Here is a 56,639-nt window from a genome sequence, read left to right on the forward strand (position 1 = left end):
TTGCCGGGCACGACGGCGGCACGGCGGGTGGTCAGCTGCAGCCAGACCATGAGAGCGACGGTGGCGATCAGCACGAGGGCCATCGGGCGGGTGAAGAAGTACTCGGTGCCCGGGATGGCGAACATCGGCTGCCAGAAGTCGCCCGGCGTGGGCGGGAAGTGACTCTCGCCCTCCTCGGCCATCGGCAGGACGAGGCCTACGGCCGCCATGGTCGCACTCACGCGTTCTCCTCCACAGGGTTGTCTACGGGCGTCGGGGCGTGCTCGGCACAGGCCTGGACCGGGCGGGGTCCGGCGGGGACACCGACGTCATGACCTACCGTACCTGAGCCAGATGGAGTACATCGACAGGCCCATGCCTGCCAGCACGCCCACGGGGAGCAGGAAACGGGTGTCCAGCCACCAGTCCAGGAGCAGCCCGATCAGCCCGAAGGTGAGCGGGCCGGCCAGGAGGTAGCCGATCACGGCGTAGCCCACGTCGGTCTGCCGGGCCATGCCCTCGACCTCGGGCTCGGGGTAGCTCATCGGGGGTCCCCCGGCAGGTCGACGTCCAGCTCGGCGCGGGCCCGCAGGAAGCCGACCACGAGCCCCGCCTGGAAGACGAGCCCGACGATGACGAACGCGACGGCGAGCGGCACGACCTCGAGCCAGGTGGTCTGGGCCAGCGACCAGATGACCGCCGCGAGCACGACCATCTGCAGCACGAAGACGCCGAACGCCCCGGCCATGGTGCTCGCGGTGGGTCCCGCCAGCACGCCGCGGATGCCGACCACGCCGAGGACGAAGACGACGATCGAGATGACCGCCCCCAGCAGGGCGGACACGGCCGCCCACTCCCCCGCGGCGGCCCAGGTGAGCAGCGGGACGACCACGACCAGGGGGAGCGTCGGGACCAGCCCGCCGACGAGCATCGAGCGCAGCGGCGTTCGCGCGGGGCGCGGCGGTGCGGCTGCGGTCATGCGGTGGCTCCCGGTGGCTGGCGGCGTCGAGGTCTTGTGAAAGTTATCACAAGCACCTCCCCGACTCACAGCCGCGAGTCCTGCGACGGGGCGGATGCATCCACCGGGAAGCAGGACTCGGCCCCTGTGAGAAGAGGGGAGGGGGAGGCTCAGACGCCCGCCGCCACGCGCCCGCTCCTGGGCCGGGTGAGCAGGGTCGCCAGCGCCAGCGTCGCGACGATGCCCAGCGCCGACGCCCACGGCGGGAGGTAGGCGAACGAGACGGTGCCGGCCGCGATGAGCAGCGACCACAGGTAGAGCAGGATGACGGCCCGGCGGTGGCTGTGCCCGATGTCGAGCATCCGGTGGTGCAGGTGCCCCCGGTCCGGCTTCCACGGCAGCTGGCCGGCCCGGGTGCGCCGCAGCACGGCGAGCACGATGTCGAGGAAGGGCAGCGCCAGGATGGCGACCGGGATGGCCAGGGGCAGGAAGATGGCGGTTGCCGCCGAGGCGCTCGCCAGCGAGGAGCTGGGGTCGACCGACCCGGTCATGGAGATGGTCGCCGCCGCGAGGAGCAGGCCGAGCAGGAGCGCCCCGGCGTCGCCCATGAAGAGCCGGGCGGGGTGGAAGTTGTGCGGCAGGAAGCCCAGGCAGACCCCCATGAGGGCGGCGCTGATGAACGTCGCCATCGAGAAGACGTTGGGCGGGTCGAAGTTCTGGCTGACCAGGTAGCACCAGCCGAAGAAGGCGGTCGAGGCGATGAGCACCACCCCCGCCGCCAGCCCGTCGAGCCCGTCGATGAAGTTCACCGCGTTGGTCGAGACGACGACGACGAGGATGGTCAGGGTGACCATCACCGGCTCCGGCAGGTAGGTGACGCCCCCGATCGGCAGCGAGAGCAACCGGACCCCGAAGAACGCCATCACCCCGCCGGCGATCACCTGACCGGCCATCTTGGTCATCCAGTCGAGCTCGCGGACGTCGTCGACCGCGCCGAGCAGGGTGATGATCACCGCCCCCAGCAGGACGCCATAGAGCTGGGGCGAGGACGCGAAGAGCTGGCCGTGGTAGGGCAGCTCCCGACCCAGCACCACCGCCGCGGCGAAGCCCGCCAGCATCGCGACTCCGCCCAGCCGCGGGATCGGCACCGTGTGCACGTCGCGGTCGCGCACCGCGGTGATCGCGCCGACCCGCAGCGCGAGGAGACGCACCAGCGGTGTGGCCAGGTAGGTCACGACCGCCGCCGTGAGCAGCACCATGAGGAACTCGCGCATGTGGTCTCACCCGGCCCTGGGCATACCCGGGTGTCGTCCGGTGCCCGGGTCTGAGCCTGTCGGGCTCAGCGCGCCGGGGGCTCGGGGTAGGCGGGGAAGCGCGCCATCAGCTCGCCGACCTCGGCACGCACCTCGCGGGACACCGCGTGCTCCGGGTCGGTGTCACCCTCGGTGACGGCCCGGGCGATCAGCTTGGCGACGGTCCGCATCTCCTCGGTGCCCATGCCCTGGGTGGTCAGGGAGGGGCTGCCGACGCGGATGCCGGAGGCCACGTTGGGCTTCTCCGGGTCGAACGGGATGGCGTTCTTGTTGAGCACGATGCCGGCCGCGTCGCAGCGGCCCTCCGCGTCGACACCGGTGACCCCGACGCCGCGGAGGTCGTGCAGCGAGAGGTGGGTGTCGGTGCCACCCGTGATCGGGCGGATGCCGTGCTCGCCCAGGGTCTCGGCGAGCACCCGGGCGTTGTCGATGACCTGCTGCGCGTAGGTCTGGTACTCCGGTGTCGAGCACTCCAGGAAGTTGACGGCCTTGCCGGCCACGCCGTGCATCAGCGGCCCGCCCTGCATCATCGGGAAGACGGCGCGGTCGATCTTCTTCGCGTGCTCCTCCTTGCAGACGATCGCGCCGCCGCGGGGGCCGCGCAGCACCTTGTGGGTGGTGAAGGAGACGACGTCCGCGTGCGGAACCGGGCTGGGGATCGCCTTGCCGGCGACCAGGCCGATGAAGTGCGCGGCGTCGACCCAGAAGATCGCTCCGACCTCGTCGGCGATCGCGCGGAAGCGCTCGAAGTCGATGAGCCGGGGGATGGCCGAGCCGCCCGCGAGGATGATCTTCGGCCGGTGCTCCTTGGCGAGGCGCTCGACCTGGTCGTAGTCGATGTCCTCGGTGTCCTCGGCGACGCCGTAGTGCACCGCGTCGAACCACTTCCCCGAGAAGCTGACCTTGAAGCCGTGCGTGAGGTGGCCGCCGTGGTCGAGCGACATCGCCAGCACCGTGTCACCGGGCTTGGCGAAGGCGCCGTAGACCGCGATGTTGGCGCTCGCCCCGGAGTGCGGCTGGACGTTGGCGTGGTCGGCGCCGAACAACGCCTTGGCCCGCTCGACGGCCAGGTCCTCCACCTTGTCGACCTCGGCGCACCCGCCGTAGTAGCGGGCGTGGGCGTAACCCTCGGCGTACTTGTTCGACAGCGTCGAGCCGAGGGCGGCCAGAACGGCCGGGCTGGTCTGGTTCTCGCTGGCGATGAGCTGCAGGCCGCTGCGCTGGCGGTCGAGCTCGGAGACGAGGAGGCCGGCGATCTCGGGGTCCTGGTCCAGCAGCGCGCCGAAGTCGGGGCCGTAGTAGGTGTCGGGCGTCACAGCGGTCATGCGCCCCACTGTAGGGGGTCCGGTCGTCGCCGAGACGTCAGGGCGCGAGGGTGCGCACGGCGCTCGCGGGCACCGGCACGCCGCTGGGCAGGATCCCGCCGACGAGGCGGGCGTGCGTCTCCGCGGGCGGCGGTTCGTCGGCCGTCGCCTCCTGCGACTCCGCCCGCACGTCCTGCTGCGCGTCCGCCCTGGAGTCCCCCTGCGGCTCGAGCCGCACGTCCTCCTGCGCGTCCGCGCCGCCGTCCTCCTGCGGCTCCGCGCCGCCGTCCTCCTGCGGCTCCCCCTCCGGGGCCACCGGCGGCGCGTCGTGCAGGACGGTCGTGCCGAGGACGCCCCGGATCTCCTCGGGCGACAGCGCCCCGACGCGCAGGAGCACGGGCTCCTCCCCCGTGCAGTCCACGATCGTCGAGGGCAGCCCCCCGGTGCGGGGACCGTCGTCGAGATAGACGGCGACCGCCCCGCCGAGCTGGTCCATGGCCTCCTGCCCCGTCGTGGCGGCCGGCTGCCCGGTGAGGTTGGCGCTGGTGACCGCCATCGGGCCCACCTCGGTGAGCAGGGTGAGGGCGACGTCGTCGTCGGGCATCCGCAGCGCGACCGTGCCGTTCGTCTCCCCCAGGTCCCACCGCAGCGACGGCTGCGCGCGCAGCACCACGGTGAGCGGACCCGGCCAGAACTGCCGCATGAGGATCTTGGCGTACATCGGCACGTCGATCGCCAGCCCGTCGACGGTGCGGGGGCTGGGCACGAGCACCGGCGGCGGCATCTCCCGACCCCGGTGCTTGGCCGCCAGCACCATCGCCACAGCCACCACGTCGAAGGCGTCCGCGCCCACGCCGTACACGGTGTCCGTCGGCAGCACGACGACCTTGCCGGCGCCGACCGCCTCCGCCGCGCGGGTCATGGCGTCGCCACGACGTGCGGGGTCGGTGCAGTCGAGCAGGCGGTCCTGCAGCGGCGAGCCGGCCATGGGTCCTCCGGTCGGGTCCTGACGGTGCGGTGGCTGACGGTCTGCGGCCCCGGCGCTGCCGCCGGACCGGCGTGGACCAGTGTCGCACCTGCACCCCTCCGACACGTCGTCGCTGTCGGTTGCCGCAGGTCATCTAGAGTTGCGTTCCGCCGACCGCTCCTCAAGAGTGGTGCGGTAAGCCGATGGCGCACCCCGCGCCGTCGACGACACAAGGGAGAGTGACGTCATGCGTGGAAGTGGACTGATCTGGACGATCGTGGGCGTGCTGCTCATCATTGCCCTGCTGATCTACATCCTCTGATCGCCCCGCTCCGAGCGACGGCCCTCCTCCCTCCGGGGACGGGGGCCGTCGTGACTCCCGGGCAGGACGTCAGGGGCGGCCGGCCCGGACCGCCCTCGTCACCCGGGGCAGCCCCGCCAGGTCCCGGTGGTCCTCGACGCTCGCCCAGTCCCCTGTCGCCATGAGCGTGGCCGGCAGGGTCCGGCCCTGCACGTCGGCGTGCTCCATCAGCAGGACGCCGCCGGTCCGCAGCAGGTCCGCCGCCCGGGCCGCCACCTCGCGAGGGATGTCCAGCCCGTCCTCGCCGCCGCCGTAGAGCGCCAGCTCCGGGTCGTGCTCGCGCACCTCGACGTCGACGGGCACCGCACCGGGGGGGATGTAGGGGGGGTTGCTCGTCACCACGTGCACCTCCCCCGCCCAGTCACCGAACGACTCCTGCGCCGGTCCCAGCCGCAGGTCGACGCCGAGCCCGGTGGAGCGGACGTTCGCGGCGGCATACCGGTGCGCCTCCACCGAGAGCTCGACGGCCCCGACCCGGCTGTCGGGGCGGCGCGAGGCGAGCGCGAGGGCGACCGCGCCCGAGCCGGTGCACAGGTCGACGACCGTCGGCCGCTCGATCCCCTCGAGCGCGGAGAGCGCCAGCTCGACCATCACCTCGGTCTCGGGCCGGGGCACGAAGACCCCCGGTCCGACGGAGAGGTCGAGCCCGGCGAAGTGCGCCGTGCCGGTGAGGTGCTGCAGCGGAACCCGCGCGGCGCGGCGCGCCACCAGCCCCTGGTATGCCGTCGCCGTGGCCCCGTGCTCCCCGTCCGGCAGCGGCTCCCCGAGGAGCCGGGCGCGCCGCAGGTCCGCGAGGTCGCGCCGCAGCACGTGGGCGAGCAGCAGCTCGGCGTCGACCGCCGGGCTGGGCACCCCCGCCGCGGCGAGCCGGGCGGCTGCGGCCCGGAGCAGACGGTCGAGCGTCACGGGCGTCCAGCCCGGGGCCGACGGTGCCGGCCGGGCCCCGTCCGGTCCTCGCCGTGGTGGATCGGTGTCGTGGGAGCGACACCGGTCCACCACGGTCCCGCCGGGCGGGTGAGGTCCGGCACGCGCCCCCTCATCCCTGGACCGCGCCGAGACGCGCGGCCTCGTCGGCCTCGACCGCGGACTGCACGACCGGGTCGAGGTCGCCGTCGAGGACGTGGTCCAGGTTGTAGGCCTTGAAGCCCGTGCGGTGGTCGGCGATGCGGTTCTCGGGGAAGTTGTAGGTCCGGATGCGCTCGCTGCGGTCGACGGTGCGGACCTGGCTGCGGCGCTGCTCGCTCGCGGCGGCCTCGGCCTCCTCGACGGCGATCTGGTGCAGCCGGGCGCGCAGGACGCGCAGCGCCGACTCCTTGTTCTGCAGCTGGGACTTCTCGTTCTGGCAGGAGACGACCAGCCCGGTCGGCAGGTGGGTGATCCGCACCGCCGAGTCGGTGGTGTTGACCGACTGCCCGCCCGGTCCTGAGGAGCGGAAGACGTCGATCTTCAGGTCGTTGGGGTCGACCGCGACCTCGGTGGGGTCGTCGATGTCGGGCATGACGAGCACGCCCGCCGCCGAGGTGTGGATGCGCCCCTGGCTCTCCGTCACCGGCACGCGCTGCACGCGGTGCACGCCGCCCTCGTACTTCAGCCGCGCCCACGGGGCCTCACCCGCACCGGGCGTGCCGGTCGCCGCGATGGCCACCCGGGCGTCCTTGTAACCCCCGAGGTCGGAGACCGTCGCGTCCAGCAGCTGCGTGCGCCACCCCCGCCGCTCGGCGTAGCGCAGGTACATGCGCATGAGGTCCCCGGCGAAGAGCGCCGACTCCTCGCCACCCTCCCCCGCCTTGACCTCGAGGATGACGTCGCGGTCGTCGTCGGGGTCGCGGGGCACGAGCTGGCGGCGCAGCACCTCGGCGGCGTCCTCCGCCACCCGCTGCAGCCCGGGCACCTCCTCGGCGAGGCCGGGGTCGTCGGCGCCCAGCTCCCGGGCGGTCGCCAGGTCGTCGGCGGCCCGCTCCCAGGCGCGGTAGGCCGCCACCGTGGGGGCGAGCGCGGCATACCTCTTGTTCAGCCGGCGGAGCGCGGTCGGGTCAGCGTGAACGGCGGGGTCGGCCAGCGCCGCCTCGATGTCGGCGTGCTCGGCGACCAGCGGGAGGGCCGACGCGAACGGGGAGGCGGACACGGCATACCTCCTGTGGTGCGGGCAGTGCGGGCGGTGCGGACGCCGGTCGCGACGGGGCCGGGAACGGCGAACGCCGACCCCGCGAGCAGTCGCGGGGCCGGCGTCGGAGGAGCTAGTTGCCGGCCTTCTTGCCGTAACGCTCCTGGAAGCGGGCGACGCGGCCACCGGTGTCGAGGATCTTCTGCTTGCCGGTGTAGAACGGGTGGCAGCTGGAGCAGACGTCGGCGCTGATCTTGCCGGAGGTCGCGGTGCTGCGGGTGGTGAACGACGCGCCGCAGGTGCAGGTGACCTGGGTCTCGACGTAGGCCGGGTGGATGTCCTTCTTCATGATTCTCCTTGGGTGGGATCTCCCCCGGGTCGGCAGCGCCTCGCGCGCGCCGTGAACCGGTGGGCCAGCGGTCCATTGTGCCACCCCGGCGGGTCCTGACGGAAATCCCGCCGGGGGGCACTTCGGTATGACGTTCCTCGGGTCAGTCCTCGTCGTCGAGCTTGATGGAGCTCGTCTGCTGGACCTGCGTGAGGAACTCGTAGTTGTGCTTGGTCTTGCGCAGCCGGTCCAGGAGCAGCTCGACGGCGGCCTGCTGGTCGAGGGCGGAGAGCACCCGACGCAGCTTCCACATCACCTTGAGCTCCTCGGAGCCCATGAGGATCTCCTCGCGCCGGGTGCCGGAGGAGTTGACGTCGACGGCCGGGAAGATGCGGCGGTTGGCCAGCCCACGGTCGAGCTTGAGCTCCATGTTGCCGGTGCCCTTGAACTCCTCGAAGATCACCTCGTCCATCTTCGAGCCGGTCTCCACGAGCGCGGTGGCCAGGATGGTGAGCGAGCCACCGTGCTCGATGTTGCGGGCGGCGCCGAAGAACCGCTTGGGCGGGTAGAGCGCGGCGGAGTCGACACCACCGGAGAGGATCCGGCCCGAGGCGGGCGCGGCCAGGTTGTAGGCGCGGCCCAGCCGGGTGATGGAGTCGAGCAGCACGACCACGTCACCGCCGAGCTCGACCAGTCGCTTGGCCCGCTCGATCGCCAGCTCCGCGACCGTGGTGTGGTCCTCGGCCGGACGGTCGAAGGTCGAGGAGATGACCTCGCCCTTGACCGCGCGCTCCATGTCCGTGACCTCCTCCGGACGCTCGTCCACGAGGACGACCATGAGGTGGCACTCGGGGTTGTTCGTCACGATCGCGTTGGCCAGCGCCTGCAGGATCAGCGTCTTGCCGGCCTTGGCCGGGGCGACGAGCAGGCCACGCTGGCCCTTGCCGATCGGCGCGACGAGGTCGATGACCCGGGTGGTGAGGTTCTTCTGGTCGGTCTCCAGGCGGAGCCGCTCCTGGGGGTAGAGCGGGGTCAGCTTGGAGAAGTCCGGGCGCTTGCGAGCCTCGTCCGGCGAGCGGCCGTTGACCGAGTCGAGCCGCACCAGGGCGCTGAACTTGCCCTTGTCGCGCCGGTTGCCGGTCGAGGAGACGGTGTGCTGGTTGTCCTCCCCGTCCTTGGGCGCCTTGATGGCGCCCTGGACGGCGTCGCCCTTGCGCAGGCCGAACTTCTTGACGATGCCGATCGGCACGTAGATGTCGGTCGGCCCCGGCAGGTAGCCCGTGGTGCGGATGAAGGCGTAGGAGTCGAGCAGGTCGAGCACACCGCCGACGGGGACGAGCACGTCCTCCTCGGAGTAGGACTCCTCCTGCGGGGCAGCCTGATCGGGCGCGCCACCCATGGGGGTGCTGCGGCCACGCTTGCGATCGCGACCGCGCTGACGGCTCCGTCGGCGGCGACGGCCGCCCTCGCTGTCGTCGTCGTCCTGGTAGCCCTGGCGGTCGTTCTGCTGACCCTGGGTGTTCTGGCGGTCGTCCTGACGGCGCTCGCCCTGCTGACGGTCGCCCTGCTGACGGTCGCCCTGACCGCGCTCGCCCTGCTGACGGTCGTCCTGACGGCCCTGGCGGTCGTTCTGCTGACGGTCGCCCTGCTGGCGGTCGTCCTGACGGCGCTCGCCCTGCTGCCGGTCGTCCTGACGGCCCTGGCGGTCGTTCTGCTGGCGGTCGTTCTGCTGGCGGTCGTCCTGACGGCGCTCGCCCTGCTGCCGGTTGTCAGCCGTGTCGGTGGTGCCGTCCTGGTCCTGCGTACGGTCCGACCGCTCCTGACGGGCGCGGGGCGCCCCGGCGTCGGAGCCTGCGCGCCGGCTGCGCCGGCCGCCCTCGCGCTGCGCCTGGGCACGGTCGAGCGCCGCCTCGAGCTGGGCGGCCCCGCCCTCCGACGAGGTCGCCGGGATGCCGTCGTCCGAGCCTCTGGGCGTCTGGTGTGCAGGGTGACGGCCGTCGGTGTCCGCCGGAGCGCCGACGCTCGCGTCGGTCGCCCGTGACGAGCGTCCCGCACGGGCGCCGACGTTCGCGCCGCCGTGCTGGCCGCGGATCGCGGAGACCAGGTCGGCCTTGCGCATCTTGGCGTCCACGGTGATGCCCATGCTGGAGGCGAGCTGCTGCAGCTCGGCCAGGCGCAGCGTGCTCAGCGAACCGGTCCTGGTCGCGTTGGTGGTATCAGTCACGCGTTCTTTTCCTTCCCCCTTGGCTCCGGCCCATCGCCGAGCATGGGGTCCTGGGTTGGGTGTTCGTGGCCTGGAGAGGCACTCGAACGAGGTGAACGGCGGGGAGAGGACCTGGCTCGACAGCCACAGCCTGGATGGTGGATCAGCGAGAACGTCGAGCGACGTCACCCCGCGCCGGAACGCTTCGGAGCCGACCGATCATCCCGCCCGCTCACGAAGCGTGCTCACGATAACACGGCACCCCTGGGCAGCCGTCCCGTCCCGCCCGGTGCCCCGCCCGGCCGCCGCCCGTCCCGCCCCGCACGTGTTCCGCCGAACGGGCACGATCGCTCCGTTCCACCCCGCACGTGTTCCGCCGAACGGGCACGATCGCTCCGTTCCTGCGACGACGCGGAGATTTTCTCGAATGTGCCCGTTGCGCGACACGTGCTCCGGGGCTGCGTGGTGGCCTGATCGACGATCCGCGACATCCGGTCCACCCCCCATCCCGCCGGGGCCCCGTCCCCGGCGGCGCGGCCTGCTCAGGCGGGGTGCACGGCGAGTCCCGGTGAGGCGGGGCCGCACGGCGCGTCCGGGTCAGGCGGGGCGCACGCCGCGTCCCCGTCAGGCGGGGCGCACGACGCGGCGCGCGGCCCGCACGATGTCACCCAGGACGGCCGAGGCGGTCTCCTCGCCGCCGGCGCCGGCGCCGTGCAGGCGCAGCCTGCCTGCGGACTCGGCCTCGATGATGACGACGTTGGCCCCCTCGCGCGCCTGGGCGAGCGGGTCGTCCTGCGGCAGGGCGACGGGGCGGACGCCCATCTCCACCCGGGGGTTCTCGGCCGGGCCGGAACGCCAGGCTGAGGCGACGAGCTTGATGATCTTGCCGTTCGCGGCAGCGGTCTCGAAGTCGTCGTCGGTCAGCCCCGTGATCCCGGTGCGCTGCACGTCGTCGATCGACACGTCGGCGCCCCAGGCCGCGCGTGCGAGCAGCACGATCTTGGCGGCCGCGTCGAGCCCCTCGAGGTCCTCCGTCGGGTCGGCCTCCAGGTAGCCGAGCTCGCCAGCCTGGCGCACCGCGTCGTCGAAGACCACCCCCTTGCGCGCGACGAGGTCGAGCACGTAGTTGGTCGACCCGTTGACGATCCCTGAGATCGAGGTCACCAGGTCCCCGGCGAGCGAATCACGCACCACCGCCACCACCGGGATGGCCGCCATCACGGCCGCCTCGTAGTCCAGCCCCACCCCGTGCTCGGCCGCCAGTGCCTCGAGCCTTTGGCCCTGCTGCGCGAGCAGCTGCTTGTTGGCGGTGACGACCTGGGCACCGCAGCGCATGGCCTGCTCCAGCAGCGCCGGGGCCGGGTCCAGCCCGCCCATCACCTCTACGACCACGTCCGCCCGCTCGACCAGCCCCGAGGCGTCTGCCGTGAGCAGCGCCGGGTCGATGCCGTCACGAGCCCGCGTCGCGTCCCGCACCGCCACCCCGACCAGCTCCAGGGGTCGGCCGACCCGGACGGCATACAGGTCGGCCCGCCGGGGGTCGCACAGGCGACGGGCGACGGCCGCACCCACGGTGCCGGCCCCGAGCAGGGCGATGCGGACGGTCTGGCTCACGTCAGGTCTCCAGGGGTGTGCAGCGGGGTCGGTCGGGTGTGCCGGTCACATGCGCTCGGGTGCGGACACTCCGAGCATTCCGAGTCCGTTGGCGAGCACCTGGCGCGTGGCGTCGTTGAGCCACAACCGCGAGCGGTGCAGGTCGGTGATCTCCTCCTCGGCCGTCATCGGGCGCACCCGGCAGTCGTCGTACCACTTGTGGAAACGTCCGGCGAGGTCCTCGAGGTAGCGGGCGACCCGGTGCGGCTCGCGCAGCTCGGCGGCCTGGGTCACCACCCGCGGGAAGTCACCGAGAGCGGCGAGGAGCACGGCCTCCGTCCCGTGGGTGAGCAGCGAGGGGTCGAAGCCGTCCCCGCGGTGCACCCCGTCCTCGCCGGCGAGGCGGGCCACGTTGCAGGTCCGTGCGTGGGCGTACTGCACGTAGAAGACCGGGTTGTCGTTGGAGCGCTTGCGCAGCTCCTCCCCGTCCAGGTCCAGGGGCGAGTCAGCCGGGTAGCGCTCGAGGCTGTAGCGCACCGGGTCGGCCCCGATCCACTCCAGGAGGTCGGTCAGGAACAGCGCGTTGCCGCGCCGCTTGCCCATTCGCTCACCGCGGATGTTGATGAGCTGGCCGATGAGCACCTCGATGTTGCGCTCGGGGTCGTCCCCGGCGCACGCGGCGATCGCCTTGAGCCGGCCCACGTAGCCGTGGTGGTCGGCACCGAGCATGTAGACCTTCTCGGTGAAGCCACGGTCGCGCTTGGACAGGTAGTAGGCGCAGTCGGACGCGAAGTAGGTGGGCTCCCCGTTCGCGCGGATGAGGACGCGGTCCCGGTCGTCGCCGAAGTCGGTCGTGCGCAGCCAGACCGCACCGTCGAGGTCGAACACGTGCCCCTGCTCCCGCAGGCGGGCGACCGCCTCCTCGACCTTGCCGCTCTCGTGCAACGACCTCTCGCTGAACCACACGTCGAAGTGCACGTTGAAGTCGGCCAGGGTCTGCTGGATCTGGGAGAGCTGCAGCTCGTAGCCGCGCTGCCGCGCCAGCGCCGTCGACTCCGCCTCCGGCAGGTCGAGCAGGTCGGGGCGCTCGGCGAGGAGCTGCTCGGCGAGCCGGTCGATCCACTCGCCGGAGTAACCGCCGTCCGGCACCTCGGTCCCGCGCGCCGTGGCGACGATCGAGGCGCCGAACTTGTCCATCTGGGAGCCGGCGTCGTTGATGTAGTGCTCCGCCGTCACGTCCGCGCCGCAGGCCGTCAGCAGCCGGCGGAGCGCGTCGCCGAGCGCGGCCCAGCGGGTGTGGCCGATGTGCAGCGGACCAGTCGGGTTCGCCGAGACGAACTCGAGGTTGATCGTCCGGCCGGCCATCAGGTCGTTGCGGCCGAAGGCCTCGCCGGTCTCGACGATGGTCCGCGCCAGTTCGCCGGCGCTCGCCGCGTCGAGGGAGATGTTGAGGAAGCCCGGGCCGGCGACCTCCACCGCAGCGACGCCGTCCACCCGGCCGAGGCGCGAGGCGACGGCCTCCGCGAGCTGGCGCGGCGGCATACCCGCGCCCTTGGCCAGCTGGAGCGCCACGTTGCTCGACCAGTCCCCGTGCTCGCGGTTCCTGGGCCGCTCCACGCGCAGCTCACCGGGTTCCGGGACGTCGACGCCGAGCTCGCCGGCGGCGACGGCGTCGGTCAGGACGGTGTGGAGGGCCTGCGCGAGCTGCTCGGGGGTCACCCGCCCCAGTCTAGGCGCGCCCACCAGCCCTCCCGTCACCCGTTTCGGTGCCGGGCGCCCCGACGGGGCTGGTACAGTTTCACGCTGTTGCCCCCGTAGCTCAGGGGATAGAGCACCGCCCTCCGGAGGCGGTGGCGCAGGTTCGAATCCTGCCGGGGGCGCAACGGAAAAGGCCGCTGACCCGCGCGGGGTCGGCGGCCTTCTGCGTCCTCGGTCCGCAGACGGTAGACGCTTCAACCATCTCGCCGTAGCGTTGCCGAATGACACCACGACGCAGACTGCTCACCACCGTTCTGGCTGCCCTTCTCGCCGTCTCGGCCCCTGCGGGCGCGTCCGCGGCACCGGCCTTCCCGGACACCGTCCCCCTGCCCGACGGCTGGCTCCCGGAGGGCATCGCCACCGGGACCGGCACGACGATCTACTCCGGCTCGCGGGCCGACGGCTCGATCTGGAAGGGGGATCTGCGCACCGGGCTGGGAGAGGTGCTCGTCGACGTCGACGGGCGGGTCGCCGTCGGCCTCAAGGTCGACCGTGGCCTCCTCCTCGTCGCCGGCGGCCCCACCGGCGACGCCTACGTCTACGACGCCCGCACCGGCGGGGAGGTCGCCGTCCTCGACCTCACCGACGAGCCCTCGTTCATCAACGACGTCACCGTCACGCGGGAGGCGGCGTGGTTCACCGACTCGCAGTCGGCCGTGCTCCACCGGGTCGCACTCGGCCCCGGTGGCGCGCCCACCGGCGAGGTCCGGGACGTCCCGCTGACCGGGGACTGGGAGCAGGTGGCGGGCTTCAACGCCAACGGCATCGCGAGCACGCCCGACGGCGGCACCCTGCTCGTCATCAACAGCACGACGGGCATCCTCTACACCGTCGACCCGGCCACCGGTGAGGCGGTCGCGGTCGACACCGGGGGCGCGGACCTCACCGCCGGCGACGGCATCCTCCTGAGCGGACGGACCCTCTACGTCGTCCGGAACCGCCTCAACGAGATCGTCGAGCTGCGGATGTCACCCGACCTCCTCTCCGCGACGCCGGTGGACACCCTGACCGACCCCGACTTCGACGTGCCCACGACCATCGCCCTGCACGGTTCCCGGCTGTACGCCGTCAACGCGCGGTTCGGCACCCCGCCGACCCCCGGGACGGAGTACGACATCGTCCGCGTCGACGGGCGGTAGCCGGGCGCTGCCGCGACGCACGCCGGGTCCTACGGTGGGGGTATGTCGATCACGCTCCCCTTCATCGGCGGCCAGGACGTGCACGTCGCGGACAGCTACGACAACGTCGACCCGGCGGACGGCTCCTCCCTCGGCGGGGTCGCGCGCAGCGGGGCGGAGGAGGTCGACCGGGCCGTGCGCGCGGCGGCCGACGCGCAACCGGCCTGGGCCGGCACCCTGACCGAGCACCGCGCCGACGCCCTCTCCCGCCTCGCCGACCTCGTCGACCGCGACCGCGAGGAGCTGGCGCGCACGGAGTCCGAGGACACGGGCAAGCCGTTGTCGCAGGCCCGCACGGACGCGACGGTCGCCGCCCGCTACTTCCGCTTCTACAGCCGGGTGATCGAGGCCTTCTACGGACAGACGATCCCACTCGGCCCCGACACGCACGTCTACACCCGGCACGAGCCGTACGGCGTCGTCGGCAGCGTGGTCGCCTGGAACTACCCTCTCCAGCTCGCCTCCCGCTCGATCGCCGCCGCGACCGCGACCGGCAACGCCGTGGTGCTGAAGCCGGCCGACGAGACCCCGCGCACCGCCGTCGCGCTCGCACGGCTGGCGGTGGAGGCCGGGCTCCCGGCCGGCGTCGTCAACGTGGTCCCGGGCCTGGGGGCCGAGGCCGGTGCCGCGCTCGCCGCCCACCCGCTGGTGGCCCACCTCGGGTTCGTCGGGTCGACCGAGACCGGGTCGCTCATCGCGCACGCCGCGGCCGACCGGGTGGTGCCGACGGTGCTGGAGCTCGGGGGCAAGTCGGCGCAGGTCGTCTTCGCCGACGCGGACCTGGAGCGCGCGGCCGACCACGCCACCCGGGCGATCCTGCAGAACGCCGGGCAGACCTGCTCCGCCGGCTCCCGGCTCATCGTGCACGACAGCGTGCGCGCAGAGCTGGTCTCGCGCATCGCCGACCGCTTCCGGGCCACCACCCTCGGCCGCGGGACCGACGACCCGGACCTCGGTCCCCTCGTCTCGGCGAAGCAGCAGGACCGCGTGCGCGGGTATGTCGAGAACGCCGGCTCCGGGGAGGTCGTCGTCGGTGGCGGCACCCCGCAGGACGACGGTCTCGGCCGCGGGTCGTACTGGCTGCCCACGCTCATCGACGGCGTCGACCCCTCTGCGCCGATCGCGCAGGAGGAGGTCTTCGGGCCGGTGCTGGTCACGATGCCGTTCACCGAGGAGGAGGAGGCCGTCTCGCTGGCCAACGGCACCGACTACGGCCTCCTCGCCGCCCTGTGGACCCGCGACGTGGGCCGCGCCCACCGGGTCGCCGCCCAGGTGGACGCGGGTCAGGTGTTCGTCAACACCTACGGTGCCGGTGGCGGCGTCGAGCTGCCGTTCGGCGGGTTCCGCCGCTCGGGCTACGGCCGGGAGAAGGGCGTGGAGGCGCTCGCCGGGTTCACCCAGACGAAGACCGTCGTGGTCCACGTCGGCTGATCGGACGACCGAGGCACCCCGCCGCGGAGCGCCCGTCCTCCTCCGGGAGGAGGGGTGATCTCCGACCGGGGGTCGATGTGGGTCGTCGGGGTCGGCTGGTTGACTGAGGCCCATGACTGCTGCTGAGATCCAGGGGTCCGGGATCAGCGTCCGGGGGTTGACGAAGTCCTTCGGGAGCTTCCTCGCCGTCGACGACCTGACCTTCGAGGTGCGACCCGGTCGGGTGACCGGTTTCCTCGGGCCCAACGGCGCCGGGAAGACGACGACCCTGCGCATGCTGCTCGGCCTCATCCGCCCCTCCGCCGGTGAGGCGCTCATCGGCGGTCGCCGCTACGCCGACCTCTCCTCCCCGATGCAGGTGGTGGGTGCGGCGCTGGAGGCCACCGGCTTCCACCCGGGTCGCTCCGGCCGCGACCACCTGCGCGTCCTGGCCGCCACGCACGGCATCCCGGACGCCCGCGTCGACCAGCTCCTCGAGCTGGTGGGGATCCCCGCGGCGGCCCGCAAGCGCGCGGGCGACTACTCGATGGGTATGCGGCAGCGGCTCGGCCTGGCCGGTGCGCTGCTCGGCGACCCCGACGTGCTCCTGCTGGACGAGCCGGCCAACGGGCTCGACCCCGAGGGCATCCGGTGGATGCGCGGGTTCATGCAGCACCTCGCCCGCGACCAGGGCAAGACCGTCCTGGTCAGCAGCCACATGCTCTCCGAGGTCGAGCAGACCGTGGAGGACGTCGTCATCATCGCCAACGGCCACCTCGTCCGCGAGGGGACCATGGAGGAGCTGCACGGCGAGCCCTCCACGCTGGTGCGGACCACCGACCCGGCCGCCCTCGCCGCCGCACTGGACCGGGCGGGCATCGGGTCGGCGGTGGAGGACGGCGGCGCGGCGCTGCGGGCGACCACGGGGGACCTGGCCCGGGTCGGCGACGTCGCCCTGGCGGCCGGTCTGCCCGTCCACGAGCTGCGACCCCTGCGCACCGACCTCGAGCGGCTCTTCCTCCAGCTCACCGAGGCGCCCGAGCACCGCAACCGCAACCTCGCCGGTGGCGAGCTCGTCGGCGGTGACCCCGACGGGGCGGCGCCACCCGTCCGCGCCGCCGGGGACGGGCCACCCGTCGGCCAGCCCGCCGGGGACGGGCCCGCCCGGGCCGGCGCACGGCATACCGACGTCCCTGCTCCCGCGGAGGAGACCCGATGACCCGCCTCGTGCACGCCGAGCTGCGCAAGTACCTGACCACCCGCCTGGCCTGGTCGATGCCGCTGACGATGTTCCTGCTGGGCGGCATCTTCGCCGCCGTCCAGGGCCTCGTCCTCGTCCTGCTCGGGGAGATCCCGACCGGGGCCGGTGGCGAGGTCATCCGTCCGTCGGAGCTGTTCGACGACCTGACGCTCGCCCGGATGGTCTACACCGGGGCGGTCCAGATGGGCTACCTCCTGGCGCTGGTGCTCGGGATCCTCACGATGAGCGGGGAGTTCCGGCACAAGACCATCACCGCCACCCTGCTCTCCTCGCCGCGCCGCGGCAGCCTCATCGCGGCCAAGGTGATCTCGCTGGCTCTCGTGGTGGTGCTCAACAGCCTCGCGTTCATCGCCGGCAGCCTGCTGGGCGGTGGCATCACGCTCGCGCTCGGTGACGCCGCACTCTTCCCCGAGCCCGTCGAGCTCACCACGACCCTGCTGCGGATGGTGCTCGTCCTCGTCCTCTGGGGGCTGATGGGGTTCGGCCTCGGCGTGCTGATCCCCAACCAGGTCATCGCCCTCTTCGTCGGGGTGGGCGTCACCCTGCTCATCGAGCCGCTGCTCGGCTTCGGCCTGACCTTCGTCGAGCAGCTCGCCGACGCGGCCCGCTACTTCCCCAGCCAGGCGAGCACCAGCGTGCTCGACCTGTTCGCCGGGGTCGACGAGCAGACCGCGCAGCAGATGGGTGCGGCGGACCCGCTCACCTGGTGGGTCGCGGCGCTCGTCCTGCTCGCCTACGCGGCGGTCATGACGGTGCTCGGCTGGGTCGTCACGGCCCGTCGGGACGTCAGCTGACCGGCCACGACGCGCCTTCACCCCACGGGGCGGTCGCCTGTGGCCGGGGGTAGGCTGGCCCGGGTGGGTGCAGTGCCCGCACCCGAGTTGCCCCCAGACATGTGAGATGAGGCGCCAGGCCCGTGGCCAACCCCCCGAGCGACGACAAGACCCTCGCTGATTTCGGAGCCAACGAGTGGCTCGTGGAGGAGATGAGGGAGCGATTCGACGAGGACCCCGGCTCCGTCGAGCCGGCCTGGCGGACGTACTTCGAGGGCGGGTCGCAGAGCTCCAACGGGGCCGGCACCGGGTCCTCGACCACGCGTCCGGCCGCCCCGGTCAGGACGTCCGTCGCCGCTCCGGCCGACACCACCCCCGGGCGCCCCGTCAAGGGTGTCGCCCCGGCGCCCCCGCGCCAGGCCTCCTCGGGCAACCAGGCCCCGGCGGAGACCTCCAAGGCGGCCGTGACGGCCCGGGCGGAGGAGGGGAAGGCTGCTGCCAAGCCTGCGGAGAAGCCCGCCGAGAGGCCCGCGTCCACGCAGCCCGCGAAGCCGGCGTCCACGCAGCCCGAGAAGGCCGCGGAGGCACAGCCCGAGAAGACGCCCGCCGAGGCCAAGCCCGCCGCCGCCAGCGGGAGGGCGACGTCCAAGGGAGCCAAGGAGACCCCCGTGACCAGGGACGCTCCCCCCGTCAAGCGCTCGGCCCCGCAGACCGAGGTGACCACCACCCCGATGCGCGGCGCGGTGGCCCGCGTGGTCACCAACATGGAGGCCAGCCTCGAGGTCCCGACCGCCACCAGCGCGCGCAACCTCCCCGCCAAGCTCCTCATCGACAACCGCACGGTGATCAACAACCACCTCGCCCGCGCCCGCGGTGGCAAGGTGTCGTTCACCCACATCATCGGCTACGCGATGGTGCAGGCCGTCAAGGCGATGCCGGCGATGAACAACTCCTTCGAGCTGATCGATGGCAAGCCGGTCCTGGTCGAGCCCGCCCACATCAACCTCGGCCTGGCCATCGACGTGCCCAAGTCCGACGGGACGCGGCAGCTTCTGGTGCCCTGCATCAAGAGCGCCGAGACGATGACGTTCTACGAGTTCTGGTCCGCCTACGAGACCATCGTGCGCAAAGCCCGTGACGGCAAGCTCACCGTCGAGGACTTCCAGGGCACCACGATCAGCCTCACCAACCCCGGCGGCATCGGCACCCTCCACTCGGTGCCGCGGCTGATGAAGGGTCAGGGCGCGATCATCGGCGTCGGCGCCCTCGACTACCCCGCCGAGTGGCAGGGTGCGGCGCTGGAGCGGATCGCCGCCAACGGCGTCAGCAAGATCCTCACGCTCACCTCCACCTACGACCACCGCATCATCCAGGGCGCGCAGTCCGGTGAGTTCCTCAAGGCCCTGCACCAGCTGCTCCTGGGCAAGGACGACTTCTTCGACACGATCTTCCACTCGCTGCGCATCCCCTACGAGCCCATCCGCTGGGCGCCGGACGTCACCGCGAGCCACGACGACGACATCTCCAAGGCCAGCCGGATCCAGGAGCTCATCCACTCCTACCGCGTCCGCGGTCACCTCATGGCGGACATCGACCCGCTCGAGTACCGCCAGCGCAACCACCCCGACCTCGTCATCGAGAACCACGGCCTGACCCTGTGGGACCTCGACCGTGACGTCGCGACCGGTGGTTTCGGCGGCAAGGCGCGGCTCACGCTGCGCAACATCCTCGGCATCCTGCGCGACTCCTACTGCCGCACCGTCGGCGTGGAGTACATGCACATCCAGGACCCGGTCGAGCGGAAGTGGATGCAGGACAAGATCGAGGTGCCGTTCGAGAAGCCGGCGCCCGCCGAGCAGCTGCGCATCCTGCGCCGCCTCAACGCGGCGGAGGCGTTCGAGACCTTCCTGCAGACCAAGTTCGTCGGTCAGAAGCGGTTCAGCCTCGAGGGCGGCGAGTCGGTCATCGCGCTCCTCGACAAGGTGCTCAGCCGCGCCGCCGAGGACGGCCTCGCCGAGGTCACGATCGGTATGCCGCACCGCGGCCGCCTCAACGTGCTCGCCAACCTCGCCGGCAAGTCCTACGGGCAGATCTTCCGCGAGTTCGAGGGCAAGCAGGCCCCGGGCTCGGTCCAGGGATCCGGTGACGTCAAGTACCACCTGGGGACCGAGGGTGAGTTCGTCAGCGAGCAGGGCCGGTCCACCCGGGTCTACCTCGCCGCCAACCCCAGTCACCTGGAGGCGGTCAACCCGGTCCTGGAGGGCATCACCCGGGCCAAGCAGGACCGGATCGTGCTCGAGGGTGGTGACCGCGAGGCATACCCGGTGATCCCGGTGCTCCTGCACGGTGACGCGGCGTTCGCCGGTCAGGGCGTGGTGCTGGAGACGCTGCAGATGTCCCAGCTCAAGGGGTACAAGACCGGCGGCACCATCCACGTGGTCATCAACAACCAGGTCGGCTTCACGACCGCCCCGCACGACTCGCGCTCCTCCGTCTACTGCACGGACGTCGCGCGCACCGTGCAGGCACCGGTCTTCCACGTCAACGGGGACGACCCCGAGGCCGTGGTCCGGATCGCCGAGCTCGCCTACGACTACCGGCAGGCGTTCAAGAAGGACGTCGTCATCGACCTCGTCTGCTACCGCCGGCGCGGCCACAACGAGGGCGACGACCCCTCGATGACCCAGCCGCTGATGTACGACCTCATCGAGGCCAAGCGCTCGGTCCGCAAGCTCTACACCGAGTCCCTCATCGGTCGAGGCGACATCACGATCGAGGAGGCCGAGGAGGCGCTGCGCGACTACCAGCGACAGCTGGAGCAGGTCTTCACCGAGACCCGCAAGGCGCTGCGCGGCGAGGGTGACGGCACGAGCGGCCTCGAGCGTCCGCTGGCCCAGGACGAGGGCGACATGGCGACCCGGCAGCGCCCGACCGCGATCAGCAAGGAGCTGGTGCACCGCATCGGCGACGCCTACGGCGAGGTGCCCGACGGTTTCACCGTCCACCCCAAGCTGGCCAAGCTGATGACCAGCCGCCAGGAGATGACCCGGGAGGGTGGGATCGACTGGGCGATGGGCGAGCTGCTGGCCCTCGGCTCCCTCCTCGTCGACGGCACTCCCGTCCGGCTGGCCGGCCAGGACTCGCGACGGGGCACCTTCGTGCAGCGGCACGCCGTGCTGACCGACAACGACACGGCCGCGAACTGGACCCCGCTGCGCCACCTGTCCGAGGACCAGGCCAACTTCGAGGTGCACGACTCCCTGCTCTCCGAGTACGCCGCGATGGGCTTCGAGTACGGCTACTCGGTGGAGCGGACCGACGCCCTCGTGCTCTGGGAGGCGCAGTTCGGCGACTTCGCCAACGGCGCCCAGACCGTGGTCGACGAGTTCATCTCCTCCTCGGAGCAGAAGTGGGACCAGCGCTCCAGCGTGGTGCTGCTCCTGCCGCACGGCTACGAGGGTCAGGGACCGGACCACTCCTCCGCCCGCATCGAGCGCTACCTGCAGCTGTGCGCCGAGGACAACATGGTCGTCGCCTACCCCTCCAGCCCGGCGTCCTACTTCCACCTGCTGCGTCGACACGCCATGGCCCGCCCGCGCAAGCCGCTCATCGTCTTCACGCCGAAGGCAATGCTCCGGCTCAAGGCGGCCGCCAGTGCCGTCGAGGACTTCACCACCGGCACCTTCGAGCCGGTCCTCGCGGACACCGCCGAGCTGGACAAGAGCGCCGTGGAACGGGTGCTGCTGGCCTCGAGCAAGCTGGTCTGGGACCTGGAGGAGGAGCGCCGCAAGCGTGAGGACGAGCGCACCGCCATCCTGCGGGTGGAGCAGCTCTACCCGTTGCCGGCCGCGCAGATCGCCGCGCTCACCGAGAAGTACCCGAACGCCGAGCTGCTCTGGGTGCAGAACGAGCCGCAGAACCAGGGTGCCTGGCCGTTCATGGCGCTGAACCTGCCCGAGGCGCTCGCCTTCCACGGGGAGGACCGTCCGCTGCGGGTCGTCTGCCGCCCCGCGTCCGCGTCGCCCTCCACGGGGTCGACGAAGGTCCACGCGGTCGAGCAGGAGGCCCTGCACGAGGAGGCGTTCGGCCGCCGGCGCTGAGGCACCGAGACACGTCAGGCCCTGAGTGCCCTCAGATCCTGGGGGCTGAGGTCCGGGGACGCGCGGCTCAGGCCGGCGTCGCGTCCATGACGACGATCGCGCGGCCCTGGATCCTGCCGGCGTCGAGGAGCTCGTAGGCCAGGGGCGCGTCCTCGAGGGAGAAGCGCCGGGTCACCGCCCGGCGCACGTCGAAGGCACCCTCGGCGGCCAGCCGCACCACCTCCGGCAGGTCTCGTCGGGTGCGTGCCCCGAACGAGCCGGTGATCGTCATACCCCGTCGGACCAGGGCGGTGATCGGGACGGCGGCCGTGGCGTCACCCGCCGCGATCCCGACCACCACCATCCGGCCGCCCTCGCGCAGGAGGGAGAAGCCGAGCTCGACGGTCGCGGGGCGGCCCAGGACCTCGAGCACGACCTCTGCACCGGCGCCGTCCGTGGCGTCGCGCACGGCCTGCCGCACGTCGGCCGTCACGGAGTTGACGGTGACGGTCGCGCCAAGGGCTCGGGCCGCCCCGAGCTTGTCGTCGTCGACGTCGACGGCGATGATCGGGTCCGCCCCCAGGTGCCGGGCGAACTGGATGATGCTGGACCCGACCCCGCCGACGGCGACCACCGCGACCGAGCGACCGCGCAGGTCCGTCCCGGCGCGGGCGAGGGCTCCGTAGGCCGTGAACGCGGCGCACCCCAGGACCGCCGACTCCTCCAGCGGGAGCTGGTCCGGCAACGCTGCGAGCGCGGTCGCGGGGACGACGGCGTGCTCGGCCAGGCCCGCCATGGAGTACATGGACAGCCGCGACCCGTCCGCACGGGTCAGGCGCGAGGTGCCGTCGAAGAGGTTGCCGCGCAGCCGGTTCTCGGCGAAGAACGGCTCGCACAGGTCATCCCGCCCGGCCTCGCACTGCCGACAGGTCCCGCACGGCATGACGAACGCCCCGACCACCCGCTCCCCCACGGCCAGGCCGTCGACGCCCGGCCCCAGCTCCTCGACGTGCCCCGACACCTCGTGCCCGAGCACCCCGGGTGCGGGGAAGGCCACCTCACCCTTGATCACGTGCAGGTCGGTGTGGCACACACCCGTGGCTGCCACCCGGACGAGCACCTCCCCCGGGCCCGGGCGCGGGGTCGGCACCTCCTCCACCGTCATCGGCAGACCGGGCCCGTCCCACACCACAGCTCTCATGGCGGTCATCGTGGCACGCCGCCCCAACCCCGGCCTCGGACCCGCGGCACGTCCCGCACGCGGTGAGGGGCGCGCCATACCCTGGGGCCGTGTCTGCGCACGAGGACTTCCTCATCGCCCGCAACCCGGAGGAGGGCACCACGCTGCCCTACCTCCTGCGCCTCCCGCTCGGGCCGGACGGCGTGGTGCTCAAGGCCAAGGAGACCTGGCCGCGCACGGGCAAGGTCTACTGCCACCGCGCCGTAGGGTGGCCCCTGGAGCCGGAGGTCGTGGAGCGCGTGCCCGTGCGCTCGTGCGTGCGACGCGGCGCCGCGATCGACCTGGTGCTCGACCGGGGCCGGGAGAACCGCTCGCAGTTCGTGCTCACGAGGATCCGCGGCGGCCGGGAGGCGATCTTCTGGCAGACCGCGCGCACGGCGAAGCAGGCCCGTCCGGCGGTCTCGGTCCCCACGGCCCGCGGGTCGGGGGTCAGGGGGCTGGAGATCGTCGTCGACAGCCACGAGCGCTACGCGTGGAAGTTCGAGCACCAGCAGGCGGGGACGGTCCGTGCGCCGCTGCCCGCCGGGGACTACGGGGTGCTCCTGGGGGAGAGGCTGGTGGCCGCGGTGGAGCGCAAGTCGCTGGCGGACCTGGTCAGCACGCTGACGACCGGGAGGATGCGCTACGTCCTGGCGGACCTCGCCACCCTCCCCGCAGCGGCCGTCGTGGTGGAGGACCGCTACTCCGCGGTCTTCAAGGTCGAGCACGTCCGTCCCGCGGTGGTCGCGGACGCGCTGGGCGAGTGCCACGCGCGGTTCCCGACGGTGCCGGTCGTGTTCTGCGAGACCCGCGCCCTGGCGCAGGAGTGGACGTACCGCTTCCTCGCCGCCGCGCTCGTGCAGGCCGGTGAGTCCACGCACGCCGAGACGGAGGCGGCGCCGCTGCCGTCGGCCTCACCGCCCAGCACCGCGCACGTGCGCGCCTGGGCGCGAGAGCAGGGGTATGCCGTGCCGGACCGGGGACGGCTCAGCCGGGAGGTCCTCGACGCGTTCGCGCGACGGTCCGGGTGAGGGACCGGGCCTGTCGGTCGCTGCTGGCACACTGCTCGGATGGCAGGCACGGACGACGGGCGCGGGCAGGGACCGCCCGAGGAGGCGCGGCCCAGCCTGGTGGAGCTGCGTCGCCGGGTGCTCGACGAGGGACCACGGATCGGCACCGGGTGGCCGGTCCTCGACGCGCTGAGCGGCGGGCTGGGTGCCGCCCGGACGACCCTCGTGCGGGCGCCGGCGGAGCTGCGCCTGCAGGTGGTGTCGAGGACGGTGGCGTGGGCGGCGGGCGAGGGTTACCCGGTGATGCTCGCCTCGAGGTCGCGCACCACCCCGGAGCTGTGGCTGGCCGTGGCCGCCGGGGCGCTCGGCCTGCCCCCCACCGCCCTGCTGGGCACCACGGCCCACGACGACTGGGTCGACGCCCGGCTGCGCGTGCTCGACGTGCGCGTGCACGGCGGGGACGACGCCCCGCAGGAGACCGCCGCGTCGCTGGCCGTCAGGCCGGCCTCCCTCCTCGTGCTCGACGACTACGAGAGCTGGACCGGTGACTGGGCCACCGCGCTGGACCCGCGCTTCGAGCGTCTCGACCTGGAGCAGTGGCCGCGGAGCACCGGGTGCGCGCTGGTGCTGGGGATGACGGACATGAGCGGCTTCTCCGAGATGGTCCAGCTGGGGGTCCGCACCCTGCGGCTGGCACCGAGCGACGACGGGACCCGTGTCCAGCTCTCCTCGCACAGCTCCACCCGCAAGGACAAGCGCACCGTCCTGCTCCGCGACGGGTTCCTCGAGCCGCCGCCGCCCGGTGCCGCCTACGTGCGCCGGCCCGACGCCGCCAACCTGTGGGAGGACCGGTCCGAGCTGGACATCTCAGCCTTCGCGGCCGCCCTCGGCAGCGAACCGGTGTCGGTGGTGTGGGAGGCCGAGGACGAGGACCGTCAGGCGGGCACGACGTAGAGGTGCATGAGGAGGTGATGCACGGCCGCGGCGACGAGGACCATGAGGTGCCACAGCTCGTGGAAGCCGAACACACCGGGGCGCAGGTTGGGGCGTTCGAGGACGAAGACGACGAAGCCGGCGCTGTAGATCAGGCCGCCTCCGGCCATCAGGGCCAACGCGCCCAGCGGCAGCTCGGTCTGCGCGCCGAGGAGCGCGACGGGCATCCAGCCGAGCGCGATGTAGAGCGTGTTGGTGACGTACTTCGGCAGCTCCCGCCAGACGGAGCGCAGCACCACGCCGAACGCGGCGACGACCCAGACCGCGCCCAGCACCGCCCACCCGTAGGGGGTGCGGTAGAGCACGAGGACGAGGGGCGTGACCGTGCCGGCGATGAGGAGGAAGACCGAGGTGTAGTCGAGCGTGCGGAGCACGTCGTTGACGCGCGGGCTCCGGTCGAGCCCGTGGTGCAGGGTGCTGCAGACGAAGAGCGTGATCAGAGACACGCTGTAGATCGCGAGGCCGGTGATGGCCCAGGGGTCGCCGGCGACGGCTGCCCGGGTCATCAGGATGGCGCACCCCAGCACCGCCAGGCAGGCGCCCAGGAGGTGGCTCACGGTGTTGATGCGCTCGTCCGTGACGTGGACGCTGCCGTCCCGGCTCAGCTGTCGCGACTCGGCTTCGTGCATGGTCGTCAACGGTACCTGCACGGACCTGGGCCTCCGTCCGCTAGACTTGTCCTCAGCGCCCCGCACCGTCTCGCCTCGGGGCGCACGATCATGAGAGCCCGCGTACGGCATACCCTGCGCTGCTCGACAGGTCGCGCCGCCCGTTCCGGGCCTGCGCGCCGGGCGGGACACGACATTCGTCCCGAAGGATCCATACGTGACCTCCAGCTTCGCCGACCTCGGCGTGCCCTCCATCCTGTCCGCCCCGCTTGCGGAACGCGGCATCACCGTGCCGACCCCGATCCAGGCCGCGACCCTGCCGGACTCCCTGGCCGGCCGCGACGTGCTCGGCCGCGGCCGCACCGGCTCGGGCAAGACCTACGCGTTCCTGCTCCCGCTCGTGGTCCGGCTCACCGCCGGTGGCCGCGCGGTGCAGCGCGGGCGTGCCCCCCGTGCCCTGATCCTGGCCCCCACCCGTGAGCTGGCCCGCCAGATCGAGGAGTCGTTGTCCCCGCTGGCCTCCGTCGCGGGGCTGAGCACGCTGACCATCTTCGGCGGTGTCGGTCAGAACCCCCAGGTCCGCGCCCTCCAGGCAGGCCTCGACGTCCTCGTCGCCACCCCGGGGCGGCTCGAGGACCTCATCGGCCAGGGCTACGCCGACCTGCGCTCCGTGCAGGTCACCGTGCTCGACGAGGCGGACCACATGTCCGACCTCGGCTTCCTGCCCGCCGTGAAGCGGTTGCTCGACCGCACGCCGCGCGAGGGCCAGCGACTGCTCTTCTCCGCGACGCTCGACGGCGGCGTGGACGTCATCGCCAAGCGCTACCTGCGCAACCCGGTCACCCACCACGCCGACTCGGCGCAGTCGCCGATCTCGTCCATGGACCACCACGTGCTTCACATCTCGCACGACGACCGGCTCCCGGTCCTGGCCGACCTCGGCTCGGCACCCGGGCGCACCGTCATGTTCACCCGGACGAAGCACGGCGCCAAGAAGCTGGCCAAGCAGCTGAACGCCGCCGGGGTCACGGCCGTCGAGCTGCACGGCAACCTCGGGCAGAACGCCCGGGTGCGCAACCTCGAGTCCTTCCAGTCCGGCTCGGCGTCCACCCTCGTGGCCACCGACATCGCGGCCCGCGGCATCCACGTCGACGACGTCGCCCTCGTGATCCACGCGGACCCGCCGGTCGAGCACAAGGCGTACCTGCACCGCTCGGGCCGCACCGCCCGCGCCGGCGCCTCGGGCACCGTGGTCACCCTGATGACCGACGACCAGGTCCGCGACGTCCGCGCGCTGACCCGGGCCGCGGGCGTCAAGCCGACCGTGACCCGCGCCCACCCCCAGCACCCGGTGCTGAACGAGCTGGCTCCGGGCGACCGGGTCCTCGTGGCCGGTGGGCTTCAGACCGCCGCGCCGGTCGAGCAGCAGGGTCGCGGCTCCTCCGGTGGCGGTCGCCGTCGCGGGGCTTCCGCGTCCTCGGGTTCGGGTCGTTCGCAGGGTGGCTCCGGCCGCTCGCAGGGTGGCGGCGCAGGCCGCGGCCAGGGTGGTGGCTCCGGCCGTGCGCAGGGTGGCGGCGCGGGTCGCTCCCAGGGTGGCGGCTCCGGTCGTGGGCAGTCCACCGGTTCAGGTCGGGGTGCGGGTGCCCGCTCTGGGGCACGCCAGGGCGGCAGCGTCGTGGCGTTCTCGAGCTCGTCCGGTGGGCGCTCCAGCGGTCGCTGACCCCGTCAGTCGCCTTTCGGGGCGGACCCAGTCAGTCGCCTTTCGGGGCGGACCCAGTCAGTCGCCTTTCGGGGCTGACCCCGTCAGTCGCCTTTCGGCACCGGCCCCGTCGCCTCCCGGCCCGACGCCCCGCGACGACGCTCCCGGCCCGCCGGGCGCACGGACGGCATGCTCTCGCCCCGGCCTCTCGGGGGCCGGGGCGGGGCGGGGTCATCGCCGGAAGATCCAGATCACCCCGAGGGCGGTGACGGTGGCGCCGAACCCGTGCTCGTGGACCCAGGTGTGGTGGCGTGGGCAGAGCAGGGCGTAGTTGGACAGGTCGGAGCGTCCGCCCTGGGCCCAGGGCACGACGTGGTGGGCCTCGCACCAGGTCGCGGGCACCGTGCAGCCCGGGATCGTGCACCCCTTGTCCCTGGCCGCCAGCCTGATCCGCTGTCCGGGCGTGACCAGACGCCGTCGTCTCCCCTGGTCCACGACCTCGCTCGGTCCACCGAGGACCACCGGGATGATGTCCGCCTCGCACGCCAGGACCCGGATCGTCGACGCGCTGACCGATGCACCGGCCAGGGTCGACCCGCACCCGGGACGCCCGTCCCCCGCCTCGCCGAGCTCTCGCCGCAGGGTCTGCAGGTCCATCGTCACCACCAGCGTCGCCTTCGGCGTCGTCGGCTGACCCTGGGTGCCCGCCACCCCCCGCCGCAGCACCGTCATCAGGGCGTCGTAGCGGCGCTGACCCGGGGTCCGCCTCTCCTCCACCCCGGTGACCTCCTGCTCCTCCTTCGAGGCCGGTGCGGCCAACGGCGAGGTGAGGATCGCCCGCACCGCCTCGTGGTCCGCGTCGTCGCCGAAAGTCATGACGATCCGGCGCACCGACCCGTCCGCGAGGTTCGACTCGTGCACGTCCCGCAGACCCTGCTGCGCCTTCCTCCGCTCCTCGTGATCCTTCTCGGGCAGGCACGCCCGAAGCAACGCGCCGATGATCCGGCCGATGTCGGCGTCGTCGAACACCGGGTCGCACCCCGCCCCGACCAGCAGGGCCACCGCCCGCTCGTAGTCCTCCGGCTTCACCGCCCGCCGGATCCGGACCAGCGCCCGGTGCATCCTCGCCGCCCGGGCGATCGACATCCACCCCTCCAGCGCTGCCCGCACCAACGGCTCGTGGACCGGCTCACCGGAGGCGACCGCCAGCCTGGCGACGTCCCGCACCGCCTCCGGGGTCAGGTCCGGTGCCCGCTGCGCGAGCCAGTCGACCAGCGTGAACCCGCTGCCGACGTGCAGCCCACGCCCCGCCACGTCGCAGGCCACCCGCAGACGCACCCGCGCCGCCGAGGCGCACAGCTGGCTCAGCCCGGTTAGGGAGCCCTCCAGCTGCCGGTCCTGGAGCAGGACACTGTGCCGCGCCCCCACCTCGGCCAGCAGGACCTCACGGCCGGCCTCCCGCAGCCCCCGCTCCACGACCTCACCGACGGGTCGGGCAGCAGGCAACCCCACCGCGACCAGCTCCTCCCAGCCCACCCGGATCACGTCACCACCCCAACCCCCATCCATACGACGACACTAGGCGCGACCACCGACAGACCCGTCCCGCACAGACCGCCGGTCAGGCGTCGAGCTCGGCCAGCACCTGGGGGATCTTCTGCGACAGCTCACGAGCCAGGAACCCGGTCGCGCCCAACTCGGCGGTGAGCCGGTCCCCCGCGCTGCCGTGCAGGTGCGACCCCCAGACCGCGGCCTGCGCGGGCTCGGCGCCCCGACCGAGCAGCCCCGCGACGACCCCGGCCTTGACGTCGCCCGACCCCGCGGTGCCCAGACCGGGCCCGCCGACGGAGCCGCGCCACGAGCGGCCGTCCGGGTGCGCCGTCCAGGTCACCGCACCACCGCCCGAGACGCACACCCCCGTGCGGGCGGCCAGGCGCAGGGCCGCCTCGCGCGGGTCGGCGACCACCTTCGCGCTCTCCCAGCCGAGGGTCAGCGCGAGCTCCCCCACGTTGGGCGTCAGGAGAGCCCTGCCGCCGAGGTGCGACAGGCACGCGGGGTCCTCGGTCACCGCGGCCAGCCCGAGCGCGTCGAGCACGACCGGGACGTCGATCCGGGCGAGCATCGCCGCCACCAGCGCGCGAGCGCTCTCGGGGTCACCCATCCCCGGCCCGAGCAGCACGGCCTCGCACTCCGGCGCCAGCCGGGCCACGACGTCGACCGCCTCTGAGGTCAGCTCACCGTCCTCCCCCTCGGCCACCCCGCGGACCATCGCCTCGGGCATCGCGACCGCGAGCGCGGTCGCGGCCGACCGGACGGTGACGACCTGCACCTTCCCCGCCCCCACGCGCAGCGCGGCCTCCACGGCCAGGCGGACCGCGCCGGGGGTGTCCCTGCTGCCCCCCACGACGAGCACCCGTCCCCGGGACTCCTTGTCCGCCTGCAGGTCGGGCAGCGGCCACTCCCGCAGCAGGTGCGGGGTGACCACCTCCGGTGCGGGCCGGCTCACCCGGCCCGCTCCTCGTCACCCCGGGACGGCTCGTGCGTCACGTGCTCGCCGGCCCGGTCGACGGCCGAGGTGTCCCCGTAGGCCACCAGCTCCAGACCGCTCTCACCGGGCTCGTAGACCGTCATCGAGCAGTTCGCCAGCGGCGTGCTCTTGTCCGCGTCGAGGACCTCGCCCTCCTCCAGGCCCTCGATCGCCACCCGGAAGGCCATGATCGTGGCCTGGTGCGAGAACACGCAGAGCCGCTCCCCGGCATACCTCTCCTGCAGCTCGAGGTGCACCTGGCGCACGCGCAGCGCGACGTCGGCCCAGCTCTCCCCGCCCGGGGGGCGGTAGTAGAACTTGCCGACGCGCGCGCGACGCTCGGACTCGTGCGGGTACTCCTGCTGGATGCCGATCCAGGTGAGCCCGTCGAAGGCTCCCAGGTCCCGCTCGCGCAGGCGCTCGTCCACCACGAGCGGCACGCCCAGGCCCTCGACCGCGATCTCGGCGGTCTGGCGGGCCCGACGGTATGGCGAGCTCGCAACCGCGGTCGGCCGCTGGTCCTCGGGGAGGGAGCGCAGGTGGTCGCGGACGGCCCGCGCCTGCTGGCGCCCGGTCTCGGACAGCGGGACGTCGGCGTCGCGCAGGTCGAGGTCGAGACGCGGCTCGTTCGCCTCCAGGGCGGCGCGGTCGGCGAGGTTGCCCTCGCTCTCGCCGTGCCGGACCAGTGTCAGGGAGGCGACTCCGCGCTTGTCGGAGACGGTGTCGAGGGACTCGTTCTCGGGGCTCACGCTCCGATCGTGCCAAGGATCGGACGGGTGCGCCCGTCGGCGCGGACTTGGGAACGTCCAGACGTGTCGGATACCGTCACGCCATGCCGCCACTCTTACCCTGGACCCGGCGATGACGGGGACCGTGCTCCTCCTCCTCGCCGGGATCCTCGTCATCCTCGTCATCATCGCGGTCAACGGCTACTTCGTGGCGCAGGAGTTCGCGTACATGTCGGTGGACCGCAACCGGCTGGCGGCCCGGGCCCGCGAGGGGGACGCGGCGGCGGAGCGGGCGCTGAAGGTGACACGGCGCACCTCGTTCATGCTCTCGGGCGCGCAGCTGGGGATCACCGTCACCGGCCTGCTCGTGGGGTTCGTCGCCGAGCCCATGGTCGGCAGCGCGCTGGGCGACCTCCTCGGCGGGGCGGGCGTCCCGGCCGCGCTGAGCATCACGATCGGCACGGTCGCCACCCTCGCCGTGGCCACCGTCGTGCAGATGCTCTTCGGCGAGCTGTACCCCAAGAACCTCGCCATCGCCAACGCCGACCCCATGGCACGCGGCCTGGCCCGGTCGACGCTCCTCTACCTCGCGGTCTTCGGGTGGCTGATCGCCTTCTTCGACCGCTCCGCGAACCTGCTGCTGCGCCTGGTGCGGATCGAGCCGATCCACGACCTCGACACCACCGCCACGGCCGAGGACCTGGAGCGCATCGTCGCCGACTCCCGGGAGAGCGGCGACCTCCCGCACGAGCTGTCGATGCTCCTCGACCGCATCCTCGACTTCCCCGACCGGGACGTCGAGCACGCCATGATCCCGCGGTCCCGGGTCGACGTCGTCGAGCCCGGCACGACGCTGGCGCAGGTGCGTGCCCTGATGGCCGGCGCCCACACCCGCTACCCGGTCATCGACGAGGACGACGCCCCGCTCGGGGTCGTGCACCTCGGCGACGTGCTGAGCACCACCGCCTCCCGCGACACCGCGGTCACCGCCGTGATGCGACCGGCCGTCGTCGTCCCCACCGTGATGACGCTGCCGGCCGCCGCCGAGGAGCTGGTCTTCGCGGAGGAGCAGCTCGCGTGCGTCATCGACGAGTACGGCGGGTTCGCGGGCATCCTGACGATCGAGGACCTGGCCGAGGAGCTCGTCGGGGAGATCACCGACGAGCACGACGCGGACGTCCCCGAGTCCATCGTCGGCGGCGCCGACGGCGAGTGGCGGATGGACGGCGACGTCCACCTCGACGAGGTCGAGCGGGCTGTCGGCCACCGCCTGCCCGAGGGTGACGTCGAGACGGTCGCCGGCCTCGTCATCGCCCAGCTCGGCGAGCTGCCCGAGGAGGGTCGGGTGGTGGTCGTCGACCTGCCCGAGGACCCGTCCGAGGTGCTCGCGGACGAGCCGGTGAACCGGTGGCTGGAGATCGAGGTCCTCGAGGTCACCAGGCACGTGCCGAGCGAGGTGCGGGTCCGCCTGGTGACCTCCAGCGGTGCACCCCCCACGACCGCTGCGTCCGCAGACCCGGAGGAGGACCGGTGAACGACCCCCTCGTCGTCACGGCGGTCACCATCGCCCTGATCGTGCTGAGCGCGTTCTTCGTCATCATCGAGTTCGCGCTGCTGGGTGCGCGACGGCACCGGCTCGAGCTCGAGGCACCCACCTCGCGCTCCGCCCGCGCCGCCCTGCGCGGCATGAACGAGCTGACCCTCATGCTGGCGGGGGCCCAGCTCGGCATCACCGCGTGCACCTTCGCGCTGGGTGCCGTGACCAAGCCCGCCCTGGACTACTGGCTCGCCCCCCAGCTGGTGTCGCTGGGGGTGCCGGCCTGGGTCGCGGGCGGCTCGTCCTTCGCGGTGTCGCTGTTCCTCGTCACCTTCCTCCACCTCGTGGTCGGGGAGATGGCGCCGAAGTCGTGGGCGATCGCCCACCCCGAGACCGCGGCCAAGCTGGTCTCGCCCGCGGGGCGGGCCTTCATCTGGGTGGTCCGTCCGCTGCTGGTCGGCATCAACTCGCTGGCCAACCGTCTCGTCGCGGCGAGCGGGGTGACCCCGGTGGACCGGGCCGCCGTCGGAGGCCAGGACGCCGAGACCATCCGTCAGCTGGTCGAGCACTCCGCGGCGAGCGGCGCCCTCGACGCCGACTTCCGGGCGCAGATCGACGACGTGCTCGAGCTGGAGCGGCTGACCGTCACCGACCTGGTCCCCCAGCACCAGCAGCTGGTGACCGTGCCGGTCGACGCGACGGTCGCGCAGGCGCAGCAGGCTGCCGTCAGCAGCGGGCACCTGCGGGTGCTGCTGGGCTCACCGGCCGACGGGCTGCCCGGGGTGGTGCACGTCAGGGACACCCTGACCGCCGCCGACGGTGACCCGGTCCGCACCCTCGCGCGCCCCGCGTTCGAGGTGGCCACGGGGACGCCGGTCTACGAAGCGCTCGGCCGGATGCGGGAGCAGGCCGAGCAGCTGGCCGTGGTCACGCAGGACGGCCGCCCGGTCGGCGTGGTCAGCATGGCCGACATCCTGCGCAGGGTCCTCCCGCGCCCGGAGCACACCGACCCGGCGGCTGACGCGACCCCCACCGGCTGACGCGACGGGACCGGTCCACGCGACCCGACCGGTCCACGCGACCCGACCGGTTCAGGCGACCAGGCCGGTTCACCCGACAGCGGTCGGTTCACGCGACAACGGTCGGTCACCCCCACCGGTCGGCCACCTCAGCGGTCGAGCCCGTCCAGCTGCTCGAGGGCATCCTCCCAGCGACGACGCCGCTCGTCCTCGTCCTGCTCCCACCACGGCGTGCCCCGCTCCCCCAGACCGTGCTTGGCGAGGTCCACCCGGCGCCGGGCGGGGGCAGGGTCCTCGTCGGCCCGCCGCGCGGTGCGCACCCCGGACCGCCCGCGACCCAGGTGCGAGAGCAGCCGCTCGGCCACGTCCGCCGGCAGGGACGGGTCCTGCCGGCGCCACCGGCGCCCGTCGACGACGAGCCACCGCTCGTCGTCGCCGTCAGCCACGGCCCGAGCTCGGCGAGGTCGAGCCGAGGGTGGCCCGGACGAGCTCGGCCCGGGCGGCCCACGGCATACCGGAGAACATCCCCCACATGGCGCGCGCCAGCCCGCCCGCCCCCGAGTCGCGCGACATGAAGTCGCGCTGCCGCTGCTGCGGGAGCTGCCCGAACGCCTCGAAGAGGGCCAGCGTGCCCGCCGTGTCCAGGCGCAGCAGCGCCCGCAGACCCGCCTCGCGGAAGAGGTCCGCGGGACCGGTGGGGTCCCCGTGCTCCGGCCGGCCCCCCTCGGCCAGCGTCCGGGCGAGGCTCTCGGCCCGGGCGAGGGAGTGCGCCACCGAGTAGCCGGTCACGAGGTGCCCGCCCCGCCCGGCGGTCCCGACCGCGAGGGTGCCGGCCGGCGGTGGGCGGTCGCGGCCGCGCATCGGGATCCGGACGACCTCCCGGCCCAGCGGGTGGTCCACGACGGCGGGGTCGACCCCCCTGGCCACCAGCCGGCGGCGCAGGCGCTGCTTGAGCTCCTCGACCGGGACCCCCGGCGCGGCCGCGAGGCAGGTCTCCTCCAGCAGCACCTCGCCGAGCCCGAGCGGGATCGCGTAGAGGAAGGTCGGCGTGGCCGTGGGCCGCGGGTCGGGGGACCAGTCGGTGCGCCAGTCCATGAGCAGCGCCTCGGCGCCCTGGAGGGCGGGCGCGGCCGCCTCCGCGGGGACGACGATCCCGTATGCCGTCTGCGCGGGCGCGGGGTCGTCCGGCGCCGGTCCCCCGGGGCGGGCGCCGCGGGCGTCGACGACCACCCGGGCCTCGGAGCGCAGCGCCGCCACCTCCTCGTCGTCCAGCCGCGCCCGCCGGACCTCCACCCCGTCCAGCGGCAGCGCAGCCTGCAGGGCGACGTTGTCGAGGACGACGTAGGGCCGGCGCAACGGGTGCACCCCGTGCACCCGGATCTGGGGGTCAGCCACCCGCCAGCGCACGACCGAGGAGGGCAGCCCGCCCAGCTCGTCCTCCCAGACGCCGTAGGTGGGCGACCACACGGCGTCTGGGCGCGGGTCGACGGCGAGGACGGACATGCCCCGGGCGGCGCACCGTGAGGCGAGCGCGCGGCCCGCCGGCCCCAGCCCGACGACCGCGACGTCGTGGGCGGGCGTGGGCGGGCTGTCGGTCACCGGCACATCGTCGCAGGTCAGGTCGGCGCCCTCAGCGGGCGCCCGGCAACCAGTCGGCGAGCACCTCCGCCACCTCCAGGGGCGACTCGGCAGGTGCGAGGTGGGCGGCGTCCTCGAGGATGACCAGCCGGGCGCCCGGGACGGCGGCGGCGAGCGCCTGCTGCTGCTCCGGGGTGCAGACGGGGTCGTGGCGGCCGCCCATCACCAGGACCGGCACCGCGATGTCGGCCACGGCGTCCCGGTAGTCGGCCGTCCCCAGCGCCTCGCAGACGCGCGCGTAGGACGCCGCGTCGGCGTGCTCGAGGGTGGTGAGCAGGCCGCCGGCCACCCGCGCCTCGCGCTCGAGGAACCCCGGCGCGAACCACCGCTGGGCCGAGCCCTCGACCATGACGGACGTGCCGGAGCGGCGGACGAGGTCGGCCCGCTCCTGCCAGCCCTGGGTCGTGCCCACCCGCGCGTCGGAGCAGATGACCGCCACCCCGAGCACCTGTCCGGAGGTCGCCAGGGCGAGGCTGGTGACGCCGGCGACACTCACGCCGGCGTGGACGAAGCGGGCTCCCGGTCGCTCACGGTCGACGAGGTCCACCACCCCCGCCGCCAGCTCGTCCAGGGTGAACGGCGCGTCGACCGGGTCGCCCTCACCGTGGCCGGGCAGGTCCCAGCCGAGGACGTCCACCTCCGCGGACCCTGCCAGCGCCTCGACGCAGCGACCCCACAGCGCGACCACCCCCGTGCCGAGCGAGGGACCGACGACGAGCAGGTCCTGCCCACGGTCGGGGGTGAACCAGTGGCCGTGGAGCGTGGGCGTCGTCATGGTGGGCAGGGTAGCCGCGCCGGGCGCCGCCCTCAGGTGCGGGGCGCGAGGGCGGTGAAGCGCTCGACGTCGTGGATCCGCCCGGACAGGACGAGCTCGTCACCGGGGTGGACGACGGTCTCGGGCACGGCGTAGGTGAACGCCTGGCCCGGGCGCTTGACCCCGACGACGGTGATGGTGTGGCGGGTGCGGACGGCCGACTCCGACAACGGCCGTCCCCACGTCTCCTCGGGGGCCGAGCAGCGGGCGATCGCGAACTCGTCCTCGAACTCGAGGTAGTCCGAGAGGCCGCCCGTGACCATGTGCGCCACGCGCTGACCCATGATGAACTCGGGGTAGATGACGTGCGTGGCGCCGATGCTCGTGAGGATCTTGCCGTGCTTGCGGGTGATCGCCTTGGCGTAGATCGTCCGTACGCCCGCCTCGCTCAGCGTGATCACGGTGAGGACGCTGGACTCGATGTCGGAGCCGATGGCCACGACGGCCCGGGTGAGGTCCTGGACCCCGAGCTGCCGCATCGCCTCCCCGTCGGTCCCGTCGGCGCGCACCGTGTGGGTGAGCTCGTCGGCATACTTCTGCACCCGGCCCTCGTCGGTGTCGACCGCGAGGACCTCCACCCCCTGCCGGACCAGCGACTCGCAGACGGCGCTGCCGAAACGGCCCAGCCCGACGACGAGCACCGGGTCGGCACCCTCCCGGCGGGGTGCGCGGTTCTTCCTAGCCAACAATGGGTCTCTCCTCGGGGAGTCGGTAGTGACGGTGGCGGGTGTTGACGGCGATCGCGCTGGCGACCGTGATCGGGCCGAGCCGGCCCAGGAACATCAGGACCATGAGGATGAGCTGGCCCGCCGGCGGCAGCTGGGCCGTGATCCCGGTCGAGAGCCCGACGGTCGCGAACGCGGAGACCACCTCGAAGCCCAGATCGAGGGAGGGCAGGTCGGTGAGCATCATCAGCAGGATCGTGGAGAGGATGACGAGGCCGACGGCGAGGAGCGCCACGGTCAGCGCCTGGCGCTGCACGGCGCCGCCGATGCGCCGGTGGCCGATGACGACGTCGGGCTCGCCGCGGACCTCGGCCCAGATGACCGCGGCGAGGAGCAGGAAGGTCGTGACCTTGATGCCGCCCGCGGTGCCGGCGCTGCCCCCGCCGATGAACATCAGCACCATGGTGATCGCCTCGGTCTCCTCCGTGACCTGGGCGTAGTCGACGGCGTTGAACCCGGCGGTGCGCGGGAAGACTCCCCCGCCGATCGCCCCGACGAGCTGCTTGTGCGGCGGCAGCGCGGCCAGCGTTCCCCGGGAACCCGTCTCGAAGAGCCCGAACAGCACCACCCCGAGCAGGAGGAGGACGGCCGACCCGCCCAGCGTGAGCCGGGTGTGCACGCTCCACCTCGAGAGCCTCTTGCGCAGCAGGAGCTCGCGCAGGACGGGGAAGCCCAGCCCCCCGAGGACGAGGGCCACGCACACCGGGCCGATGAACCAGATGTCACCGACGAAGCCGATGAGGTTGTCGGAGTAGAGCGCGAAGCCTGCGTTGTTGAAGGCCGACACGGCGTGGAAGACGCCGTGCCAGGCGGCGCGGGGCCACCCCATCCCGTGACCGAGCGCCAGACGCAGGGTCAGGAGCACGGCGACGACGCCCTCGATCGCGAGCGCGAGCACGACGATCCGGCCGGCCACCTGGCGCACCTGGCCCAGACCGGAGGAGTGGGTGTCCATCTGCGCGGCCAGCGAGCTGCGCAGCCCCAGCCGGCCCCGCACCGCCAGCGCGAGGAGGGTCGCCAGCGTCATCACCCCGATGCCGCCGACCTGGATGAGGAGCATGATCACGACCTGCCCGAAGGGTGACCAGTAGGTCGCCGTGTCCACGGTGATCAGCCCGGTCACGCACAGCGCGGAGACGGTGGTGAACGAGGCGACCATGAGGTCCGCGGGGGAACCCTCCGCCCGTGAGGCGGGGAGCAGCAGCAGCGCCGTCCCGATCACGAAGACCACGAGGAAGGCGGCCGTCACCGCCCGGGCCGGGTGGGCCCAGAGAACACGCACGAGCCGACATCGTCCTCCTCGGGGCACCCCGCCGCAAGTCGCCCACGGGAGGACCGCGGGCGCCCGGTGCCGACACCGGCTCAGCGGGGCACGCGGAGCGTCCAGGCGTCGGGGGCGTGCCGCCAGGTCCTGCTGCGGGTGGGCTCGGCGGACACCTCGCCGTCGGCGTTCACCCGGAAGGCGTCCTGGGCCGTCAGCGCCTCCACGAGGACCTCCCGACCGCTGGCGACCGTGACGTCGGCCCGGCGGGTGTGCCGCCCGCGGCGCACGTCACGGGCGAAGCCGAGCCGCGCCGCGGGCGAGGTCCCCCTGGCCAGGACCACGTCCACGACGTCATCGTCCGGCACCGCCTGGGGCGCGATGGGGGTGCCGCCCCCCACCGACGGGCCGACGGCCGCGCTCACCATCAGCACCCGCGCCGACCCGTCGGCGACGACCCGCCCGTCGAGCACGACCCGCAGGTGCCAGCCGGTGGAGGTCAGGCCGGCACGCAGCGCCCCCACGGCGTAGGCCGCCCGGCCCAGGAGTCCTTTGACGTCGGCCGCCGGGGCGGTGGCCTCGGCGGCCACGCCGCAGTGCACCGCGTTGACCACCACGCCCCCGTCCCCGTCGACCAGCAGGCCCCGGGACGCCGGCCGCCCGGTCAGCGCCACGACGACGGCACGGTCCCGCTCCAGCGGCAGGCCGGCACCGCGCGCCAGGTCGTTGCCGGTGCCCATCGGCACGACGCCGACCGGGCCGCACCGTCCGAGGAGGTCCTGGTCGTGCAGCTCCTGCAGGAGGCGGTGGACCGACCCGTCGCCGCCCACCACGATCACGTCCCGGCCGTCGGCGGTGGCGACCACCTCGGCATACTCCTCGTCGGTGGCGAGGTCCCGGACCTCGGTGCCCGAGGGGCTGCGCGAGGTGAGCAGCCGGCACACCTGACCGACCTGCTCCTCCTGCGCGGACCCGGCCCGGACGTTGACCAGGACGAGCACGGGGCGTGCGCTCGTCACGATGCCTCCTGGGGACGCGGACAGCTCCTGCCCGGGCAGACTATGCCCGGGGAGCGTCGGGGTGCACACCTACACTCCGGACATGTCGTTCCTGCGCACCGCCGCCCGACTCGTCCTGGGAGCCGCGATGGTCGGTGCCGGCGTGACGCACCTGACCACGCAGCGCGAGGAGTTCCGGGCGCAGGTGCCGGGGTGGTTCCCGCTCGACGAGGACCTGACGGTCGTGGGTTCGGGCGTGGTCGAGATCGCCCTCGGTGCCGCGTTCGTCGTGCTGCCCCGCCGCCGGCGGCTGGTCGGTGGGCTGCTCGCGGCGTTCTTCGTGGTGATCTTCCCGGGCAACGTGGCGCAGTACGTCGAGGGCGTCGACGCCTTCGGTCTCGACACCGACCGCAAGCGGCTGGTCCGGCTGTTCTTCCAACCGGTGCTGGTGCTGTGGGCGCTCTACGGCGGCGGGTGGTTCCGCCGTCGCGAGACCCCCGGCGGCTGAGCCTCAGGCGGCGGAGCGGTCGACCCCGGCCATCGCCCAGCGCACCGTGCCCGTGCTGGCCCGCCCGATCGGGGCCAGGAACCGGCGGGCGAGCAGGTCGGAGCGGGGCAGGTCGAGCAGGTCGCGCGCCCACGGCTCGAGCAGCGAGACGCCACCGGCCGCGATCGCCCAGTACCCGATCCGGGCGCCGGCCGGCAGCGGCGGCTCCACGAGCAGGAACCGAGCGGCGTCCCGGGCCGCGACGGTCGTCTCCAGCTCGGGCCGGTATGCCGCCAGCGTCGCCTCGAGCTCGGCCACCGACCGCGGCGGGTCGAGCACCCCGAGGTGGGCGGCGGGGACGCCCGCCTGCGCGACGTACCGGTCCGCCTCGTCGGGGCTGAGCGGGGAGCCGGAGTAGGCCTGGTAGGCGCGCAGGAACGAGGCCACCTCCGCGATGTGCACCCACAGGAGCAGGTGCGGGTCGTCGGCGCGGTAGGGGCGGCCGAAGGCGTCCTTGCCCCGGACCCGGGCGTGGATGGAGCGGACGTGCCCGATCGTCGTCATCGCGTGGTCGACGGTGCCGAAGGTGGTGGCGGCCAGGTAGGTGCTGGTGCGCTGCAGCCGTCCCCACGGGTCGCCGCGGTAGCCGGAGTGGCCGGCGACGCCGGCCATCGCCATCGGGTGCAGCATCTGCAGGAGCAGCGCCGCGACGCCGCCGGTGAACATCGACGCATCCGCGTGGACCTTCCACACCGGGTCCTCGGGGGTGAACCACCGCTCCCCCGGGGTGTCCCAGATGAGGGCCGCCCGGTCGGCGGCGTCCTTGCCGGCGACGCGGCTGCGCAGGGACTCGCCCACGGCGCGCTGCAGCCTGCGGGTGGGTGAACGAAGCATGGACAAAGTTTATACGACTGCTGCTAGGGCACCGGCACGTCCCGGCGCCGGAACCCGACGAAGCCCGTGACCGTGAGCACCAGGCCGACGGAGAGCAGGACGAGGGTGCCGGGCGTCGACGCGCCGTCCGCCAGCACGTCCTGGCCCACCGCGATGAACGGCGAGGCGTCGAGCAGCACGTCCGGCAGGTCGAACCCGGGGCCGAGGTAGGCCAGGAGCGCGCCGACCGCCAGGACCCCCCAGGCGAGGAGGTGCCCGCGGGGCCACCACCCGAGGAGCGCGACGGCCAGACCGACGAAGACCAGGACGGCGGGCACCTGCACCAGCGCCCCGGAGAGCACGTCGCCCACCCAGTCCCGCTCGCCCAGCGCGGCCGACGTGCTGCCGCCCAGGGCCAGCGCACCGACCAGGCCGACGACCAGGGCGCCGGCGGTCACGACGAGCACGTGCACCCCCAGCCAGGAGTGGCGCGAGCGCTGTGCCGACAGGTCGACCTCCAGCCGGCCCGCCCGCTCCTCCTCGCGCAACGACCCGATCCCGGCCACGACGAAGGCGGCCACCAGCATCGCCAGCATCATCACGAAGGTCGACATGACCGTCCGGAGGAGGTCCTCGGCGAGCCCCTCCGCATCGGCGCCGAGGAACCCGCCGAGGGCGGGGTTGTCCAGGATGACGTCGATGATCTCCTGCGCCAGCGACCCGTAGACCCCCATGAGCGCCGCTGCCACCACGGCCCAGCCGAGCACCGCCCCGCGGTGCTGGCGGACGGCCAGCCCCAGCGGCGTCCGCAGCGCTGCGGACGCCCGCGGCACCGACCGGCGCGGTCGGAGGAGGGCGCTGCCCACGTCCCGCCGGTCCAGGAACCAGAACGCCAGCGCCACGAGCGCCAGACCGACCCCGAGAGCGAGCATCAGCGGCCAGACCCGGGGCTCGCCGAAGGCCCGGACCTCGTCGACCCACCCGTGCGGGGAGAGCCAGAGCAGGGCGTTCCGCTCGAGCGCGCCCAGCCCGCGCAGCAGGTAGAGGAGGGCGGTCAGCGCGATCCCGACCACCCAGACCTGCCGGTTGTGCTCGACGACCTGCGCGGCCACGGCGGTCACGCCGACGAAGACGAAGCCGAGCGCGGCGATGCCGAGGCCGTAGAGCAGCGACCCCGCGGCGTCGGCGCCGAAGGCCGCCATCACGGCTCCGCAGCCCAGGCCGGTGAGCAGCACCGCACCGGAGGAGACGAGCACCGCGGCCAGCAGCGGTGCGCGGCGCCCGATCCGCGCCGCGAGCAGCAGCTCCAGCCGCCCCGCCTCCTCGTCGCGCCGGGTCGCCCGGGACGTCAGCGCGACGGCCATGAGCGGCATACCGAAGGAGAGCACGAAGCCGAACTCGTTGGCGAGGACACCACCCAGGGTGTCCAACCCCGCCACCCGGCCGTTGAGCACGGCCATCGCGTCGCCGCCCAGCGACGCGGCATACCCGCGGATCTTCTCCGGCGTGTCGTAGAGCGCGCCGATGGAGGACCCCGTCACCGCCATCACCCCGACCATGGCCAGCACCCACGTGACCAGAACCTTCCACCCGGTGCGCAGCGCGATGCCCGTCATCGTGCCGACGCCGTGGGTGCCCGTCACCGGTCCGGTCCCGCGTAGGCCTCGAGGAACAGGTCGTCCAGGCTCGGCGGGGTCACCGTCAGGGTGTGGATGCCGGCGTCGTGCAGCGCGCCGACGAGGGCGCCGACCGCGTCGGGCTCGCAGCTGGCGTGCACGTCGGTGCGACCCTCGTCGTCCGTGCCCGTGCGCACGTCCTGGATCCCGGCGACGCGGTCGAGGTCGGGGGGCCGGACCGTCACGGCCCGCACGGCGCTGCGGGTATGCCGTCGCAGCTCGGTCAGCGTGCCGGTCGTCACCGTGCGGCCGGAGCGGATGATCGAGACCCGGTCGGCCAGCGCCTCCACCTCGCCGAGGAGGTGGCTGGAGAGCAGCACCGTGGTTCCCTCGGCGCGCCGCTCGTGCACGACCTGCTGGAACACCTCCTCCATGAGGGGGTCCAGCCCCGCGGTCGGCTCGTCCAGGACGAGGAGCTCGACGTCGGTGGCGAGGGCCGCGACGAGCGAGACCTTCTGCCGGTTGCCCTTGGAGTAGTCGCGGGAGCGCCTCGTGGGGTCGAGGTCGAAGCGGTCCACCAGGTCGGCCCGGCGCCGCTCGTCGACGCGGCCGTGCGCCCTCGCCAGGACGTCGATGCACTGGCCCCCGGTCAGGCCGGGCCACAGCGTCACGTCGCCCGGGACGTAGGCGAGGGAGCCGTGCAGCTCGACAGCGTCCTTCCAGGGGTCCCCGCCGAAGAGCCGGACGACACCCCCGTCGGCGCGCGTGAGCCCGAGCAGGATCCGCAGGGTGGTGGACTTGCCCGAGCCGTTGGGGCCGAGGAAGCCGTGCACCTCCCCGCGTCCGACGCTCAGGTCCAGCCCGTCCAGCGCCTGGACCCTGCCGAAGCGCTTGCGCAGGCCCGTGATCTCGACCAGCTGCTCGGTCATGCGGCTCCCTCCCCGGTCAGACGTGAACCGCGGGGACCGGCGGCCCCGCGTCGGGCGTCCCGGCGACCGGTTTCACGGGCAGCGTATCCACCGGGCGGGTGCGGACAGGGGGGAGCCGACGCGACCGCCAGCACAGCCCCGCGCCGTGACCTCACCGCGCGCCCCGCACGGGCGCGCCATACAGTCGAGGCACCCCCGCCCGCCCCCGAACGGAGCACCTCGTGGCACGTCATGACGTCGTCGTCGTCGGCGGCGGCAACGCCGGCATCTCGCTGGCGGCACGCCTGCGCCTTCTCGGCTGCCGGGACGTCGCGGTGGTCGCCCCGCGGCCGGAGCACCGTTACCGCCCGCTGCTGAACTACGTGGCCGGCGGGCAGGCGGAGATGCGCGAGCTGACCCGCCCGATGCGCTCGGTCGTCCCCGACGGCTGCACCTGGCTGCCGCACCGCGCGGTCGCGGTGCACGCCGCCGGGCGCGAGGTCGAGCTCGACACCGGCGAGCGGGTCGGTTACAACGACCTCGCCCTGGCACCCGGCCTCGAGCCGGACCCCGACGGCATACCGGGTCTGGCCCCGGCGATGACCGCGGGGTGGTCCACGACTGCGCACCTGGACGCCTCCGCGGAAGCGACCTGGCAGGCGGTCCGCGGTATGACGCGTGGCCGGGTGGTCTTCACGATCCCTCCCGAGCCCTCGCCGTGCGGCGGGACCGCGCTCAAGCCGCTCTTCCTCGCCTGCGACCACTGGCGTGAGCAGGGGGTCCTGGGGCAGATGGACGTGCACCTCGTGACGCCCTACTCCTCGGTGCTCGACCTGCCCTTCGCGGACCGGCGGCTGGAGCCGCACCTTCGGCGGTTCGGCGTCACCGTCCACCACGGCGCGACCGTGGGTGGCCTCGACCAGGTCGCACGGACCGTCACCCTGAGGACCGGCGCGGGCGAGGAGACCCTGGACGACGTCGCGCACGCGTTCGTCGTGCCGCACTACCGCCCCCCCGGCTGGCTCGAGGCGGTGGCGGGCGAGGGCACGGGCGGGCTCGTCGACGTCGACCCGACGACGCTGGCCCACCGCGCGCTGCCCCGCGTGTGGGGGCTCGGCGACGCGGCGGCCGTCGCGACCCGGCCGTCCGGCGGTGCGCTGCGTCGCCAGGTGGACGTGCTCGCCGACAACATCCGCCGGCACCGGCTCGGCGAGGAGCTGCGCACCTACGACGGCTACACGATCATCCCGGTCACCGTCGACCGGCGACGGCTGATGCTGGTCGAGTTCGACCGCGACGGCGTCCCGCAGCCGACGGTCAGCTGGATGGACCTGACGGTGCCCCGCCGCTCGCTGTGGGCGTTCGACCGCTACCTCGAGCCGGTGGTCTACTTCCGGGCGCTCCTCAAGGGCCGCGTCTGAGGCCGGACGGTCGGCGCCGGAGCCAGGGGTGCTGCCTCCGGCCGGGTCACTCGCTGGCCTGCGCCACGTCCTGGCCGACCCGCAGCACCGTGGCCATCGGCCGCCCCCTGGCCAGCTCGTCGACGAGCTTGTCCAGGTAGCGGATCTGCCGCATCAACGGGTCCTGGACCTCCTGCACCTTGACCCCGCACACGCTGCCGGTGATGAGGGTGGCGTGCGGGTTGAGGCGCGCCGCGGCGAAGAGGTCCTCGAACGTCGTCCCCGCCTCCAGGTGGCCGGCGAGCTCCTCCTCGTCGAGACCGGTCAGCCACCCGATGACCTCGTGCAGCTCGGCGACCGTCCGCCCCTTGCGCTCCAGCTTGGTCACGTAGTGCGGGTAGACGGAGGCGAAGCTCGTCGTGAAGATCCGGCTCATCCTGAGGACGATAGCCGGGGCGGGACGTCGGCGAGGATCTGCGCCGGTCGCGACCTCACAGGCCGCGCACCCGGAGCGCCGCCTGCGTGCGGTCCTGGACCTGCAGCTTGGTGAGCACCCTGGCCACGTGGTTCTGCACCGTCTTCAGGCTGATCCCGAGCTCGCGGGCGATCTGGGCGTTGCTGCGACCCTGCCCCAGCGCCGCGAGCACCTCGGCCTCCCGGGGGGTCAGGTCGTGCACCGCCCAGCGGCCCGCCCCACCGGCGAGCAGGTGCTGCGCCACCCCGGTGCCCAGGACCGCGCCGCCCGAGGACACCGTGCGGAGAGCGGCGAGCACCTCCTCCTGCGCCGCTCCCTTGAGGAGGTAGCCGCGGGCCCCGAGCCGGAGCGCCGCGACCACGGTGTCGTCGTCGTCGACCATCGTCAGCACGAGGACGGCGACCGGCGGCGCCGACGCGGCGATCTGTCTGGTCGCCTCCAGCCCGCTCGTGCCCGGCAGGTTGAGGTCCATGAGGACGACGTCGGGCCGCAGCCGCAGGGCCGCCGCGACGGCGGCGGCACCGCCGCCGACCGCACCCACGACCTCGACGTCCTCGACGGTCCGCAGCAGCGACTGCAGGCCGTCGCGGAACAGCGGGTGGTCGTCGACGACCAGGACCCGGATCATCCGGCACCACCTGCCAGGGGCGACCCCTGCGGGGCGGCCGCCCCGAGCGGCAGCTCGAGCCGCACCCGGGTGCCTCGCCCGGGCGAGCTCGCCACCGCCAGCCGCCCGCCGAGCTCCTCGGCCCGCTCGCGCATGCTGCCCAGGCCGACACCGCCCGGACGGGGGGCGGCCGTGCCGTCGCCGTCGTCCAGCACCTCGACCAGGAGCTCGCCGGTCACGACCCGCAGCACCACCCGGACCGTCGTCGCGTGCGCGTGGCGCAGCGCGTTGGACAACGCCTCCTGGACCACCCGGTAGGCGGCCACCTCCACCGCGGCGGGCAGCTCCGGCAGCTCCTCGACGTCGAGGTCCACCCGGGTGTCGCGGGACCGGGCGGTGAGCTGCTCGAGCGCCCCCGCCAGCCCCAGGTCGCTCAGCGGGGCCGGGCGCAGCCCCTCGACGATCCGACGCACGTCGACGACCGCGGCCTGCACGGCGCCCCGCAGCCGGAGCAGCTCCGCGTCGGGGTCCTCCAGCCCGGGCCACCGGTTGCGCAGCTCGTCCACGTTGAGGGTGAGGCTGGCCAGGGAGGGACCGAGACCGTCGTGCAGGTCGCGGCGCAGCCGTCGGCGCTCCTCCTCACGGGCCAGGACGAGCCGGTGCTGCGCCCCCCGCAACCCCTCCACCAGGCCCGCCGCATGGACGACCCCGCCCAGCTGGCTCTCGACGTCGTCGAGCAGCCGGCGGTCCGCGTCCCGCAGCCCGCTGCTGCGGCGGGCCCACAGCAGGGACCCCACCGGCCGGCCGTAGGCCGTGAGCGGGTCCTCCTGAAGGTCGGCCCCCTCGCGCCCGGCGGCGGCGAGCACGGCCCCGCCAGCGTCGCGGATCTCCACGCGGTCCAGCCGCAGCGTGGTGGCCAGCTCGTCCGCGAGCGTCCCCAGGAGCGCCGGCACGTCGGCCGCGTCGCCCAGCCTGCGGGCGGTCGCCCCGAGCACCTCCCCCGGCTCGGCCCACTGCCCGTAGGTCAGCCGGGACACCCCGCGCTGCAGCGCGTCACGCAGCGGGGCGAAGGTGACCGCCACGACCCCGGCCGCGAGCCAGGGCAGCCAGTCGGCGCCCCGCTCGTCGAGCACCGCGCCCGCCCCGGCGACGGTGGCGGCATACAGGAGCGCGACGACCGCCGACAGGGCGAGGTAGGTGAGCGTCCGGGAGACCGCGAGCTGCACGTCGTAGAGCCTGCGCTGCAGGACCGCCACCGCGACCGCGACGGGCACCGGGACGCTCACCAGCGCGAACAGCCAGGGCCGGGCGAGGTCGGTGGCGAGGAGAGGCAGGAGGAGGACCGGGGGGACGAAGGCCAGCGCGAGCCAGAGCAGCTGCTGCTGGCGGAGGGTGTCGCCGGTGCGCCAGCGGTGGACCAGCCCGGCGATGGCGACCACGAGCGCGGCGACGCAGGCCGCCAGCCCCGCCAGGGCCACCGTGTCGGCGACCGGGCGGAGCGCCTCGGGCAGCCCGGTGGGGTTCCGCACCCCGCTCGCCCGCCGGTCGAGGGGCACCGGCGCCAGCAGGGTGGCCAGCGTGAACAGCGCGACCGCACCCCCCACGACCGCTCCGGGAAGCCGACGCCCCGGCCAGGGCGCGCGCCCGTCCGGGAGGACGAAGGGCACCACGATCACCAGGGTCAGCCAGCCCAGGGCCCGGCTCGCCGTGCCGAGCGTCACCGCCCAGGCCGCCGCGTCCCCGGCACCGAGGTGCAGGCCGAGCGCGAGCGACCCCTCGCCCAGGCCCCATGCCGCGGAGCCGGTGGCGAGCAGCCTTCCCACGAGGTGACGGGGTCGCGCGGCGGCCACGAGCACGGACACCGCGCCGTAGGCCAGGACCACGACGGCCACGCACACCTCGTCGACGGGGACCCGGTCGGGCTCCTGCACCCTCGCGAGCGCGACGTTGACGACGGCCCCCGCGGCCCCCGCGAGCGCGAGCAGCACCGCGGGGAGCAGCGGCAGCCTCATGTCATCACCTCGTCTCAAGTGTGCCGGACCCCGACCGCCGACGGGAGGGTGCTGACCGCGGCCGGCACGGGGCGGCGCAGCAGCGAGACGCCGACGCCCGTCCACCACAGCAGCCACAGCGGCATCGCGTAGGTGATGCCCACGGCGGCGGCCGGCAGGGCGAGCAGCGTCAGCCCGCCCACCGTGACACCGCCCCACCCGGTCCACCGGGTCAGCGAGCGGTCGGTCAGCGCGGCCACGCCCAGGCCGAGCGCCGTGACGCCCATGAGCGGCAGCACCGCCAGGTAGGCGAAGTTGCGGACGTTGTTGACCAGCAGCACGGTCTCCAGGGCCATGCCTCCGTCGGACGCCCACGCGGCGGCGGCACCGGCCGGGAAGGCGGCGCCGACCAGCACCACGACGTAGCCCAGCCCGGCGCCCCAGCCGGTCTGCGCCGCCAGCGCACCGACGGCGGAGCGGCGGCCGAGCGACTGCGCGAGGTAGGTCACCGCGAGCAGGAGGACGACGAGCCCGGCCGTGACCACGGCCAGACCGGTGAGCGCGGCGGCGAGGCCGCGGCCGGACAGCGAGTGCTCGAGCCCCTCCTGGCCGACGTGGACGACCGGTGGCCCGCTCACGAGCATCGACACGACGGACGCGGCGACGAAGAGCAGGGCCGCGACGCCGGCGCTGCGGCGCAGCGGTCCGTCCTCGAGGGTCGTCGGGAGATGGTGCATGGTGGGCCTCCTCGGCAGAGCTACGGTGTGGTCCCACCACCGTCCCGCCCCGGGGTATGCCGTCGCGAGAGCACTCTTCCCGGGTGACCCGGGAACTTCTCCCGGGTCACCCCCCGGCCGGCCGGTCCCGCTCGGGGGGCGACCCGGGCAGCTCGACCACGAACTCGGTCCGGCCCGGGACCGAGGTCGCCGTGACCCGGCCGCCGTGCGCCTGGACGACGGCGGCGACGATGGCCAGCCCGAGCCCGCTGCTGCCGGACCCCCGGGAGCGTGAGGTGTCGCCCCGGCGGAAGCGCTCGAAGACGTGCGGCAGGAGCTCGGCCGGGATGCCCGGCCCGTCGTCGCTCACGCTGAGCCGCACCCCGGTCCGGCCCTGCTCCTCGACGGCCCCCAGCGCGGTGGTGACCGTCGTGCCGGGCGGCGTGTGCACCCGCGCGTTGGACAGGAGGTTGACCACGACCTGGTGGAGGCGGTCGTGGTCACCCGGGACGGTGAGCGGTTCGGCCGGCAGCACGAGCTCCCACCGGTGGTCCGGCCCGGAGGCGCGGGCGTCACCGACGGCGTCCACGAGCAGGACGGACAGGTCGACCGGGTCCCGGTGCGGCCCGACGCCCCCGCCGCCCCCGTCCTCGTCCCCGTCCCCGGCCTCGGCCCCGGCCCCGGCCCTGTCCTCGCCCCCGGCCCCGCCCCTGCCCGGGCCGGAGTCGAGCCGGGCGAGCAGCAGCAGGTCCTCGACGAGCGCGGACATCCGCACCGCCTCCGACTCCACACGCTGCAGGGCGTGCGCGACGTCGGGCGGGACCGGCTCCGGGACGCGGCGGACGAGCTCGGCATACCCCCGGATCGCGGTGAGCGGCGTGCGCAGCTCGTGGCTCGCGTCCGCCACGAACTGGCGCACCTGGCGCTCGCTCGTCTCCCGGGCCGTCAGCGCTGCGGCGACGTGGCCGAGGAGACGGTTGAGGGCGGCCCCGACCTGGCCGACCTCGGTGCGCGGGTCGGTGTCGGCCTCGGGCACCCGGTGCGGCAGGACCACCTCGCCGGTGTCCAGGGGCAGCTCGGCCACCCGGGAGGCGGTCGCGGCGACCCGGTCCAGCGGACGGAGGGCCCGCCGCAGGAGTGCGGCGCCGACGACGGCAGCCAGCAGGAGGCCGGCGGCGGCGACGAGGGCGATCGTCCCCGCCAGGCGCGCGACCGTGTCCTGGACCCCGGCGAGCGAGAGCCCGGTGACGACGACCGACCCGTCGGGCCCCGGGAGCGCCGCCACGCGGTAGTCCCCCAGGTCCGGGCCGAGGTCGACGGTCGTCGGCGCGCCGTCGGTGGGGACCCGCCCCAGCGCGGCGACGTCGGTGCCCTCGACCGGCTGGCCGGTGCCGGTGCGGTCGAGCACCGCGACGCGCTGGACCTCGCCGTCGACGACGGCGGCGGCGAGGGTGTCCTCGGGCTGCCCGGGGATCTCGAGGAAGCCGGGGACCATGTCGTGCCTGCCGGGGCCCATGTGGCCCTGACCCATCGGCCCCTGCCCCTGCCCCGGCCCGCCGGTGCCGTCCTCCCCGGTCGGCACCCGGCCGGCGGCGCGCCCGGCCCGCTCGACCGCGGTCGCGAGCTGGGCGTCCAGGCGGTCGGTGAGCACCCGGTCGACCGCCACGACGCTGAGCACGGTGATGGTGGCGGCGACGACGGCCAGGAGCGCCAGGACGGCGACGAGGACGCGCCGGCGCAGGGTCCAGCGCGACGGGCGCAGGCCCGCCGTGCTCACGGCGCCGGCTTCAGCAGGTAGCCGGCGCCACGGAGGGTGTGGATCATGGGGGTCCGCCCGGCGTCGATCTTCTTGCGCAGGTAGGAGATGTAGAGCTCGACGATGTTGGCCTGGCCGCCGAAGTCGTAGTTCCACACCCGGTCGAGGATCTGGGCCTTGCTCAGCACCCGGCGGGGGTTGCGCATGAGGTAGCGCAGGAGCTCGAACTCGGTGGCGGTGAGCTCGACGGGGTCACCGGCACGCCATACCTCGTGGCTGTCCTCGTCGAGGACGAGGTCGCCGACGACCAGCTGCGGGTCCGGCGTGACGGCCACGACCGCGTGGTTGCGGCGCACCAGCCCGCGCAGCCGCGCGACGACCTCCTCGAGGCTGAACGGCTTGGTGACGTAGTCGTCGCCCCCGGCGGTCAGCCCGGCGACCCGGTCCTCCACCGCGTCACGGGCGGTGAGGAAGAGGACGGGCACGTCGTCGTCGCGGGCGCGCAGCCGGTGCAGGACGCTGAGTCCGTCGAGGTCGGGGAGCATGACGTCGAGCACCACCACGTCCGGTCCGAACTCGCGGACCTCGCGGAGCGCGGCGTGCCCGGTGGCCGCGGTCCGCACGTCCCACCCCTCGTAGCGCAGCGCCATGCGCAGCAGGTCGGTGAGCATCGGCTCGTCGTCGACGACCAGGACCCGCACCGGCGAGCCGTCGGTCCGGGTCAGCTGCGGCGGCGGGGGGGACGCAGCGGCCGGGGTCATGCTCACCCTCCTACCGTGCGGGGGCGCGCTGTGCGCCGTCTGTGCACGTCCTGTGAGGAGCGTATGCCGTGACGCCCGGCCCGGGCGTCAGGGCAGCCAGAGGGGCGCGAGCCACCCGGTCAGGCAGGCCGACACGAGCAGGGTGCCGACGACGAGGGCGACCACCCGCCAGCGCGCGACGACGAGCATGCCGCTGACCGCACCCACGCTCGTCCCCGCCCCGGTGACGAGGAACGCCAGGGCCGGCCCGGCACCCATACCCCCGTCCATGAGGGAGGCCACGAGGGGAAGCGAGCCGTCGGTGTTGAGGTAGACCGGGATGCCGAGGAGGGCCGCGAGCGGGACGGCGGTGAGGGCGTTGCCGTCGCCGAGGTGCTGCTCGAAGAAGGACCCGGGGACGAGCTCGATGAGCAGGTAGCCGAGGGAAGCGAACGCCAGGAAGAAGACCGCCAGCCTGCGTCCGTTGGCGACGACGGCGACGAGGAAGTCGCGGTGGCGGGAGGCGTGGACGCGCTCACGGTCCGGCCGATCCGTCGGGTATGCCGCGCCGCTCGCCCGGGTCGGGGGTGCCGTGGAGGTGCCGGAGGCCGCGGCCACGAGCTCCCGCTCCGGCGCCGCGGCCTGGACCGTCGTCGCGGCCACCCGGGACTGCCCCGCCAGCCAGCCGTGACGCTCGAGCACCCAGGCGGCAGTCCCTCCGAGCAGCCCGACACCCACGGCGGCGAGGACGAAGGTCGTGGCGAAGGCGGGACCGAAGAGGCCGACCGACAGGGCGTACTCCCCCGGGCTGGTCAGGGGTGAGGACGCGAGGAAGGCCACGACCGGGGCCCACGGCACGGACGCGGCGAGCGAGCCGAGCACGACCGCCATCGTGCCGCAGGAGCAGAAGGGGGTGAGCGCCCCGAGGGCGACCGCCCCGAGGACCGCGACCGGCGTGCTGCGCCGCAGCCACGCGCCGAGCCGGTCGGTGCCGACGTAGACCTGGATCGCCGAGGCGAGCACGATGCTCAGCACGAGGTAGGGCCAGGTGGCGCTCAGCGTGGCGAGCACCTGGGTGAGGACGCGGAGGGCAAGATCGGTGGACCAGGACAGCATGGACGCTCCTTTGCATAGATGACTGTCTAATGATTAGATGACTATCTATGAATGCTTCGCCGCTGTCAACAGATTCCCCGAGTGCCACCGCGCGCCTGGCCGAGCTGTGCTGCGCACCGCTGCTGGCCGAGGAGCTGGGGGCCGGGGACGCCGACCTGCTGGCCCGGGCGCTCCGGACGCTGGCCGACCCCGTGCGCCTGCGGATCGTGAGCCGCATCCGGACGAGCGAGGACGGCCGCTCGACCACGACCGCCCTGGCCGCCCACCTCGGCCTGACCCAGCCGACCGTCTCCCACCACCTCGGGACGCTGCACGACGCCGGCTTCCTCGTCCGCGAACGGGCGGGGCGCCAGACCTGGTACTCCGTGGAGCCGGACGCGTTCGAGGCGATGCAGCAGCTCCTCGACCCGGCCCCGGGACGCCCGTCCGCCTGAGCCGGGGGGCGGTGCGCCCGGAGTCACGGGCGGTGGCGTTCCGCCCGACGGGCACATTGGATCAGATCGGCGCAACGCCGCAGGAAGCCGTCGAATGTGCCCGTCCGGCGGAACGGTGGCCGGGGCGCAGGTCTACGACACCGTCGCGGGCCGAGCGCCGAGCAGTGCCCCTATCGTCGTCAGCGACCCAGCCAGGGCGCCGCCGCGGCCCGGTGCGCCGCCCGCTTCCCCGGGTCCATCCCGTCCAGCGTCCGCACCGCGAACCCGGCCCTCGGGTTGGCCTCGAACGCCTCGCGGTGGTCCTCGACGAAGCTCCAGTAGAGCCCGTCCCACGCCTCGCACCACGGGCCCTTCGGCAGGTCGGACATCGTGCGCAGGTAGTTGCTGCCCGACACGTAGGGCTTCGTCGTGATCGCCTCCCCCGCGGCGAACTGGCTCATCGCGTAGACGTTGGGCACCATCACCCAGTCGTAGGCATCGACGAACATCACCATGAACCAGCGCCACACCTCCCCGGGGTCGACCCGCTGCAGGCACAGCGCGTTGCCGAGGATCATCAGTCGCTCGATGTGGTGGGCCCACCCGCGCTCGAGCACCCGGCGGATCACCAGGTCCACCGGGTCGAGCCCGGTCGTGCCGTCCCACCAGCCCTCCGGCAGGGGGCGGGCATGCCGCAGCACGTTGCTCGTGCGCATCCGCCGGCCCCCCAGCCGGTAGGTGCCGCGCATGTACTCCCGCCACCCGATGAGCTGCCGCACGAACCCCTCGAGACTGGCGAGCTCGACCTCCTGCTCCTCCCCCGCGGTGAGCACCCGGTCGAGGACCTGGCCGGGGTCGATCAGCCCGCAGTTGAGGGCGGGGCTGAGGGCGGAGTGGAAGAGGACCTCGTGCTCCGCGCTGATCGCGTCCTCGAACGGCCCGAACTGCGCCAGTCGCTCCTCGAGGAACCGCCGCAGCGCCGCGTCGGCCTCCCCCGGTGACGTCGCCCAGGCGAAGGTCCCCGGGTCGCCGGGGGCGTCGGGGAAGTGCTCGGCCACCCAGTCGACCGCCTCCGCGACCCGGGTATGCCGTCGCGCCGGTCCCAGGGAGGGGTCCGGCACCGGGTGATTCTTGGGCAGGCGCCTGCGGTTCTCGGTGTCGAAGGACCAGCGCCCGCCGACGGGTCGGTCGCCGTCCATGAGGACGCCGAGCCGACGCCGCTGCCAGGCGTAGAAGTGCTGCATCCGCGGGCTGCCACCGCCGCCGAGCTGCTCGGCGACCTGCGCCCGGGTGGTGAGGAAGGCCGGCGTGTCGAGCACGTCCTCACGTCGCAGCTCGTAGCCGCCCTCGCGGAGCTGGTCGCGGCAGTCGCGACCCAGCCAGTCGTCCACGACGTCCAGCACCGTGACCCGCTCCGGACGCAGCTTCCCGACCAGCTCGACGAGCCCCGCGCCCGACGTCCGGTCGGGCCGTGACTCCACCACGTCGACGTCGAGACCGGACTCCCGCGCCCGGTCGACGAAGCGGCATACCGAGGCGCGGTGCAGGACGAGCTTGTGCGCGTGGAAGGGGAGCTGGCGGTAGAGGAGGTCGTCCTCGACCACGGCCAGGCGCGTCCCTGGATCGACCTGCAGCTGGGCGGCGTGCAGCTGGTGCGGGTAGACCAGCCGGACCTCCCTCATGGCGCCTCACTGTAGCCACGGCCCCGCACAGCGCGACCGGAGCCGTTCCACCGGACGGGCACATCGACCGAAACGGTCCCGAACTGCCTGGACAGCGGCAGATGTGCCCGTTCCGCGGAACGGGCGGGAGGCCTTGCCCGGTGCCCGTGGTGGGAGCAGCATGGACGTCGCAGAGCTGCGCCCGGTGCCCGTGGTGGGAGCAGCATGGATGTCGCAGAGCTGCGCGCGCTACCGAGGGAGAGACCATGGCCGACCCGATGCTCGCCGCCCCGGCCGCGCTCTTCGTCGCCGTCTCCGCGTATGCCGCGGCGGTGGCCGTCCAGGAGCCGGTCATTCCCGGCGAGCCGCTGGGGATCCACGTGCCCGGCACGGTGCGCACCCACCTGCTCCTGGGTCTGGGTTCGGGCGTCTCTGCCCCGTGGCCGATGCCCGTGGCTGCGGCGTGGGCGTCCCTGCGGGGTGATCCGGGGTCGCCCGCTGCCGCCCGCACGGTGGCCGGCATCGGCGCCGCGCTGATCCTCGGCACCCTCGTCGAGCCGGTCACCTGGGGGCGAAGGCCCGCCTCTCGCCGGGCGGCAGCCACCGTCCCGCTCCACCTGCTCACGGGCGTGGCGATGGTGTCGGCTGGCACGCACCGCCTGCGTCAGCTCGGGCACCCCGGCCGAGGGTGAGAGTCAGCCGGTGACCAGTTCCCGCGCTCGGCGCCCAGGCCAGCTCGGGCCCGGTGAGCCCGGCCGCAGCGCGGGGCTGCCTACCGCCGGCGGGTCAGGCCTTGACCGCCAGCACCGGTGCGTCGGCGTCGAGCAGGATCTGCTGGGCCGTGCTCCCGAAGATGAGCTTGCCGGTCGGGCTGCGGCGCCGCAGGCCGATGACGATGACGCTGGCGTCGTGCTTGGTGGCCAGCGCGACCACGTCCGCCGCGGGGTTCGGGCCGTTCCCTCTCGTCTCCAGCGTGAAGGGCACGCCCGACTCTCCCAGCATGGCCTCGAGCTCGTCGAGGTCCTCCTGGGTCGCGAATCGGGGGTCGACAGGGGCGTCGCCCCGCGTGGTGTTGAGCACGACGAGGTCCTCGCCCCGCCGGCTTGCCTCGTCCAGCGCCGCGCGCACCGCGGCGCGGCCCTCCGCCGTCGGCACGAAACCGCAGACCACGGTCATGGCTTTTCCTCTCGTTGACGACGAACAGCACCACGAGCAGCGTATAGACCACCGCCGGCGAACAGGGTGGGACCGCTCGGCGGCGATGCAGGGTCAGGACCGAGGTCCCCCTCAGGGGGCGGGTCTGCGGCATACCCTGAGCCCGTGGCCGACCCCGAGATCACGTTGCGCTTCCTGGCCGCCCCGACCGACGCCGGCCAGTCCGGCAGCGTGAGCGCCGGGCGGGTGCTGGAGTGGATCGACAAGGCCGGGTATGCCGCGGCCGCCCGGTGGAGCGGGGGGTACACGGTCACCGCCTACGTCGGCAACGTGCGGTTCAGCCGGCCGGTCGAGGTGGGGGACCTCGTGGAGGCGCGGGCGCGGGTCGTCCAGACGGGCCGCTCCAGCATGCACGTCACGGTCCAGGTCAGCTCCGGGCCGCCGACCACCGGCGGGCTCGAGCCGGCGACGCAGTGCCTGATGATCTTCGTGGCGGTGGACGGCGAGGGGCGGTCGACACCGGTGCCGACGCTCGAGCCGCGGTCGATGGAGGAGCGGCTGCTGGCGCAGTGGGCGCAGCGCCGCACCGAGCTGCGGGAGCAGGTGCAGGCCGCGATGGAACGGCAGACGTACAGCGGGGAGGGGACCGCGCCCCGGGAGGTGCTGCGCTTCCTCGCCGCCCCGACGGACGTCAACTGGGGCGGCAAGGTGCACGGCGGCATCGTCATGCGGTGGATCGACGAGGCGGCCCACGTCCTCGTGACGCAGTGGACGCACGACCCGCGCAACGTGGCGATCTTCACCGGCGGCGTGCGTTTCTACCGGCCGCTGCGCATCGGCGACCTCGTCGAGGTCGAGGCGCGGCTGCTGCACACCGGCGACCACGCCGTCCACGTCGGCGTGCACGTGCGCTCCGGGGACCCGGCGACCGGTGAGCTGGCCCTGACGACCTTCTGCCGGACGGTCTTCGTCGTGCTCGACGAGGAGCGACGGGCGGCGACGGTGCCGCGCTGGGAGCCGGTCAGCGACGAGGACAAGGCGCTGGACGCGCACGCGGTCGAGCTGGTGACGCTGCGGGAGCGGTTCGGCGACTGAGGGGTGGCGGGCGGGGGAGTGGCGGGCGGACGGGGTCAGGACCGGATATCGCGGATCGTCGATCAGCCGGGGCGGGCAGGGGCTGGTCCCCCGGCGGTCAGGAGCCCAGGCTTGCCAGCCGCTCCTCCAGGTGCGCCCGCTCGGACGCGTTGCGGCACAAGGCGAGCGCCTCGGCATACGCCTCCCGCGCACCGCGCGCCTCCCCCGCCCGGGCCAGCAGCTCGGCCCGCACCGCAGCGACCCGGTGGCTGCCGGGCAGCTCCACCCCCTCCAGCGCGAGCAGACCCTCCCGCGGACCGCGGCTCTCGGCGACGGCGACCGCCCGACCGAGCCGCGCGGCGGCACCGGGCTCGATCTCGAGCAGCTGGTCGTAGTGCGCCACCACCCGGTCCCACCGGGTCCGCTCCGCGCTGGGGGCGGTCGCGTGCTGGGCCGCGATCCGCGCCTGCACGAGGTATGACGCAGCCCGGGCCGGGAGCGGACCGGCCAGTCTGGAGGACCCGAGCAGCGCGACCGCCTCGGCGATCTCGTCGTGGCGCCAGCGGCTGCGGTCCTGGTCCGGCAGAAGCACGAGCCGCCCGTCGTGGCCGGTGCGCGCGTCCCGCCGGGAGTGCTGCAGCAGGACGAGGGCGAGCAGCGCGGTGAGCACCGGCTCCCCCGGCCGGAGGTCGAGAACCACCCGGACGAGCCGCACCGCCTCCCCGGCGAGCTCGGCACGGAGCAGGTCGGGACCGCTGCCGGGGGCGTAGCCCGCGGTGAACGCGAGGTAGGCGGTCTGTGCGACGACCTCGAGCCGCGAGGGCAGCTGGTCGGCCCCGGGCACGGCGAACGGGATGCCCGCGGTGACGATCTTGCGCTTGGCGCGGGTCAGCCGGGCCGCCATCGTCGGCTCGGGCACGAGGAAGAGCCGCGCGATGTCGGGCGTGCTGACGCCCAGGACGAGACGGAGGGCCAGCGCGCTCGCGGCCTCGGGCGCGAGGGCGGGGTGGGTGCACATCAGCACGAGGCGCAGCAGGTCGTCCTCGACGAGGTCGCCCGGGTCGGCCATCGGGCCCGGGCCGTGGCGATGCGCGTCGGGGACGAGAAGCGGCGCCTTCCGCTGCGCCACCGCCTCGACGCGCAACCGGTCCACGAGCCGGCGGCGGGCGACGGTGACCAACCACCCGCGCGGGTTGGACGGCATACCCTCCGCGTCCCACTGCCGTGCGGCGGCCTCGACCGCGTCGCCCAGCGCGTCCTCGACGAGGTCGAGGCGGCCGGAGCGCGCGAGGAGCAGGGACACCAG

51 protein-coding genes and 1 tRNA gene (2 of these 52 running past the window's edge) are annotated in these 56,639 nt (G+C 73.8%); 16 read left to right on the top strand and 36 right to left on the bottom strand.

Annotated elements, in window-relative coordinates:
* The 12 genes from atpB to argS form a co-directional block, all read right to left on the bottom strand.
* Nucleotides 1-221 carry the 5' portion of a F0F1 ATP synthase subunit A gene (atpB, locus tag D4B81_RS02700; RefSeq protein WP_237565769.1) on the bottom strand. 601 nt of this gene lie to the left of the window's left edge, so the window shows 221 of its 822 coding nt (coding positions 1-221); it begins with the start codon at nucleotides 219-221; the stop codon falls past the left edge of the window.
* Between the two features lie 87 nt (nucleotides 222-308).
* Nucleotides 309-524 (bottom strand): hypothetical protein, encoded by a 216-nt coding sequence (locus tag D4B81_RS02705; RefSeq protein ID WP_097186946.1) that lies wholly within the window; start codon nucleotides 522-524, stop codon nucleotides 309-311.
* The gene (locus tag D4B81_RS02710) at nucleotides 521-958 is read right to left on the bottom strand and encodes a hypothetical protein (RefSeq protein ID WP_122260970.1); all 438 of its coding nucleotides are present in this window, start codon (nucleotides 956-958) and stop codon (nucleotides 521-523) included. The genes D4B81_RS02705 and D4B81_RS02710 overlap by 4 nt, the downstream gene beginning before the upstream one ends.
* A gap of 149 nt (nucleotides 959-1,107) precedes the next feature.
* Nucleotides 1,108-2,211, bottom strand: coding sequence for a glycosyltransferase family 4 protein (locus D4B81_RS02715; protein ID WP_097186948.1), 1,104 nt, complete (start codon nucleotides 2,209-2,211; stop codon nucleotides 1,108-1,110).
* Nucleotides 2,212-2,276: 65 nt separating this feature from the next.
* On the bottom strand, nucleotides 2,277-3,575 hold the full coding sequence (locus D4B81_RS02720) for a serine hydroxymethyltransferase (RefSeq protein ID WP_122260971.1): 1,299 nt from the start codon (nucleotides 3,573-3,575) through the stop codon (nucleotides 2,277-2,279).
* A gap of 37 nt (nucleotides 3,576-3,612) precedes the next feature.
* Nucleotides 3,613-4,542 carry an L-threonylcarbamoyladenylate synthase gene (locus D4B81_RS02725; RefSeq protein ID WP_122260972.1) on the bottom strand — a complete coding sequence of 310 codons (930 nt, stop codon included), beginning with the start codon at nucleotides 4,540-4,542 and terminating at the stop codon, nucleotides 3,613-3,615.
* Between the two features lie 370 nt (nucleotides 4,543-4,912).
* A complete protein-coding gene (prmC, locus tag D4B81_RS02730) occupies nucleotides 4,913-5,788 on the bottom strand; it encodes a peptide chain release factor N(5)-glutamine methyltransferase (protein WP_122260973.1) in 876 nt (291 codons plus the stop codon).
* 130 nt (nucleotides 5,789-5,918) lie between these two features.
* Nucleotides 5,919-7,007: a peptide chain release factor 1 gene (gene prfA, locus D4B81_RS02735; RefSeq protein WP_122260974.1), complete on the bottom strand. Its 1,089-nt coding sequence runs from the start codon at nucleotides 7,005-7,007 to the stop codon at nucleotides 5,919-5,921.
* Nucleotides 7,008-7,119: 112 nt separating this feature from the next.
* A complete protein-coding gene (rpmE, locus tag D4B81_RS02740) occupies nucleotides 7,120-7,335 on the bottom strand; it encodes a 50S ribosomal protein L31 (RefSeq protein ID WP_122260975.1) in 216 nt (71 codons plus the stop codon).
* Between the two features lie 142 nt (nucleotides 7,336-7,477).
* A complete protein-coding gene (rho, locus tag D4B81_RS02745) occupies nucleotides 7,478-9,538 on the bottom strand; it encodes a transcription termination factor Rho (RefSeq protein ID WP_122260976.1) in 2,061 nt (686 codons plus the stop codon).
* Nucleotides 9,539-10,141: 603 nt separating this feature from the next.
* Nucleotides 10,142-11,131, bottom strand: a complete 990-nt coding sequence (locus D4B81_RS02750) for a homoserine dehydrogenase (RefSeq protein WP_122260977.1) — start codon at nucleotides 11,129-11,131, stop codon at nucleotides 10,142-10,144.
* A gap of 45 nt (nucleotides 11,132-11,176) precedes the next feature.
* Nucleotides 11,177-12,829 carry an arginine--tRNA ligase gene (gene argS / locus D4B81_RS02755; protein ID WP_122260978.1) on the bottom strand — a complete coding sequence of 551 codons (1,653 nt, stop codon included), beginning with the start codon at nucleotides 12,827-12,829 and terminating at the stop codon, nucleotides 11,177-11,179.
* Between the two features lie 89 nt (nucleotides 12,830-12,918).
* Here argS and D4B81_RS02760 point away from each other — a divergent pair.
* From D4B81_RS02760 to D4B81_RS02785, 6 genes are all read left to right on the top strand, one after another.
* Nucleotides 12,919-12,990 (top strand) — tRNA-Arg (locus D4B81_RS02760).
* Between the two features lie 99 nt (nucleotides 12,991-13,089).
* Nucleotides 13,090-14,007 carry an SMP-30/gluconolactonase/LRE family protein gene (locus D4B81_RS02765; protein ID WP_122260979.1) on the top strand — a complete coding sequence of 306 codons (918 nt, stop codon included), beginning with the start codon at nucleotides 13,090-13,092 and terminating at the stop codon, nucleotides 14,005-14,007.
* Nucleotides 14,008-14,049: 42 nt separating this feature from the next.
* Nucleotides 14,050-15,477 carry an aldehyde dehydrogenase family protein gene (locus tag D4B81_RS02770; protein WP_122260980.1) on the top strand — a complete coding sequence of 476 codons (1,428 nt, stop codon included), beginning with the start codon at nucleotides 14,050-14,052 and terminating at the stop codon, nucleotides 15,475-15,477.
* Nucleotides 15,478-15,589: 112 nt separating this feature from the next.
* A complete protein-coding gene (locus D4B81_RS02775; RefSeq protein WP_122260981.1) occupies nucleotides 15,590-16,675 on the top strand; it encodes an ABC transporter ATP-binding protein in 1,086 nt (361 codons plus the stop codon).
* Nucleotides 16,672-17,511, top strand: coding sequence for an ABC transporter permease (locus D4B81_RS02780; protein WP_097186960.1), 840 nt, complete (start codon nucleotides 16,672-16,674; stop codon nucleotides 17,509-17,511). Before D4B81_RS02775 ends, D4B81_RS02780 begins: the two co-directional genes overlap by 4 nt.
* A 122-nt stretch (nucleotides 17,512-17,633) precedes the next feature.
* Nucleotides 17,634-21,590, top strand: coding sequence for a multifunctional oxoglutarate decarboxylase/oxoglutarate dehydrogenase thiamine pyrophosphate-binding subunit/dihydrolipoyllysine-residue succinyltransferase subunit (locus D4B81_RS02785; RefSeq protein ID WP_122260982.1), 3,957 nt, complete (start codon nucleotides 17,634-17,636; stop codon nucleotides 21,588-21,590).
* Nucleotides 21,591-21,657: 67 nt separating this feature from the next.
* Here D4B81_RS02785 and D4B81_RS02790 read toward each other — a convergent pair whose 3' ends face one another.
* Nucleotides 21,658-22,770, bottom strand: coding sequence for a zinc-binding dehydrogenase (locus D4B81_RS02790; protein WP_122260983.1), 1,113 nt, complete (start codon nucleotides 22,768-22,770; stop codon nucleotides 21,658-21,660).
* 89 nt (nucleotides 22,771-22,859) lie between these two features.
* Between D4B81_RS02790 and D4B81_RS02795 the strand changes: the two genes are divergently transcribed.
* Nucleotides 22,860-23,819, top strand: a complete 960-nt coding sequence (locus tag D4B81_RS02795; RefSeq protein WP_122260984.1) for an Lsr2 family DNA-binding protein — start codon at nucleotides 22,860-22,862, stop codon at nucleotides 23,817-23,819.
* A 39-nt stretch (nucleotides 23,820-23,858) separates the two neighbouring features.
* Nucleotides 23,859-24,752 carry a hypothetical protein gene (locus D4B81_RS02800; RefSeq protein WP_122260985.1) on the top strand — a complete coding sequence of 298 codons (894 nt, stop codon included), beginning with the start codon at nucleotides 23,859-23,861 and terminating at the stop codon, nucleotides 24,750-24,752.
* Here D4B81_RS02800 and trhA read toward each other — a convergent pair.
* Nucleotides 24,734-25,420, bottom strand: a complete 687-nt coding sequence (trhA, locus tag D4B81_RS02805; RefSeq protein ID WP_122260986.1) for a PAQR family membrane homeostasis protein TrhA — start codon at nucleotides 25,418-25,420, stop codon at nucleotides 24,734-24,736. The two genes, D4B81_RS02800 and trhA, sit on opposite strands and share 19 nt — an antisense overlap.
* Nucleotides 25,421-25,616: 196 nt before the next feature.
* On the opposite strand from trhA, the gene D4B81_RS02810 reads away from it, so the two are divergent.
* Nucleotides 25,617-27,119 (top strand): DEAD/DEAH box helicase, encoded by a 1,503-nt coding sequence (locus D4B81_RS02810; protein WP_122260987.1) that lies wholly within the window; start codon nucleotides 25,617-25,619, stop codon nucleotides 27,117-27,119.
* A gap of 210 nt (nucleotides 27,120-27,329) precedes the next feature.
* Here the strand turns inward: D4B81_RS02810 and D4B81_RS02815 are convergent, their stop codons facing one another.
* From D4B81_RS02815 to D4B81_RS02825, 3 genes are read right to left on the bottom strand one after another with little or no spacing between them, the layout of a single operon-like run.
* A complete protein-coding gene (locus tag D4B81_RS02815) occupies nucleotides 27,330-28,667 on the bottom strand; it encodes an HNH endonuclease signature motif containing protein (protein ID WP_122260988.1) in 1,338 nt (445 codons plus the stop codon).
* Between the two features lie 52 nt (nucleotides 28,668-28,719).
* The gene (locus tag D4B81_RS02820) at nucleotides 28,720-29,604 is read right to left on the bottom strand and encodes an NAD(P)H-hydrate dehydratase (RefSeq protein ID WP_122260989.1); all 885 of its coding nucleotides are present in this window, start codon (nucleotides 29,602-29,604) and stop codon (nucleotides 28,720-28,722) included.
* On the bottom strand, nucleotides 29,601-30,374 hold the full coding sequence (locus D4B81_RS02825) for a histidine phosphatase family protein (RefSeq protein WP_237565770.1): 774 nt from the start codon (nucleotides 30,372-30,374) through the stop codon (nucleotides 29,601-29,603). The genes D4B81_RS02820 and D4B81_RS02825 overlap by 4 nt, the downstream gene beginning before the upstream one ends.
* A 112-nt stretch (nucleotides 30,375-30,486) precedes the next feature.
* Between D4B81_RS02825 and D4B81_RS02830 the strand changes: the two genes are divergently transcribed.
* Entirely contained in the window at nucleotides 30,487-31,887 is a 1,401-nt protein-coding gene (locus D4B81_RS02830) for a hemolysin family protein (protein ID WP_122260991.1), read from the top strand.
* Nucleotides 31,884-32,930, top strand: coding sequence for a CNNM domain-containing protein (locus D4B81_RS02835; protein WP_122260992.1), 1,047 nt, complete (start codon nucleotides 31,884-31,886; stop codon nucleotides 32,928-32,930). The genes D4B81_RS02830 and D4B81_RS02835 overlap by 4 nt, the downstream gene beginning before the upstream one ends.
* A 128-nt stretch (nucleotides 32,931-33,058) precedes the next feature.
* Here the strand turns inward: D4B81_RS02835 and D4B81_RS02840 are convergent, their stop codons facing one another.
* The 6 genes from D4B81_RS02840 to D4B81_RS02865 all read right to left on the bottom strand — a co-directional run bounded on the left by D4B81_RS02840 (nucleotide 33,059) and on the right by D4B81_RS02865 (nucleotide 38,366).
* A complete protein-coding gene (locus D4B81_RS02840; protein ID WP_122260993.1) occupies nucleotides 33,059-33,355 on the bottom strand; it encodes a biopolymer transporter Tol in 297 nt (98 codons plus the stop codon).
* Complete coding sequence (locus tag D4B81_RS02845) at nucleotides 33,348-34,508, bottom strand: lycopene cyclase family protein (protein ID WP_122260994.1); 1,161 nt, start codon at nucleotides 34,506-34,508, stop codon at nucleotides 33,348-33,350. Before D4B81_RS02845 ends, D4B81_RS02840 begins: the two co-directional genes overlap by 8 nt.
* 31 nt (nucleotides 34,509-34,539) lie before the next feature.
* Nucleotides 34,540-35,322, bottom strand: coding sequence for an alpha/beta fold hydrolase (locus D4B81_RS02850; protein WP_122260995.1), 783 nt, complete (start codon nucleotides 35,320-35,322; stop codon nucleotides 34,540-34,542).
* A gap of 32 nt (nucleotides 35,323-35,354) precedes the next feature.
* Entirely contained in the window at nucleotides 35,355-36,047 is a 693-nt protein-coding gene (locus D4B81_RS02855; RefSeq protein ID WP_237565771.1) for a potassium channel family protein, read from the bottom strand.
* Complete coding sequence (locus D4B81_RS02860) at nucleotides 36,040-37,368, bottom strand: TrkH family potassium uptake protein (RefSeq protein WP_237565772.1); 1,329 nt, start codon at nucleotides 37,366-37,368, stop codon at nucleotides 36,040-36,042. The genes D4B81_RS02855 and D4B81_RS02860 overlap by 8 nt, the downstream gene beginning before the upstream one ends.
* 80 nt (nucleotides 37,369-37,448) lie before the next feature.
* Complete coding sequence (locus tag D4B81_RS02865; protein WP_161964968.1) at nucleotides 37,449-38,366, bottom strand: diacylglycerol/lipid kinase family protein; 918 nt, start codon at nucleotides 38,364-38,366, stop codon at nucleotides 37,449-37,451.
* Between the two features lie 82 nt (nucleotides 38,367-38,448).
* Here D4B81_RS02865 and D4B81_RS02870 point away from each other — a divergent pair, with 82 nt between their 5' ends.
* On the top strand, nucleotides 38,449-38,853 hold the full coding sequence (locus tag D4B81_RS02870) for a DoxX family protein (protein WP_122260998.1): 405 nt from the start codon (nucleotides 38,449-38,451) through the stop codon (nucleotides 38,851-38,853).
* Nucleotides 38,854-38,856: 3 nt separating this feature from the next.
* Here D4B81_RS02870 and D4B81_RS02875 read toward each other — a convergent pair whose 3' ends face one another.
* From D4B81_RS02875 to D4B81_RS02885, 3 genes are read right to left on the bottom strand one after another with little or no spacing between them, the layout of a single operon-like run.
* The gene (locus tag D4B81_RS02875; RefSeq protein WP_122260999.1) at nucleotides 38,857-39,726 is read right to left on the bottom strand and encodes an oxygenase MpaB family protein; all 870 of its coding nucleotides are present in this window, start codon (nucleotides 39,724-39,726) and stop codon (nucleotides 38,857-38,859) included.
* 23 nt (nucleotides 39,727-39,749) lie between these two features.
* Nucleotides 39,750-41,348: an ABC transporter permease gene (locus tag D4B81_RS02880; RefSeq protein WP_122261000.1), complete on the bottom strand. Its 1,599-nt coding sequence runs from the start codon at nucleotides 41,346-41,348 to the stop codon at nucleotides 39,750-39,752.
* Nucleotides 41,345-42,250, bottom strand: coding sequence for an ABC transporter ATP-binding protein (locus tag D4B81_RS02885; protein WP_122261001.1), 906 nt, complete (start codon nucleotides 42,248-42,250; stop codon nucleotides 41,345-41,347). The genes D4B81_RS02880 and D4B81_RS02885 overlap by 4 nt, the downstream gene beginning before the upstream one ends.
* A gap of 221 nt (nucleotides 42,251-42,471) precedes the next feature.
* Here D4B81_RS02885 and D4B81_RS02890 point away from each other — a divergent pair, with 221 nt between their 5' ends.
* Nucleotides 42,472-43,650, top strand: coding sequence for an FAD-dependent oxidoreductase (locus tag D4B81_RS02890; protein WP_122261002.1), 1,179 nt, complete (start codon nucleotides 42,472-42,474; stop codon nucleotides 43,648-43,650).
* Between the two features lie 46 nt (nucleotides 43,651-43,696).
* Here D4B81_RS02890 and D4B81_RS02895 read toward each other — a convergent pair whose 3' ends face one another.
* From D4B81_RS02895 to D4B81_RS02925, 7 genes are all read right to left on the bottom strand, one after another.
* Nucleotides 43,697-44,065: a DUF2200 domain-containing protein gene (locus tag D4B81_RS02895; protein ID WP_122261003.1), complete on the bottom strand. Its 369-nt coding sequence runs from the start codon at nucleotides 44,063-44,065 to the stop codon at nucleotides 43,697-43,699.
* Nucleotides 44,066-44,120: 55 nt separating this feature from the next.
* The gene (locus tag D4B81_RS02900; RefSeq protein WP_202613544.1) at nucleotides 44,121-44,732 is read right to left on the bottom strand and encodes a response regulator; all 612 of its coding nucleotides are present in this window, start codon (nucleotides 44,730-44,732) and stop codon (nucleotides 44,121-44,123) included.
* Nucleotides 44,729-46,723, bottom strand: a complete 1,995-nt coding sequence (locus tag D4B81_RS02905) for an ATP-binding protein (RefSeq protein ID WP_122261004.1) — start codon at nucleotides 46,721-46,723, stop codon at nucleotides 44,729-44,731. The genes D4B81_RS02900 and D4B81_RS02905 overlap by 4 nt, the downstream gene beginning before the upstream one ends.
* A gap of 14 nt (nucleotides 46,724-46,737) precedes the next feature.
* Nucleotides 46,738-47,439, bottom strand: coding sequence for a hypothetical protein (locus D4B81_RS02910; RefSeq protein WP_122261005.1), 702 nt, complete (start codon nucleotides 47,437-47,439; stop codon nucleotides 46,738-46,740).
* Between the two features lie 106 nt (nucleotides 47,440-47,545).
* Nucleotides 47,546-49,195 carry a sensor histidine kinase gene (locus tag D4B81_RS02915; RefSeq protein ID WP_161964969.1) on the bottom strand — a complete coding sequence of 550 codons (1,650 nt, stop codon included), beginning with the start codon at nucleotides 49,193-49,195 and terminating at the stop codon, nucleotides 47,546-47,548.
* Complete coding sequence (locus D4B81_RS02920) at nucleotides 49,192-49,935, bottom strand: response regulator transcription factor (protein ID WP_122261006.1); 744 nt, start codon at nucleotides 49,933-49,935, stop codon at nucleotides 49,192-49,194. Before D4B81_RS02920 ends, D4B81_RS02915 begins: the two co-directional genes overlap by 4 nt.
* A gap of 87 nt (nucleotides 49,936-50,022) precedes the next feature.
* Nucleotides 50,023-51,030, bottom strand: coding sequence for a permease (locus D4B81_RS02925; protein ID WP_122261007.1), 1,008 nt, complete (start codon nucleotides 51,028-51,030; stop codon nucleotides 50,023-50,025).
* Between the two features lie 47 nt (nucleotides 51,031-51,077).
* On the opposite strand from D4B81_RS02925, the gene D4B81_RS02930 reads away from it, so the two are divergent.
* Nucleotides 51,078-51,464, top strand: a complete 387-nt coding sequence (locus D4B81_RS02930; RefSeq protein ID WP_122261008.1) for an ArsR/SmtB family transcription factor — start codon at nucleotides 51,078-51,080, stop codon at nucleotides 51,462-51,464.
* Between the two features lie 179 nt (nucleotides 51,465-51,643).
* Here the strand turns inward: D4B81_RS02930 and D4B81_RS02935 are convergent, their stop codons facing one another.
* Nucleotides 51,644-53,125: a cryptochrome/photolyase family protein gene (locus D4B81_RS02935; RefSeq protein ID WP_122261009.1), complete on the bottom strand. Its 1,482-nt coding sequence runs from the start codon at nucleotides 53,123-53,125 to the stop codon at nucleotides 51,644-51,646.
* A gap of 245 nt (nucleotides 53,126-53,370) precedes the next feature.
* Between D4B81_RS02935 and D4B81_RS02940 the strand changes: the two genes are divergently transcribed.
* Nucleotides 53,371-53,796 carry a hypothetical protein gene (locus D4B81_RS02940; protein ID WP_122261010.1) on the top strand — a complete coding sequence of 142 codons (426 nt, stop codon included), beginning with the start codon at nucleotides 53,371-53,373 and terminating at the stop codon, nucleotides 53,794-53,796.
* A 94-nt stretch (nucleotides 53,797-53,890) separates the two neighbouring features.
* Here the strand turns inward: D4B81_RS02940 and D4B81_RS02945 are convergent, their stop codons facing one another.
* A complete protein-coding gene (locus tag D4B81_RS02945; protein WP_122261011.1) occupies nucleotides 53,891-54,280 on the bottom strand; it encodes a universal stress protein in 390 nt (129 codons plus the stop codon).
* A 144-nt stretch (nucleotides 54,281-54,424) separates the two neighbouring features.
* On the opposite strand from D4B81_RS02945, the gene D4B81_RS02950 reads away from it, so the two are divergent.
* A complete protein-coding gene (locus tag D4B81_RS02950; protein WP_122261012.1) occupies nucleotides 54,425-55,354 on the top strand; it encodes an acyl-CoA thioesterase in 930 nt (309 codons plus the stop codon).
* A gap of 97 nt (nucleotides 55,355-55,451) precedes the next feature.
* On the opposite strand, the gene D4B81_RS02955 is transcribed toward D4B81_RS02950, so the two are convergent.
* Nucleotides 55,452-56,639: the 3' portion of an RNA polymerase sigma factor gene (locus D4B81_RS02955; RefSeq protein ID WP_122261013.1), read on the bottom strand. Its footprint extends 51 nt past the window's final position; 1,188 of the gene's 1,239 nt are visible here — the last part of the coding sequence; its start codon lies beyond the right edge, outside the window; it ends in the stop codon at nucleotides 55,452-55,454.

The organism is Ornithinimicrobium cerasi, assembly GCF_003702705.1.
Lineage (GTDB): Bacteria > Actinomycetota > Actinomycetes > Actinomycetales > Dermatophilaceae > Ornithinicoccus > Ornithinicoccus cerasi.

What these genes read in the sequence shown, in the direction of transcription:
- D4B81_RS02705 (WP_097186946.1), bottom strand. Translation starts at nt 524, where the DNA reads ATGAGCTACCCCGAGCCCGAGGTCGAGGGCATGGCCCGGCAGACCGAC.
- D4B81_RS02710 (WP_122260970.1), bottom strand. Translation starts at nt 958, where the DNA reads ATGACCGCAGCCGCACCGCCGCGCCCCGCGCGAACGCCGCTGCGCTCG.
- D4B81_RS02715 (WP_097186948.1), bottom strand. Translation starts at nt 2,211, where the DNA reads ATGCGCGAGTTCCTCATGGTGCTGCTCACGGCGGCGGTCGTGACCTAC.
- D4B81_RS02720 (WP_122260971.1), bottom strand. Translation starts at nt 3,575, where the DNA reads ATGACCGCTGTGACGCCCGACACCTACTACGGCCCCGACTTCGGCGCG.
- D4B81_RS02725 (WP_122260972.1), bottom strand. Translation starts at nt 4,542, where the DNA reads ATGGCCGGCTCGCCGCTGCAGGACCGCCTGCTCGACTGCACCGACCCC.
- rpmE (WP_122260975.1), bottom strand. Translation starts at nt 7,335, where the DNA reads ATGAAGAAGGACATCCACCCGGCCTACGTCGAGACCCAGGTCACCTGC.
- D4B81_RS02765 (WP_122260979.1), top strand. Translation starts at nt 13,090, where the DNA reads ATGACACCACGACGCAGACTGCTCACCACCGTTCTGGCTGCCCTTCTC.
- D4B81_RS02770 (WP_122260980.1), top strand. Translation starts at nt 14,050, where the DNA reads ATGTCGATCACGCTCCCCTTCATCGGCGGCCAGGACGTGCACGTCGCG.
- D4B81_RS02775 (WP_122260981.1), top strand. Translation starts at nt 15,590, where the DNA reads ATGACTGCTGCTGAGATCCAGGGGTCCGGGATCAGCGTCCGGGGGTTG.
- D4B81_RS02780 (WP_097186960.1), top strand. Translation starts at nt 16,672, where the DNA reads ATGACCCGCCTCGTGCACGCCGAGCTGCGCAAGTACCTGACCACCCGC.
- D4B81_RS02790 (WP_122260983.1), bottom strand. Translation starts at nt 22,770, where the DNA reads ATGAGAGCTGTGGTGTGGGACGGGCCCGGTCTGCCGATGACGGTGGAG.
- D4B81_RS02800 (WP_122260985.1), top strand. Translation starts at nt 23,859, where the DNA reads ATGGCAGGCACGGACGACGGGCGCGGGCAGGGACCGCCCGAGGAGGCG.
- trhA (WP_122260986.1), bottom strand. Translation starts at nt 25,420, where the DNA reads ATGCACGAAGCCGAGTCGCGACAGCTGAGCCGGGACGGCAGCGTCCAC.
- D4B81_RS02815 (WP_122260988.1), bottom strand. Translation starts at nt 28,667, where the DNA reads ATGGATGGGGGTTGGGGTGGTGACGTGATCCGGGTGGGCTGGGAGGAG.
- D4B81_RS02830 (WP_122260991.1), top strand. Translation starts at nt 30,487, where the DNA reads ATGACGGGGACCGTGCTCCTCCTCCTCGCCGGGATCCTCGTCATCCTC.
- D4B81_RS02850 (WP_122260995.1), bottom strand. Translation starts at nt 35,322, where the DNA reads ATGACGACGCCCACGCTCCACGGCCACTGGTTCACCCCCGACCGTGGG.
- D4B81_RS02870 (WP_122260998.1), top strand. Translation starts at nt 38,449, where the DNA reads ATGTCGTTCCTGCGCACCGCCGCCCGACTCGTCCTGGGAGCCGCGATG.
- D4B81_RS02875 (WP_122260999.1), bottom strand. Translation starts at nt 39,726, where the DNA reads ATGCTTCGTTCACCCACCCGCAGGCTGCAGCGCGCCGTGGGCGAGTCC.
- D4B81_RS02885 (WP_122261001.1), bottom strand. Translation starts at nt 42,250, where the DNA reads ATGACCGAGCAGCTGGTCGAGATCACGGGCCTGCGCAAGCGCTTCGGC.
- D4B81_RS02895 (WP_122261003.1), bottom strand. Translation starts at nt 44,065, where the DNA reads ATGAGCCGGATCTTCACGACGAGCTTCGCCTCCGTCTACCCGCACTAC.
- D4B81_RS02900 (WP_202613544.1), bottom strand. Translation starts at nt 44,732, where the DNA reads ATGATCCGGGTCCTGGTCGTCGACGACCACCCGCTGTTCCGCGACGGC.
- D4B81_RS02905 (WP_122261004.1), bottom strand. Translation starts at nt 46,723, where the DNA reads ATGAGGCTGCCGCTGCTCCCCGCGGTGCTGCTCGCGCTCGCGGGGGCC.
- D4B81_RS02910 (WP_122261005.1), bottom strand. Translation starts at nt 47,439, where the DNA reads ATGCACCATCTCCCGACGACCCTCGAGGACGGACCGCTGCGCCGCAGC.
- D4B81_RS02920 (WP_122261006.1), bottom strand. Translation starts at nt 49,935, where the DNA reads ATGACCCCGGCCGCTGCGTCCCCCCCGCCGCCGCAGCTGACCCGGACC.
- D4B81_RS02925 (WP_122261007.1), bottom strand. Translation starts at nt 51,030, where the DNA reads ATGCTGTCCTGGTCCACCGATCTTGCCCTCCGCGTCCTCACCCAGGTG.
- D4B81_RS02930 (WP_122261008.1), top strand. Translation starts at nt 51,078, where the DNA reads ATGAATGCTTCGCCGCTGTCAACAGATTCCCCGAGTGCCACCGCGCGC.
- D4B81_RS02935 (WP_122261009.1), bottom strand. Translation starts at nt 53,125, where the DNA reads ATGAGGGAGGTCCGGCTGGTCTACCCGCACCAGCTGCACGCCGCCCAG.
- D4B81_RS02940 (WP_122261010.1), top strand. Translation starts at nt 53,371, where the DNA reads ATGGCCGACCCGATGCTCGCCGCCCCGGCCGCGCTCTTCGTCGCCGTC.
- D4B81_RS02945 (WP_122261011.1), bottom strand. Translation starts at nt 54,280, where the DNA reads ATGACCGTGGTCTGCGGTTTCGTGCCGACGGCGGAGGGCCGCGCCGCG.